32 protein-coding genes are annotated in these 44,748 nt (G+C 46.1%); 22 read left to right on the top strand and 10 right to left on the bottom strand.

Annotated features, from left to right (window positions below):
* Positions 1-563: 563 nt before the first annotated feature.
* A complete protein-coding gene (locus E5987_RS07960) occupies positions 564-1,853 on the bottom strand; it encodes a citrate transporter (protein WP_160335567.1) in 1,290 nt (429 codons plus the stop codon).
* Between the two features lie 54 nt (positions 1,854-1,907).
* A complete protein-coding gene (locus E5987_RS07955; RefSeq protein ID WP_160335566.1) occupies positions 1,908-2,855 on the bottom strand; it encodes a carbon-nitrogen hydrolase family protein in 948 nt (315 codons plus the stop codon).
* 93 nt (positions 2,856-2,948) lie between these two features.
* Here E5987_RS07955 and E5987_RS07950 point away from each other — a divergent pair, with 93 nt between their 5' ends.
* From E5987_RS07950 to E5987_RS07935, 4 genes are all read left to right on the top strand, one after another.
* Entirely contained in the window at positions 2,949-3,878 is a 930-nt protein-coding gene (locus E5987_RS07950) for a LysR family transcriptional regulator (protein WP_160335565.1), read from the top strand.
* A gap of 182 nt (positions 3,879-4,060) precedes the next feature.
* A complete protein-coding gene (locus tag E5987_RS07945) occupies positions 4,061-4,333 on the top strand; it encodes a YtxH domain-containing protein (RefSeq protein ID WP_160335564.1) in 273 nt (90 codons plus the stop codon).
* A gap of 35 nt (positions 4,334-4,368) precedes the next feature.
* On the top strand, positions 4,369-6,489 hold the full coding sequence (locus E5987_RS07940; protein WP_160335563.1) for a heavy metal translocating P-type ATPase: 2,121 nt from the start codon (positions 4,369-4,371) through the stop codon (positions 6,487-6,489).
* Positions 6,473-6,922, top strand: a complete 450-nt coding sequence (locus E5987_RS07935) for an HMA2 domain-containing protein (RefSeq protein WP_160335562.1) — start codon at positions 6,473-6,475, stop codon at positions 6,920-6,922. Before E5987_RS07940 ends, E5987_RS07935 begins: the two co-directional genes overlap by 17 nt.
* Positions 6,923-6,970: 48 nt before the next feature.
* On the opposite strand, the gene E5987_RS07930 is transcribed toward E5987_RS07935, so the two are convergent.
* The gene (locus E5987_RS07930; protein WP_160335561.1) at positions 6,971-9,565 is read right to left on the bottom strand and encodes a response regulator; all 2,595 of its coding nucleotides are present in this window, start codon (positions 9,563-9,565) and stop codon (positions 6,971-6,973) included.
* 221 nt (positions 9,566-9,786) lie between these two features.
* On the opposite strand from E5987_RS07930, the gene E5987_RS07925 reads away from it, so the two are divergent.
* Positions 9,787-11,628, top strand: a complete 1,842-nt coding sequence (locus E5987_RS07925) for a TrkH family potassium uptake protein (protein ID WP_160335560.1) — start codon at positions 9,787-9,789, stop codon at positions 11,626-11,628.
* A gap of 9 nt (positions 11,629-11,637) precedes the next feature.
* Entirely contained in the window at positions 11,638-12,333 is a 696-nt protein-coding gene (locus E5987_RS07920; RefSeq protein ID WP_160335559.1) for a potassium channel family protein, read from the top strand.
* Between the two features lie 169 nt (positions 12,334-12,502).
* On the opposite strand, the gene E5987_RS07915 is transcribed toward E5987_RS07920, so the two are convergent.
* The 4 genes from E5987_RS07915 to E5987_RS07900 all read right to left on the bottom strand — a co-directional run bounded on the left by E5987_RS07915 (position 12,503) and on the right by E5987_RS07900 (position 17,038).
* Positions 12,503-12,835: a cytochrome c3 family protein gene (locus E5987_RS07915; RefSeq protein ID WP_160335558.1), complete on the bottom strand. Its 333-nt coding sequence runs from the start codon at positions 12,833-12,835 to the stop codon at positions 12,503-12,505.
* 61 nt (positions 12,836-12,896) lie between these two features.
* On the bottom strand, positions 12,897-14,489 hold the full coding sequence (locus E5987_RS07910) for an FAD-dependent oxidoreductase (RefSeq protein WP_160335557.1): 1,593 nt from the start codon (positions 14,487-14,489) through the stop codon (positions 12,897-12,899).
* A 118-nt stretch (positions 14,490-14,607) separates the two neighbouring features.
* Positions 14,608-15,225 (bottom strand): response regulator transcription factor, encoded by a 618-nt coding sequence (locus E5987_RS07905; protein WP_160335556.1) that lies wholly within the window; start codon positions 15,223-15,225, stop codon positions 14,608-14,610.
* Entirely contained in the window at positions 15,218-17,038 is a 1,821-nt protein-coding gene (locus tag E5987_RS07900) for a sensor histidine kinase (RefSeq protein WP_160335555.1), read from the bottom strand. The genes E5987_RS07905 and E5987_RS07900 overlap by 8 nt, the downstream gene beginning before the upstream one ends.
* Before the next feature lie 702 nt (positions 17,039-17,740).
* On the opposite strand from E5987_RS07900, the gene E5987_RS07895 reads away from it, so the two are divergent.
* The 15 genes from E5987_RS07895 to E5987_RS07825 all read left to right on the top strand — a co-directional run bounded on the left by E5987_RS07895 (position 17,741) and on the right by E5987_RS07825 (position 37,227).
* Positions 17,741-18,724 carry a tyrosine-type recombinase/integrase gene (locus E5987_RS07895; RefSeq protein WP_160335554.1) on the top strand — a complete coding sequence of 328 codons (984 nt, stop codon included), beginning with the start codon at positions 17,741-17,743 and terminating at the stop codon, positions 18,722-18,724.
* Positions 18,725-19,116: 392 nt separating this feature from the next.
* Positions 19,117-20,769 carry a bifunctional metallophosphatase/5'-nucleotidase gene (locus E5987_RS07890; RefSeq protein ID WP_160335553.1) on the top strand — a complete coding sequence of 551 codons (1,653 nt, stop codon included), beginning with the start codon at positions 19,117-19,119 and terminating at the stop codon, positions 20,767-20,769.
* Between the two features lie 648 nt (positions 20,770-21,417).
* On the top strand, positions 21,418-22,602 hold the full coding sequence (gene trpB, locus E5987_RS07885; RefSeq protein WP_160335552.1) for a tryptophan synthase subunit beta: 1,185 nt from the start codon (positions 21,418-21,420) through the stop codon (positions 22,600-22,602).
* Positions 22,595-23,368, top strand: coding sequence for a tryptophan synthase subunit alpha (trpA, locus tag E5987_RS07880; protein ID WP_160335551.1), 774 nt, complete (start codon positions 22,595-22,597; stop codon positions 23,366-23,368). The genes trpB and trpA overlap by 8 nt, the downstream gene beginning before the upstream one ends.
* Positions 23,369-23,566: 198 nt before the next feature.
* Positions 23,567-24,463: a DMT family transporter gene (locus E5987_RS07875; RefSeq protein WP_160335550.1), complete on the top strand. Its 897-nt coding sequence runs from the start codon at positions 23,567-23,569 to the stop codon at positions 24,461-24,463.
* A gap of 89 nt (positions 24,464-24,552) precedes the next feature.
* Entirely contained in the window at positions 24,553-26,436 is a 1,884-nt protein-coding gene (locus tag E5987_RS07870; RefSeq protein WP_160335549.1) for a lipase family alpha/beta hydrolase, read from the top strand.
* A gap of 264 nt (positions 26,437-26,700) precedes the next feature.
* Positions 26,701-27,819, top strand: coding sequence for an ABC transporter substrate-binding protein (locus tag E5987_RS07865; protein ID WP_202074586.1), 1,119 nt, complete (start codon positions 26,701-26,703; stop codon positions 27,817-27,819).
* A gap of 6 nt (positions 27,820-27,825) precedes the next feature.
* Positions 27,826-28,860, top strand: coding sequence for a FecCD family ABC transporter permease (locus E5987_RS07860; RefSeq protein WP_160335548.1), 1,035 nt, complete (start codon positions 27,826-27,828; stop codon positions 28,858-28,860).
* Positions 28,861-28,863: 3 nt separating this feature from the next.
* Positions 28,864-29,619, top strand: a complete 756-nt coding sequence (locus E5987_RS07855) for an ABC transporter ATP-binding protein (RefSeq protein ID WP_160335547.1) — start codon at positions 28,864-28,866, stop codon at positions 29,617-29,619.
* On the top strand, positions 29,616-30,332 hold the full coding sequence (locus tag E5987_RS07850; protein ID WP_160335546.1) for a class I SAM-dependent methyltransferase: 717 nt from the start codon (positions 29,616-29,618) through the stop codon (positions 30,330-30,332). The genes E5987_RS07855 and E5987_RS07850 overlap by 4 nt, the downstream gene beginning before the upstream one ends.
* Positions 30,333-30,523: 191 nt before the next feature.
* The gene (gene aroD / locus E5987_RS07845) at positions 30,524-31,453 is read left to right on the top strand and encodes a type I 3-dehydroquinate dehydratase (RefSeq protein WP_160335545.1); all 930 of its coding nucleotides are present in this window, start codon (positions 30,524-30,526) and stop codon (positions 31,451-31,453) included.
* Between the two features lie 51 nt (positions 31,454-31,504).
* On the top strand, positions 31,505-33,313 hold the full coding sequence (locus tag E5987_RS07840; RefSeq protein ID WP_160335544.1) for an FAD-dependent oxidoreductase: 1,809 nt from the start codon (positions 31,505-31,507) through the stop codon (positions 33,311-33,313).
* Between the two features lie 65 nt (positions 33,314-33,378).
* On the top strand, positions 33,379-35,184 hold the full coding sequence (locus E5987_RS07835; protein ID WP_160335543.1) for a sensor histidine kinase: 1,806 nt from the start codon (positions 33,379-33,381) through the stop codon (positions 35,182-35,184).
* Positions 35,181-35,837: a response regulator transcription factor gene (locus E5987_RS07830; protein ID WP_160335542.1), complete on the top strand. Its 657-nt coding sequence runs from the start codon at positions 35,181-35,183 to the stop codon at positions 35,835-35,837. The genes E5987_RS07835 and E5987_RS07830 overlap by 4 nt, the downstream gene beginning before the upstream one ends.
* Positions 35,827-37,227: an FAD-dependent oxidoreductase gene (locus E5987_RS07825; RefSeq protein ID WP_160335541.1), complete on the top strand. Its 1,401-nt coding sequence runs from the start codon at positions 35,827-35,829 to the stop codon at positions 37,225-37,227. Before E5987_RS07830 ends, E5987_RS07825 begins: the two co-directional genes overlap by 11 nt.
* A gap of 295 nt (positions 37,228-37,522) precedes the next feature.
* Here E5987_RS07825 and E5987_RS07820 read toward each other — a convergent pair whose 3' ends face one another.
* Together E5987_RS07820 and E5987_RS07815 are read right to left on the bottom strand one after the other, a co-directional pair.
* Positions 37,523-38,857, bottom strand: coding sequence for an anaerobic C4-dicarboxylate transporter (locus E5987_RS07820; protein WP_160335540.1), 1,335 nt, complete (start codon positions 38,855-38,857; stop codon positions 37,523-37,525).
* 116 nt (positions 38,858-38,973) lie between these two features.
* Positions 38,974-42,414, bottom strand: a complete 3,441-nt coding sequence (locus E5987_RS07815) for an autotransporter domain-containing protein (protein ID WP_160335539.1) — start codon at positions 42,412-42,414, stop codon at positions 38,974-38,976.
* Positions 42,415-42,918: 504 nt separating this feature from the next.
* On the opposite strand from E5987_RS07815, the gene E5987_RS07810 reads away from it, so the two are divergent.
* Positions 42,919-43,899, top strand: a complete 981-nt coding sequence (locus tag E5987_RS07810; RefSeq protein ID WP_160335538.1) for a LysR family transcriptional regulator — start codon at positions 42,919-42,921, stop codon at positions 43,897-43,899.
* Between the two features lie 152 nt (positions 43,900-44,051).
* Here the strand turns inward: E5987_RS07810 and E5987_RS07805 are convergent, their stop codons facing one another.
* Complete coding sequence (locus E5987_RS07805; protein ID WP_160335537.1) at positions 44,052-44,594, bottom strand: HpaII family restriction endonuclease; 543 nt, start codon at positions 44,592-44,594, stop codon at positions 44,052-44,054.
* Between the last annotated feature and the right edge of the window lie 154 nt (positions 44,595-44,748).

Here is a 44,748-nt window from a genome sequence, read left to right as displayed (position 1 = left end):
TAAGAGAGGCGGAAGAGTTCTGCCTTAACAAAGGTAAAAAATTTGAAAGAGTAGAACTGAAAAGTGAAAATGATGGACGGTTCAACTATACGAATGCACACTTGATTTTCAGATGCAATTGACTCTACAAGATCTGTTGAAGAAACAGATCTTGCGATATCGGCAAGATCGAATGTTGTCTGGACAGTGTTTCTGAGGACCGGGGAAGGAAAGGCTTGCCATGTGGCTTACGCTTCTGCGGACTGAGCGACGTTTCTCTCTGATTAACAAGAAAGCCGGAGCATCCTTTGTCGTACACATGAAAAGCGTAGCGGGGCTTTCGCTTATTAAGAAGAAATATTGTAATTCAGATGATTGCGGAGGCCTGTGACCGTAATAATTCTGCTGAAATAATTTGCTCCACGCAGCGGTGAAGGGAACACGCTAAAGCGATTTCGAAAAATTTCGATTTTATCAGTAGCCGGCCGGCACGCCTCGCCATTCCTGACGAATCCCTATGCGAATAAAAGAGCAGGCCGTCCGAAAGACAGCCTGCAAAAGGAGGAAGGATTATTTATTTCTTCTTAGAGGAATGTCAGTGCTGCGACAATACAGCCTGCGACAACGAATCCAAAGAGATAGTTCGGTCTTTGGAACAAGTTGGCCTTCACTAAGTCAGAACCGGGAACAACAGGGATCACAGTATTTAAGCCGGAAACCGGACCGCCTGTCAGGTAGTACTGACCAATATTGGCCCCAGCGATGGCGGCAACGGAGCTTGCCATCGGATCGGCTCCTGCAGTCAGCACGACGGAGAGAAACGGAAGCAGGATTGCAGAAGAGGCTGCAAGGCTCTGCGTGATGATGCCGGTGATAATTGAAATCAGGAACATCAGAAGCTCTGGCGAGTAGGCGAGCAGCGGTTCAAAGAATTTCGCAATGGTGTCCACGAAACCCGTATTTTTAATCACGCCGGACATGAAAAGGAAAACAATGGTCGCGATGAAAGGCACAGCGATCATTCTGACGCCTTCAATCATCTCTCCCTGGCTCTTCTGAAGATCACGACGAGCAAGTAAAGACGTCAGCAGTGCGCAGAAAAAGCACACGATGAAGATCGGAGCTCCGCTTGAAGCGGCGACAATAAGGATGATGAACGGAGTGAATGCAATCCAGGAAGAAACATTTGCTTTTTTGTCTTTATTGAATTTATCGAGAAGCTGCTTAATCTCTTCGGCGCTCATTTTTTTAACAAATCCTTCCTTTCGAACGTGTGTTCTCATCCGATACCAGGCTATGCTCATAACCGCGGCGGCAACCACGAACCCCCAAACGTTTACCATGCCGTAGCCGATCCCGGAAATTGCCAGAATGCCGACAACAGTCGGGTGCGAGAAGCCGGCTCCGCAGCCGAGAATGTTCGCGTGCTGCAGCGCACCGGCGGCTTCATTCCTATCCACTCCGAGCTTAATAGCGGCAGGACCTGCGACAACGCCGGTAATAGCGGCCTGAGTAAAGCCCACCATCATGCCGATACCGCCGGCGACCGCTGCTGCCGCAGTGATAATTCCGGGACCGCCTCCAATATAGTTACCGGCTTTAATAATATCTCCGATGATGACATGGAGAAAACCGGTTGACTGCATAATGCCTATAAAAAGAAGAATGCCGCCCATATCAATTAGTACGGGATTTAAACCGCCAATCAACAGGCCTTTAATGGTTACAGGGTCTGCGCCGTAAAGCGGAATTCCGGCCAGCAGAGCTGCAATCGTGGAGCCGACAACTGCGGTGATGTACATCGGCGTTTTGCCGATAATCATGAGAATGAGCGTAACTACGACAACAATCTGAGCAAGTATCACGCCGGTCATATTTGTCTCCTGAGAAAATGGGCACGTCTGAGACGTGCCCGAACATGAGGTTTGTTATTTAGAGATCACTTCAGTGACGACGGTCTCAACAACGGTTTTTTTTGGTCTTGTATCTACATGCAGAGAGAACACGTCGGGACGGGCGTAGTGACCGGAAACATCCATGTCATACTTTGCTTTGACGATGTCCTCGAGATCGATCTCAGCACTGACCAAACCTTCTTTGTGATATAGAGGTCCGGCAAGTACCTGCCCCATCGGGTCAACGATGACGGAGCCGCCGCGCATCAGTTCTTCATCGTCCTTCCAGTGTGGAACGGTTTTGCCTAAGGCTTCCGGAGACGGTAGGTACTGGACAGCGGTTACCACAAAGCAGCGCCCCTCATGCGCGATGTGTTTCATTGAGTGCTGCCACTGATCGCGGCAGTCGACCGTCGGAGCGCAGTAAACCTCTACTCCTTTGGCATACATGTAGGAGCGAAGCAGCGGCATATGATTTTCCCAGCAGATGCAGGCGCCGACTTTGCCGGCTTTTGTCTGCACAACCGGAAGTGTGGACCCGTCTCCCATGCCCCAAACGAGTCGCTCAGATGCGGTTGGAAGAAGCTTTCTGTGTTTAGCGGCAAGTCCGCTTTCGGGGTCGAAGAAGAGCGCGGAGCAGTAAAGAGCATGGGGAGTCTTCTCAATGCATCCGACGACTAAGGAAGCTCCAGTGCGAGCAGAAAGAGCGGCGAGTTCCTCGCATTCAGGCCCGGGAACGTCAATGGCGTTTTCGTAGTAGGCGGCAAAGTCGGCACGTCCTTCAGGCAATCGGTACCCTAGATATGCACCAAAGATTTCTCCTTTCGGATATCCGCCGAGAAGAGCCTCGGGCATCACGACAAGTTCAGCTTTCGAATCAATGATTGCCTGTTCGTAAGACATGATTTTTTCTAATGTCTTGGCTTTTCCTTCGATAAGATCACTTCCGATTTGAAGCGCCGCAACTATATGTTTGCTCATGATTTTCTCCTTTAGAATTAGATGGATGAGGGCTACAGTTAAGATTTTCTGACTTAAGCTGACTTGCGAATACGGCGAGGAGAAATAAGAGATATGAACGAGATTAATATCGATTCAATTGATTTAAATTTAGTCAGAGTCTTTGTTGCTGTATATGAAGAAAAAAGTGCAACAAGAGCCGGACTACGGCTTAATCAAACTCAGTCAGCCGTTTCCGCTTCTCTGGCGAAGTTAAGAACGCTCTACAGCGATCCATTGTTCGTTCGAAACGGAAGAGGATTGACGCCGACTTTATTTGCGAATCAGCTCTATCCAACACTTCGTGAGATGCTGGAGCGTTTCTCGCAAACCTTTGAACTTTTTTCAAGCCGCTCGGGGCTTTTCAACGGCAGGACGATCACGATTGGAATGTCCGATGATTTCGAGCTGGCGATGGGGTCTGACATGGTCGAACTCGCCAAACGCATTCCGACTTGTACTCGATTGAGATTTGTTCAAACCAATTCAGTTTTAGTGGAGGAGATGCTGCTTTCCCGATCGATAGATCTCGCTGTGACGAGCGGCGGCACACGAAGCGACAGTGTCTGTTCTGTAGAGGTCGGAAGCGGAAATTATGGATGCCTGATCGATCCGAATACATTCGGTACAGCCGACTGGAATTTGGAGACTTATGTTGATCGGGGCCATATTTTGGTGTCCAGCGGAGGTTACTACGGTCTTGTGGACGAAATCCTCTCGTCGCTTGGAAAGAAAAGGCGTGTGCTGGTTTCTACGTCTCATTTCAGTGCAATCCCTGCTTTATTAACAGGCACGAATGCCCTGACAACCATTCCTCGTCACGCCGCTGCGGCTATAACGAAATTTTCTGCGCTCAAGCTGCTCGAACCGCCGATCCGATTTCCAAACTATCCGGTAAACCTAAGCTGGCGTAATTATTCAAGAAAAGATCCGGTTCTTCTGGAATTGATTGAAATATTCTCCTCGAACCTTAAAAGTTGTCTTTTTGAAAGTGCCGGAAACTAGATACGGGTGCAGGTCAAATATAACGGAGAGCTATAACATAAAACTATTAGTTCTCTTGCTCAAGTTGAGAAAGAAAAGGGTAATATTGTTTGTAAGCATCCTTAAATACGTGTCCGTATATCATCATATAGGTAATTCTACTAGGTTAAAATGAGGCGATTATTTCTGATTCGGAGCAATAAATGAGCGACAAAAACATTCTTTGGGGTGTAGTAGCCGGAACAATTCTCGGTGCCTTTGGTGCATCTCTGATTCAGCGCGGTTCTCTGCGCCCCCATACAACAAAAATTCTTTCCTACGGCTATGACATCAAAGACATGCTCGTAGAAAAAGCGGAATCGATTAAAGAAGATTGTGAGGATTTGGCGGCAGAAGCGAAGGAGCAGTACGAAGACCGTAAAGAGTCGAAGAATAAACCCGATACCTCTGACGTTAAAGTCATCGATAAAGAGTAAGGTTCTTCGGCCTCAATAGGCTGGAGGTTATTACTATGGGGTTCAAAATTGTTTCTCAAACTCGGAGAAGGGCCCGTTTTCGTTCCGACTTTAAGTTCGGCTTTGATGCCGGCAATTTAATCGCGGACAGAATTGAGGTCATCCCGAATGTTGAGGGTGTAGAAGTTAATCCGAGGACAGGGAGCGTTCTTGTTGTCTTTTTCGGACATAAGGCGCTCAAGGCTGTTGAGCATGTCTTGTCCGACAGCGAGTACGAAGTTCGTACAATGCCTAAAACGATTCCGACGGGTACAAGTGTCATCTCGGATGTGACGTTTTGGCCTTCATTAAGACTGCTTTTCGGTTCTTTCCTGCCGTTTCCTTTGCGGCTTGGGATGTTTATTTCCGGAACGAAAGATATCTTTTTTGACGGGTTTAAACAGCTCTTCAGAGGCAAGATCACTGTTGAAGTTTTAGATCTAAGTTCTGTCGCGATCGCGTTAGTGATGAGGGATTTCAAAACTGCGGCAACAACTGCTCTGCTTCTCGGCTTGGGTGAAAGCCTTGAAGAGTGGACGCGGCGCAAGACGATGGAAAATCTAACCGAGTCCTTGGCAGTTAATGTTGACACAGTATGGATCCGCAAAGACGGTGAAGATTTCGAAGTTCCGTTCTCCTCTTTAACGAAATACGACATTCTTGTAGTCAGAGCGGGCAGCGCTATCGCGGCTGACGGTGAAGTAGTTGGCGGGGACGGTATGGTGAATCAGGTTTCCATGACTGGTGAGCCGCTTCCGGTACACCGCACAGCTGGGAACGTTGTATTTGCCGGTACAACAGTGGAAGAGGGCGAACTTTTAATCAGACCTACCGCAATCGGCTCTGAAAGCCGTCTTAATAAGATCGTCGAATTTATTGAAAACAGTGAGAAGACAAAGGCAGGAATTGAGGCAAAAGCTATGCGGCTTGCGGATACGATCGTGCCCTATAGCTTCTTACTGGCTGGAGTCGTTGGCGCGGTGACAAGAAACTTGGCTAAGGTTGCTGCCGTCCTGATGGTTGATTACTCATGCGCGCTGAAACTGGCAACACCGATCGCATTTCTCAGCGCGATGAAGGAAGCGGCAAACCACAAGATTTTGATCAAGGGAGGTAAGTATCTTGAAGCCTTAGCTCAGGTTGACACGGTGGTATTTGATAAGACCGGCACTCTGACGGTTTCTTCTCCGAAAGTGTCGTGCGTTGTACCTTTGGATTCGAAATGGTCCGAAAAAGAAATTCTGCGCATGGCGGCATGCTTGGAAGAACATTTCCCGCACCCTGTGGCTCGCGCTGTTGTTCGCGCCGCAGCGGAAAGACACTTGCAGCATGAAGAAGAACATGCCGAAGTCGAATACATTGTCGGCCATGGTATCGCATCTAAACTGCACGGAGAAAGACTGCTGATCGGCTCGCGTCATTTTGTGGAGGATGATGAGGGCGTGGATTGTTCTTTTGCTCAGCCTGAGATCGACAGAATTGCCTCGAAAGGGCATTCAGTTCTTTATTTTGTGGTCGGCTGCACGTTAAGCGGTTTGATTGGCGTCGAGGATCCGATTCGGCCTGAAACGAAAGATGTCATTCAAAATCTGAAACTTCTGGGTATCAATAATATCGCGATGATTACCGGAGACGGTCCGAGGACAGCAGCGAACGTTGCGCGTCGTCTTGGTATTACGAAATATTTCTCGCAGGTTCTTCCGACAGGGAAGTCCGACATTGTCCGCAGAATGGAAAATGAAGGAAGAAAGGTCTTAATGATCGGAGACGGCATTAATGATTCTCCTGCACTCTCAGCGGCAACTGTCGGTGTAACGCTTTCTGACGGGGCGGATCTGGCAAAAGAAGTCGCTTCGGTTGTCTTACTGAACTCTGACTTGACGCAGCTTCCCGTGGCGATTGAGCTCGGACAAAAGACTTATCGGCGAATCGAAGAAAACTTCCAGATTACGATCGGACTGAATTCGACATACCTGGCCGGCGGCCTTTTAGGGCTGATTATGCCTGCGACCGGAGCTGTTCTGCACAATGTCACAACGCTCGGCGTCGCATGGAACGCACAGCAGCCGAAGTTGGCTGAAAAATACGATCAGGAAGAAATTCTGGAATTGGAGTATAGCGATGAAGCGCTTGAATAATTTTATTGTGAGCGATACTAAGGGACGCATGCGTCTTCGCGTCCCGGCTCTTAAGAATTTAAAAACAGCTGAACGGATGTTGGAAGAGCTTAAAACTCTTGAAGGTGTCCGTAAGGCTGACGTGAACCAGATTACTGGTTCTGTTTTGCTTGAGTATGATCCCCACACTTTTGAAAGAAGGGGTTTAGCACATGTTTTTAATGAGGTTGTTCCTCATGCAAAACCGCTGCCGACTCTGTCTCATAGGACGAAGAAAATGCTGCGCAGCAAAGAGATGAGACTTTTTGAAAACAAGGGTATGCTGGTATGCGGTTTAACCTCATTAGCAGCTCTCGCATTCAAAGGATTCAAACTCCACACTGCGGCAGGAGCGGTCTTTGTTGCCCTTGCCGCACTTCATACTTATCGCTATCGAAAGAATATGCTTCGGTAGCTCCTGTCTGAATGAGGTTTCTGCCTAGCAGAAGCCTCAAAAACACTTCTATTCTTTATTTTTTGGATCAGTTCCCAAATATTTTCCCAATACCTGATAGAGCCTTTTGAGTTCCAGCGGCTTGGAAATATGATCATTCATACCGGCTTCCAAAGATATTGAAACATCTTCAGAGAACGCATTGGCGGTCATGGCGACGATTGGAATCTCTTTTGCGTCTTTTCTATCGAGTTGACGTATTTTCCTTGTAGCTTCCAGTCCGTTCATTTCCGGCATCTGAATATCCATAAAGATCAAATCATAGTACCCGGTAGGACGCTGCTCAAAAGCTTCAAACGCTTTTTTCCCATTTGTCTGAACTTCAACCTCATAGCCAGCCATATCCAGAAACTCTTCTGCAACTTCAGCATTAAAGACGTTGTCTTCTGCCAGCAGAATACGTTTTTTTATGGTCGGATGATGCGCGGGCTGCGTTGCCTGCTTTTCAGTTTCATTTTTTCTATTAACGTCGTTTGCCTTCAGGCAGTCATAGAAGGAAGATGTGAAGAAAGGTTTAGCGATAAATCCGTTAACTCCGGCTTCTCTCGCTCTCTTTTCAATTGGTGACCAATCATAAGCACTGATAATGATGATGAGAGTTTCAGGTCCGACGATTTCTCGAATCTTACAGGCAGTTTCCTCTCCGTCCATTTCCGGCATCTTCCAATCAAGGAAGCAGACGTCAAACGGGTCTCCTTCTTCCAGAGACTGTTTGATCTTTTCGATTCCTTCTCTGCCGCTCAATGCAAACTCAGTCTTTTGTCCAAGCTGGCCTAAAAGCAGACACGCGTGTTCACAGGTATCTTTATCGTCATCAACAACAAGCGCTTTTAACTCTCTCAGCCCCTCGTCATGTTCAGCCGATTCATCAGTTAATCCGAAAGGAATATCTACGGTAAAAGTTGAACCTTTACCAAGTTCGCTTTTTGCGAAAATCGTCCCTCCCATAAGACTGACAAGGTTATAGGTGATGGCAAGCCCTAAGCCGGATCCTCCGAACTTCTTACTGATATCGCCAGAAGCCTGCTCAAACGGAAGGAATGCTCGCTGAAGAAATTCTTCATCCATTCCGATACCGGTATCAGAAATTTCGAATTTTAAACGAACACGGCTAGGACTCGTAGCTTTCTCGAACATTCTCATACGAACACTGCCGCCTTCTGGAGTAAATTTAATGGCATTGGCGAGAATGTTGATCAGAATTTGATTCGTTCGAAGAGCATCTCCAACAAAAGACTCATGCTTGACTCCGCTCATAGTGACCTCAAAATTCACACCTTTGCTCTTGGCTTGAGGGTCAACAAGATTCATTAGATTGTGAATTGCATCCTTTAGATTGAACGGCTCCTGAGACAGCACAAGTTTATTGCTTTCGATCTTAGACATATCAAGGATGTCATTAATGAGTCCAAGCAGATGCCTGGACGCCTGCATGGTTTTTGTCAGACAGTCTCTGACTCTTTCCTTATTGTCGAGTTTAGCAAGTGCGATTGTCGTCATACCAATGATCGCATTCATGGGCGTACGAATCTCATGCGACATATGCGAAAGAAATTGGCTCTTTGCGCGGCTGGCATTTTGTGCAGACTGAAGAGCGTCGCCCAATGTCCTCTGGTACTGAATTTGTTCTGTTTCATCTACAAGCGACACGACAAACCAGCTGGATTCTCCCGCTCTCATCGGATAGACATGCAGTTTGTAGGATCTGGAGCTGCCGCGTAGTTCAACCGTACGTGGAGCAAAAGATGAAGCAGCAGAGTCGGTTAGGCACTTTTGGAGCCACTCGTTATCTTTATCATTCAGCATCTGAAAAAAAAGATTCTTATCTTTTAGGATGTTGGTGTGGTTAATACCGAGAATTGCCTTGGTGTTAGCGCTGACAAATTCAGGTTCACCTGTGCGAGTGAAGATGATATAGACGTCGTTCACGCTAGCGCACAGAAGATTAAGAAGCTTTTCCCTCTGCAGGATTCGTTTATTCCACCTAGTGACTTCATTGGTCTCGCTGTAAATAAAGAAAATCAGGAATAGACCGAAAACAATAGTAAAAACAACGATATATACGATAATTTTATCTGCATGCTCATGAATTTCCTGCCCTCGTTTATCTGCCCCATCCGCAATGATGTCAAGTGCGTCGTCAAGGCGGACAAAGGCCGGTTCTACGATCTGGCTATAGCGGGTAATGATGTTTACGACAGTCGGATCCTGTCGTGTCATCTCGATCAGCTCACGACGCTTTGCCTGTAGGCTGGATAACGCTTCCTTTAAATTGCTTAATTCTTCAGAACCACCTCTGTATTTTTTTTCAATGATCTTAATGCTGTTTTTCTGAAGTGCTTCCTGAGATTCCAATGTGCTTTCGATATCCTCCGGAGCTAAATCTGTCGATGCGAACACAACCGGCAAAATACTTCTGAAGTCATACAGGCGACTCTGCATAATTCGCGCCTGTGAGGAAACTGTATAGGGATAATCGTAGATATCTTGAGTGTATTGATTCACACGCAGGAGGAAGAAGACGGTCGTCAAAACATAGAGTGCGACAACGCTGCCAAGTACGACCGCACGATTTCTCGCGTTGATTATTCTCTTTGTCGGCATAATTCAGATCAACTGCCAGGGGTTCGTATTTCTATGCATTTCGTTATTTTAGTTCAGATTGACGACCTCTTCATACAACTTCTCCTATTTTTACCTCAGCTACTTCGCTTATCTCTCTAATGCTCAGTCTGAGATTTCTCCTCAGAGGACAGCTCTATGTGTCTTTAAGATAAATCGGATTTAATTTGATATGGGAATCATCTCTACGTGATTCGGCGTATATGCCAAAGCATTTGTCTCATTTGGAAAAGTCCATCAAGAGGGCTATTTGGAAGCAGAAAAACTCTTCGGTTCATAAATCTAAGGACCTGTCGTATCGGCTTGCGAAACTAGATTTATTTTTTTCAGTGATCACAACACTGTCGTCGCTGTTTTGCCTCATTGGAATTGCTTTCTTTTTTGGAATAAATTCGGGAGATGTTTCTGATTGGATTCTGGCTGCTCTGCATTGCGTCTTATGCCTTTTTACGTTGAACATTCTTCTTGGCTACATTTTTAGTTATGACACATATGTGAAGAAGGCCGGTGTTCTGAAATGGCTCGTTAACTTCCTCATACTGATTAATGCAGCGGTCCATTTCCTACCGCCTCTTCCTTCGCCTTTTCATTACCTTCAGGCCAATACTTTTCTCTTTGTATCACTAGCCGGCTATTCCATTATTTTTCTTAGTGCAAAGGCCCTGGATGCCGCTCAAAGTTATCGCTTAAATCCGACGCTCATCCTCGCTTCAAGTTTCCTTGTGGTGATTGCTTCAGGCACTTTCTTACTGATGCTCCCAAAAAGTACAAGAGAACCGCTTGACCTGATAGATGCCCTATTTATTTCGACAAGTGCGGTGTGTGTGACAGGACTTTCACCCGCTGATATCTCGCAAGTCTTTACAAACTTTGGGCTCCTAATACTTTCCTGCCTTATTCAAATCGGAGGGTTAGGACTGATTACGTTTACCAGTGTTTTTGCGATCTTCTATGCCGGTCAGACTTCTATCTACAACCAGCTACTGATCAAAGACATGGTTTACTCAAAAACCATGGATGCTTTGCTCCCAACCCTACTTTATATACTTGGGCTTACATTGATGATTGAAGCGATCGGCGCAGTCCTTATCTATTGGTCGGTACCTGCTGTTCTCTTTTCTTCAAATTATGAAAGAGGCGTATTTGCTGCTTTTCATGCGATGTCTGCCTTTTGTAATGCAGGTTTTTCAAATGTGAAAGACGGCCTGAGTAATCCGGTTCTGATGAATGGGAGTCAGTTTTTTTACTTAGTGATTTGTTTTTTGATGTTCATGGGATCTATTGGTTTTCCGATCCTGATTAATTTAAAAGACAAACTCGTTGCAGCCGTGAAACAGAAGATTGGATTATCTTTTCAGGACGAGACGAAAACGAGGTTTGATCTTAATACCAAGCTAGTCCTAATCCTCTCTGCGGTCCTAACAGCAACAGGGGCATTTCTTTTCTTTATTTTAGAATTCAACGGAGTACTGAAAGATCTTCCATTCTTCTCAAAGCTTGTTCAATCGTTATTTAACTCGATTCTGCCTCGAACTACTGGCTTTGCTTCGGTAAATCCGGCCGATTTCCATTCAGCGACTATCCTTATGATTTGCGTCCTTATGTGGATAGGAGGCTCATCACAATCAATGGCTGGTGGCGTTAAAGTAAATACGATCGCAGTGCTTTTATTAAATCTTAAGAGTTTGATTTTTGGAAGCCGCAACACAAGTGCATTTAATCGAACTATCCCACATGACTGTGTCATGCGTGCTTATGCTGTTGCATCGTCATCCGTTTTGGCAATCCTGTTCTTTGTTTTTTCACTTATGTTGCTTGAGCCTGAGCATTCATCTCAAGCTATTATTTTTGAAGTGATTTCTGCAATTTGCACAGTCGGTTCTTCTCTTGGACTTACGCCGAATCTTTGCTGGGAAAGTAAGGCGCTCTTATGCTGCGCCATGTTTTTAGGGCGTGTAGGCTTGCTGTCGGTGATGATTGGGCTCTTCTCCGGCAGATGCTATTCCGAGAAAGTCTTCCCGGATGAAAATATCATCATTAACTAGGAGTATTACATGCGTTATATGATTATCGGTTTAGGGACTTATGGACGTGAGCTCTCTATCAATCTTGCGCTTCACGGGAACGAAGTTATCGGCGTCGACAACCAGGAGTCCAACATTGAAGCAATAAAGGATAAATTATCAACTGTCTACCAGCTCGATTCCTGCGACGAAAATGCACTAAAAATGCTTCCCTTGAGGAATATGGACGTCATTATTGTGGCGATCGGTGAAGATTTTGGTGCCAGTCTGCGTACGGTGGCGCTTCTTAAAAAGATGGGACTAAAACATATTTATGCGCGAGCAATTGATAACCTTCATGAGTCCGTATTGGAAGCATTTAATCTGGATCGTATCCTAGCTCCGGAGAAAAGGGCTGCGAAAGACCTAACATTTGAGTTGGCTTTTGCCGCAAACTGCACCTCTTTCAATATCAGTGATGATTACATTATTTTGAAGATGAGGGTCCCGGAAAGATTTGTTGATCATAGCTATCGCAGCATGAATCTCTCAAGGTTCGGTCTTGTACTGCTGTCGGCTGTGCGGAAGGTAACTGAAAAAAATGTCTTGGGCCTTCCCTGCAGGAAAGAAGAAATACTGGACTTGGAGCGTCGAACGATGGAAGAGAAAATCCTGCTGAATGATGAAATTGTTCTGATGGGAAGCCGCAAGAACTTTACGGATTTTCTGCTCTCTGTTAAGGAATAAACAAGGGGCATAAATCTTCGTCCTCTTTAAGCTTTTTACGAGGATTAAAGCTTTTATATGAAGCGGTATGCTCGCAAGAACGACATTTTGATCCAATAAGCAGAAAAGCATGGAGTTGAAAAAATGACCGCATTTATGCGGTCGACCAAGGAGAACTTCAAAAGATATTTTATGGAACCCGAATATTCTTAAATTCGTGACATTCGTCACAGGCTAGTACCGGCTTTTTATGGCCTCTGTGACACTGACCGCAGTCAGGGTCTTCAAGGTGGGAGTCATGCGGATTGATGTCGTTCTTATCGGTACGTGCTGCAAGCTTTTCATAGCTTCCGTGACAAGAGAGACAATCCTTGGAGGGCACCTGCTTGGGAGGCATCGTTTTGTGGCAGGCTTCGCATTTTCCCAGACGTTCCATATGACGATCAGCCAGTAGCTTGTCTGCCGCAGAGGCGCTTGCCGCACAGAACATCGTGAGAAGGAAGAGCATGAGGTATTTTTTCATTATTTATCTCTGAGTTGGGTTCCTGCCAAAAGGAGCCTTTTGGCAGGATGATCAAGTTTGATTATGACCAGGGCTTTTCCGCAGCTACTGTCTTACCGGCAATGCGACCGAATACGCAGGCTTCTGAATTATTTGTGGCACCCTGATAAATATGACCCCACATAGAACCGAGTTCACCTGCACTGTAAAGACGCGGAATCGGACGATTGAACGGATCAAGAACCTGACCGAGTTTATTTCTGCGCGGACCGCCCTGTGTGTTCAGGATTGTCGGATAAAGCTCAGCAGCATAGTAAGGACCTTCACCGATGGGACGGGAGACGATCGGGGCTTCGCGGCCTTCAAATGCGACTTTGCCTTTCTTTTCCAGAGGACGGCCGAAATCTTTATCGGCTCCGGCTTTGATGTTTGTATTCCAGCGTTCAACTGTAGCAACTAGATTTTCTGCAGGAACGTTGATCTTTTTCGCAAGCTCTTCAATTGTCGGGGCAGAAACGATGACGCCCTTTTCAATTTCAGCCGAGTTGTCTTTAGACCACTTGTAATTTTCTCGATTCAGTGCATAACCAGAAGTAGCACCTCCGATGATCGGACCGCGCTTACGGGCTTCTTCATCAAAGATGACAAAGCAGGGAATTCTAGGGTAACGATGTTTGATCGGGTCGAGCGCATTGACCGCATAAATGCAAGTATGATTATCGAGTTTTTCGTTGGTAAAGCGTTTGCCGTCCTGATCTACGTAAATATGAGAAGGAGCAAGCATATTGATCTGCAGAGCTGTTTCCAGACCCGGAACCACTAAACCGAGCGGGCAGGAAAGAGCATTCATATGCCAAAGATCAGCACCGGCAGCCTGAGCCATTCTTACGCCGTCGCCGGTATTGCCAGGATGCCCGAGGCGATGGAACTTCTGACCCATAGTGTGGTTGGAAAGCATCTTATCGTTAAATTCGAAACCGCCGGTTGCAAGGACGACGCCTTTGCGGGCTTTAACTGCCTGTTTTTTACCTTCGATTTCAATCCACGCACCAATCACCTGACCATCTTTTTGAATAAGTTCTAGTCCCTTTGCGTTGTAAACAACGGGAATCTTTCTGGCTGTTTCAACCGCATAGCGATAGTTATTGAAGAGCATGTCACCGCCGCGGGTCTTCTGTCCTTTCGGAGTACGGAAACGCCATTTATCGATTGCGTCGGATTCAGGAATGTTCTGGAAACCCGCATGACCATAGATATAGACTTTCTGATCCGGAGCGAGAGACAGAAGGAATTCTTTAGACTTCATTGCTTCGTCAACAAACGCTTCAAGAAGTTCAGCATCTTTTTGAGAGTTCGCAAAGTCGTAGGTCTTATCGAGGTAAGCGATCGCTCTTTCGCGATTATTCGGGATCATCATGCCGCCGGAAGAAACAGCTGTGTTGCCGCCGCCCTGGGCACATTTTTCAAAAATGACAACTTCAGCGCCCGCATCTTTTGCTGTGATAGCTGCAGAGGCGCCAGCACCGCCGTAACCAAGAATGACGACGTCAGTTTCCCGATCCCATTTCTGAGGAATTTCGCTGACGGCAGCGTGTGCGAGAGAACCGAGCGGAAGAGCGGCCCCAGTTGCAAAAAGGCCTTTGAGGAATGAACGTTTAGATAATTGAACTGTCATAATTTTCTCCGGGATTGACACTTTTGTTAAGGCTTGCTTCTGCCTGATGGAGAAATTATTTTCCGAGAGACTACCTAGGTAGTTTGCGTTTACTCAACATTCAGTTATTTTTTTCTGACTACTCGTTTTCCTTGATCGCAGAAATCAATTGGTTAAGCTCCGCCATTGTGTGAATCTGCAGCTTTTTCAAACCGTTTCCCCGGTGATTTTCAATCGTTCTCACTGAATTACCAAGGCGTTCTGCGACCTCCTTGTTCATAAGACCGGCAGCAACAAACTTCAGAACTGTTTTTTCTTTTTCCGTTAGGGCATCCCAGCGCCGACGCGCTTCAAAAATATCGAAACTGAGTAAAGAGTAGCCTTTTGCTGACTTCCTCGCGCAATCGGCTACGACCTTGAGAAGTCTTTCCTGATCAACCGGCTTTTGTAGGAACTCAATGGCTCCTGCCTTCACCGCGGATACGGCCATATCGATATCGCCATGGGCTGTTAAGAAAATGATCGGCAGATGAATGTGTCGATCGTTCATCTCTTTTTGCAGCTCAAGCCCTGTCATTCCCGGCATTCGAATATCACTAATTAAGCAGCCGGTGACTGAAGCTGCATCATTTCTGAGAAAATCTTGGGCGCTACTATAGGTTTTTACCTTCCAGCCCTCACTTTCCAAAAGAAATTCCAAACTTTCCAACAGATCTTCATCGTCATCAACGACTCGAATACACGCTTTCTCAGCCATTTTCATTCGCTCCGCAGCTCGGAATTAAAACTGTCACGGTTAATCCGTTTGGTACATTTCTTTTAAAGATAAGCTTCCCGCCTAAATCCTCCGCTAAGGATTGGACAATTAAGAGACCAAATCCGAGGCCATCCTCCTTGCTTGATTTTTGAGAGTGGTTTTCAAGAGTTTTCCACATCTCCTCACTAATTCTCGGACCGTTATCCGAAACGCTAAGTACGATGTCCTTATCTTTCGCTGAAATTTCTAAGAAAATTTTGGGCGACGCTTGATTATGAACCGCTTCAAGCGCATTATTGAGAATATTCAATAAGATGATCTGAAGTTCTATCTCATCACACTTCGCACACTGCGGCGCTGAGGCGGAAGAAAAACTGATACAGCCGGCTTCAGGAGATGATTTTTTTAAGTCTACAACTACTGCAGAAGCAACAGACACGATATTAATTTCCTCTCGAAAACGATCCCCCTTAGCATAGGATCTGACCTTATCGATAATTTGCGTGGCTTTTTGCATCTGTTTATTAATTTTTTCCAGAGAAGTATCCAGGAGCGCCGGAGGAAGGTCATTTCTCTCCATTCGTCTTCTCAGGGTGAAGCAATAGTTGCTCGCTGTGGCAAGAGGCTGTTTGAGTTCATGGGCTATCATTGTTCCCATCTGTCCCACAACGCCTGAAGTCTGTATTTTATTAAGACGCTGCCGAATCACATTGGCTTCCTTAGCGAGCTCCTTTTCACGTTTAAGAGAGTAAGTAAGCTGACTAGTTCGTTTGATAACCAAGACATTTACGCGAACAACGTGCAGGAGCAAGCCGAAGAACAAGAGAGCAGCGAATATAAAATAATGGCGGTATTCTCGGATGAAACGTGTCAGATCAAATTTCCGTAAGTATTCATAAGGACCGACCTTTAGGTCCAGAAAAAGCTTATCGACCTTTGTGAAATCAGTTGCCACGCTCCAGTGAAGGTTATGGGCAATGGGCGGCATATCCAATAGCGCTGCTGAAACAACCCTGCTGATCTCAGGTGGCGTATTTGGCGTCGTAGACAGTGTCCAATTTGGATAAAGGTCTGTAGAGTGAAGACATGGGAACTCCTCTCCGCTTGGCTTTGCTCCAATAATTTTCAGCTGATTTTGCTCAAGTAGGCCGGAGTATTCCAAGAAGCAGGCTCTGGCGATGCCAACGTCTGCTTTTTTATCTAAGACAGCCTGTATGGCAGGATATGCGTCATGACCAAGAAAAAGGGTTTTCTTAAAGAAATTATCCGGAGCGAACCCTTGTTTTAGAAGCTCACCCATTGCTATTTGCCAGCCCGAGAAAGCATATGGATAGTTAGCTGAAGCAACCCTACCTTTTAAATCTGCAATGGTTTTAATGTCTTCGCGATCTCTTCTGACAAAAAACACAGAGCCGTCAGCATAGTTAGGATTAGGTGCCAGATCGGAAGCTACGGTTGCTAAATCCCTCAAGCCTGTTCTCTCGATAACGAGTCGCCGAAAAGCGCCAGCAGACGTCAATACAAGGTCCAATTCTTTGCTCTTTACCGCATTCGTAATACCAATAAGATTTAGCCTTTTAACAACAAGTTTGTTGTTTTTAAGCGCTTTTTGAAGTGTTTTGATAGTATCTTCAATAATAAGCTCATTAATATTATGGGATGCAAACTCACTTATCCCAAGCGTGACCGTTTTTTGATTTTGTTCCGTGGCACAAAGTGACGATTGGAAACCTAAGGTAACAATAAAGGTTGTAAACAACGATGATAAAAGAGCCTTGATCGAGGTTCTTATGCCTTGAGAGTTGCGGTTCACTATTTTCTTCCCTATTTTTGTGCATTTGTGGGTTGATTAACGGCTAGTCTCTATCTAATGAGTTATTGAACCTCTTTTTGTAAGTGTCTGATAACGATTTTACTTTAGATCGAGCCGGTCTGGTTCTTTCATACAAGAATGTCATGAAAGGATGAGTGACGGAGTGACTGACGTATAAGATAATTCACTGTCAGTGCTCTAATTTCTAACTATCCCAACTAATTGACAGTAATATCTCATCATCTTTTGTTAACTATCGTCATCTTTATTAAATTTCTTATTTAGAAAAATCATTATCAATTAAATGATGTATACAGTTAACCGAAGTTAGATATTAATTATTGAAATTTAAGATAGACCGAATCTTCATTGTTGCATGAATTGAACTGGGCCGACTGATGTATTTCCCTGTGCTGTATGTACGCTTTCGGTAGCTCAAATGACCGTATTGATCTGTAGAGCATTTACCACTCCTTTATCACAGTCACGAACTTCATTGCTGAAGATATTGTTGAAACGGCTTCCTTATAAAACTTACTTGGTGCTCTCTATGAGAATTTGATTAGTGACGACGCTTCCGAGTTCGAGGCCTGGTTACTAAAACAACCTCCCTATTTTCCAAAAATTTACAAATTATCGATTTATTACTCTATTTCATATAATATTACTTATAAGAAGTAAAGATAAATATTCGGGGCCTCTATGGAAAAATCCCTTCTAGTTATCGGAGACAAGAATAATTTTGGAATCAGCGTTCCCGAACCTGCTGAAACGATTGATGTGGCTGCTTTTTATCTGGCAGGATTTCGATCAGTAAACTCAATACGCTGTTTAGAAAGCCGACTCAATGTCATGGCTAACTTGATTGGTTTTAACAATTGTCATGAAGTACCTTGGGGATCACTTCGGCTGATCCATTTCAGAAAACTCATTCAGATCATGAGTGAGCTGAAAAATGAAAACGGAGGTCAGATTTATACGAGCTCCTCTCTGAACTCATATATTTCTGCCATTCGGGGAATCAGCGAGGCTGCATGGTCCCTTGGGCTAATGACACAGGAAGAAACAGCGCGCATTAGACAAATAAAAAAATTCAGAACCAAACGTATAACCGTAGGACGTGAACTAAGTTTAGAAGAAACTGCTGCATTGCTCGACAATAGCTCAGGGCCCAAAATTTCAGAAATCCGAGATCACGCAATTCTTGCCATCCTCATCGGAACAGGAATACGGCGCGCTGAAATTTCTTCAATCTCTTTTGAGGGATATGACCGACGGCAAGGCTCGTTAAAAATTATCGCGAAAGGAGATAAGCAAAGAAAAGTTTATATGCCGAATGAAGTAAGACAGGCGCTCGATCAATGGATCGATGTTCGAGGCAGTCAGACAGAAGGACCAATCTTTGTCAGAATTAGACGATTTGGCGTCATCGATACAAAGGCTCCGCTGACACCTGAAGCTGTCGGACTGATTGTTCAAAAATATACAGCTCTTGCCGGCATTACAGACAAAGTGACACCGCATGATCTCAGACGAACTTTTGCAACACGGCTTATTAAGCAAAATGTTGACTTAGTCGCTGTACGAGATTTGATGGGACACGCCAGCGTCGTCACAACTTCGAATTACGATAGAAGAGGAGAAGAGAGGATTATTGAAAATATTCAGAAGGTTAAATTGAGATAAATGGTCCGCCATAAGAGCGCAAACCGAAACAACCCAAGAGTTAAAAATAACGGAAGATAATGTAGTCTGCTTCATCCGGCTGTGGTCACAAACTTCGGCATAGCGTCTAATCCTTTAATTTTTCTTTGCCATTTAACTTTATTAATACTCTGACGAGTTGGGGTTATTCATTTGAATCAACATACCTCTTTTTTCTCAAAGCTTCGGACGCCAAAGCGGCTGCATTTCCAAGCGCAAACTTCCGACAACAGCTATCAAATTTGCAACTGGCTTCAATGGATTTAGTTGTAAACGAGAAAATAGTAATTACTCCAAACCGCAGGTTTTTGGTAAATTATCGTTTTAAATTTGGCACGCTTCATCACAAAGATTCCGCCAAAGCAGATCGTTCAATGCATAAAACTTTGACTAACTTAGACTCCGCTCATGGATTAGCAGCCGTCTATAAGCGAACCTGTCTTCTGCTTCTCTTTGTGCTTTTTCTCTCAGGCTGCGCTCTTCATCCTTCAGTCGACAATGGACCGGAATTAAAAATACTCCATACTAACGATATGCACTCGCATTTTGCCGGAAGCAAGAGTGACAATGCTTGTCTTCGGGAAGAAGGCTGTACCGGCGGTTACGGCGCTATTGCGGCTTATGTAAAACAGGCTAAAAAAGAAGACCCTGAAACACTTTTCTTAGATGCAGGTGATCAGTTTCAAGGTTCATTACTCTACGTGAACGGAAAATCACAGTTCGTTAGAAAGATCGATAATCTCATGGGGTTTAACTATGCAACGCTGGGCAACCATGAGTTCGATGAAGGCTGCGAAAAGCTTCTGGCATTTATTAACACGGCTAATTACCAGTTTCTGGCAGCGAACTTAAAGCCGGAAGACGGCTGTGCGCTTAGAAAAGCAAACATCAAACCGTACGTCATTACCGAATACAACAAAGAGAGGGTTGGCATCATCGGTATTGCAAATCCCGATGTTGTCAGCGAATCCATCGCCTGCAGACACACGAAATTTATTAATCCGATACAAGCCGTCCGCTCTTCTGTACAGGAAATTCAAAAAGCCGGCGTACATGTCATTATTGTGCTTTCTCATATGGGCTTGCCTTTTGATAAAAAGCTGGCTTCAGAGGTCGCAGACATTGATATTATCGTTGGCGGACATACTCACGATTACATCGGCCCGGGATCAAAAATAGGGGGCTACCCCATTGTTGAAAAGTCTCCAAACGGAGCCCCGGTTTTGATCGTGACCACGTCCGGAGAAGCAAAGTATCTTGGAAATCTTTCCGTCAGATTCGATAACACCGGCAAGCCGATTTCTTGGTCTGGCAGTCCGATGCTGATGGGAAAAGCCGGCGGGGATAAAGAGATCACACAGATTATTGATGAGGCGGCTGAGAAAATTCAAAAAGAAAATTCCGTTATTGTCGGTGAGAACCGAGTTAGAGCTAACGACGGAATAGAAGCATGCCGACACGGGGACTGTTTTTCTACCTTTCTAGTAACGCGTGCAATGCTTGAATACGCAAAGAAGAACGGAGCATCCATTGCACTGATTAACGGCGGAAGTTTCCGTGGATCAATACCGGTCGGGACAGTAACAAAAGGAGATCTGGATAACCTCCAGCCCTTTCAGGACATATTGGAAATCAAAGAATACACCGGGCGAGAGCTTCTCGAAGCGGTTGAGCGCGGTGTCTCAGACGAGGGCGGCATAGGTCCTAGAATTTTGCAAACTGCGGGGTTAAGATATTCTTACGATCCTACTGCTGAAGTCGGTAAACGTGTCATCTCTGTTGAGGTTCAAAATCAGAAGGGACGATGGGTGCCGATAAAGCTCAATCGCAGGTACACGGTCGCACTGAACACCTTTCTGGCATCCGGAGGAGACGGACATAAGGCGCTTGGCAGCGGAAAAGTTGTCAAAAAAACAAATGTTTTAATACCGGAACTTTTTGCCAAGTGGCTGACAAAGAACTCACCGGTTTTGGATCGACCGGAACAAAGTATTACCGCAATCACGGGTGCAAAAGCTGAACGTTAGGGGTTTTACATACCCAAAAAAATTTCTGTCAGAACTTTATTTTTCTAAATTTTCTTTGATATTCTAAAAATAGAAATTAAACCTATGAAGCGAAAGTAAAGCTTGTAGTGCACTCACAGAGAGTCCGTGTAGCTGAGATACGGGCAGGACGCATACTTGCATAATGGGTCGCTGAGGGCGCAAGGAAAGGCTGCATACAGCTGAGTATTCTGCGACGTAAGGCATACGTGAGTTGCCGGAAGTATGATGGTACTTCGCAGAGTGCATTTGCCAAAGTGTATTTGTAACGCTTGAAGCAGATGAATCCAAGGTGGCACCGCGAGCGAATCAACGCCCGTCCTTGAATAAGAGTTTTGTTTTTTAACGAAAGTTTTTATTCGAGGACGGGTTTTGCGTATCCGCCTCGAATAAATCGAGGTGAATATCGATGCTGAAATTTAGATCTAATCTGTGCCGAGAAGCCTTCCGCTCCGTCCGTGAGCGCGCCAGAGATTCTCTATTCCCTAAAGAAGCAATAGCGGCCCTAACCCGTACTTGCTTTGTCTTCAGTCGTGACCCTTTGCCGCAAGAGGTTTTATCCACGACTTCTCCTGCAAGAGTTTTACGCAGATGATCACCAAACTTACTGATAGAAAAAAGGAATTCAAAATGCAAAAAGGACGATTTGGAATACACGGCGGACAGTACGTACCGGAACTTCTAATGAGCGCTCTTGAGGAGCTCGAGGAGGCTTACGATCATTATAAAAATGATCCAGAATTCAACAAAGAACTGCAGGAGCTGCTGAACGAATATGCGGGAAGACCGTCCCGTCTTTATTTCGCAAAACGAATGACCGAGGATCTCGGCGGCGCAAAGATTTATCTTAAACGCGAAGATTTAAACCATACGGGCGCGCACAAAATCAACAATGTTTTAGGTCAGGCGCTCCTTGCTAAGAAAATGGGCAAAACCCGTTTACTAGCTGAAACCGGTGCGGGTCAGCATGGCGTGGCAACAGCAACCGCTGCAGCTTTACTCGGTATGGAATGTGTTGTCTATATGGGTAAAGAAGACACGGAACGTCAGGCTTTAAATGTCTATCGTATGAAGCTTCTCGGCGCAGAAGTCATTGCCGTGACATCAGGAACAGCCACCCTGAAGGATGCGGTCAACGAGGCACTGGGAGAATGGACTTGCCGCTTGAAAGATACCCATTACTGTTTGGGTTCAGCTGTCGGCCCTCACCCGTTCCCAACCATGGTTCGCGATTTTCAAGCAGTAATTTCCAAGGAAACTAAGGAGCAAATCCTAGAAAAAGAAGGCAGGCTCCCTGATGCGGTTATTGCCTGTGTCGGCGGCGGAAGCAACGCGATCGGCGCTTTCTATAACTTCATCGAGGATAAAGAAGTACAGCTTATCGGTGTCGAAGGGGCAGGAAGAGGAGTTGATACAGCGGAGACAGCTGCGACCATTTGTACAGGACGCACCGGAATCTTCCACGGGATGAAGAGTTATTTCTGTCAGGATGAATTCGGACAGATTGCTCCTGTTTACTGTATCTCTGCCGGACTGGACTATCCCGGCGTCGGGCCTGAGCACTCATATCTTTACGACAGCGGCAGAGCTCAGTATGTAGGTATTACAGATGACGAGGCTGTCGACGCATTCGAGTATTTATCCAAGTGTGAAGGCATCATTCCTGCAATTGAATCGTCTCATGCGGTCGCCTACGCACGCAAACTTGCACCGACTATGAACAAAGACCAAATCATCGTGATCAACATTTCCGGACGAGGAGACAAGGACTGCGCCGCTATCGCCCGCTACAGAGGAGAAAACATCCATGAATAATATTGCTCAGACTTTTAAAAACGGCAAAGTTCTCATTCCTTACATTACGTGTGGAGATCCTGATTTAGCCGTGACAGCTGATGTTATCAAGACTGTCGATCAGACAGGGGCCGACATTATTGAACTTGGTATTCCTTTTTCTGATCCGGCCGGAGAGCCTCCGATTGCCCAAAGAGCCAGCGCTCGGGCACTTAAGGGCGGCGTAACCACGGATAAAGTGTTCAGCATGGCTGAGAAACTTCAGTCCGAAATAAAAGCGCCCTTTGTCATCATGACTTACGCTAATGTGGTTTTTGGCTATGGAACAGAACGCTTTTTAAAAAGATGTCAGGAAACCGGAATTAAAGGGCTCTTACTTCCGGATGTACCTTTTGAGGAAAAGGATGACTTTGCTCCGCTCTGCAGAAAATACGGAGTCGAACTAATTTCAATGCTTTCGACTTCCTCAGGAAAGAGAGTCCCAAAGATTGCTTCCGAAGCTGAAGGATTCCTTTACGGTATTGCCGCACCAGATGCGACGAATTCTGAAGAGGATGTCTGCTCAAAGCTCAAAGCAATGGTTTGCGAAGCAAAGGATGCCAACCCGCAAATCCCCTGCTGCATTGATGCAAACGGGCTTGAGTTGGAACAGATTCAAGAGGTTCTGCAGTTTGCTGATGGAATTGTCATCGGAGCTCCGCTGCTTCAGCTGCTGGAAGAAAAAGGAGCTGAAGCGGTTAATCCAATCCGTGAATATATCGGTCGACTGAAGCAGGTGATGGGATAACCTGACATCGCGGGCGCATTCAGCGCCCGCTTCTTCTGTTCTCATCCTCAACCGCCTAATTCGATAAATCATCCGATAGGCGCCCAAAAGCCTTCTCGGCCTAAGAGATATACAGAAACTTTATACCCAAAAAATAATAATCGTGTGCCTTTAATCGTCCTGCGAGCCCTATAACTCCATTCATAAGCGGAGGTAAAAATGAATATCGGGACAGTCGGCGTCATTTGCGGAGTTTTATCAGGATTCTTTTGGGGCACGATGGACATTGCCTCTCAATATCTTCTGCATACGGCGAAACTGACCCCGGCACCCTTTATCTCGCTGACAATGCTGCTATCCACGGTGCTTCTCTTTGCGGCTGCTTTGGTTCGTTCTCCGCAGGAAACCTTTGCTGTACTTAAAAGTCCGTGGAATATCGGACAGATGATGATTTTTGGTTTGCTTTTACTGCTCACAGAGGTCAGCTTCTACGTATGCGTGAAATACTCAAACGCGGAAACTGCAGCGGTCATTGCTGCGACACGCCCGTTTTGCATTATGGGACTGCTGATATTTGCTTCTGTCCGCCCTACTGTTTCTCAAATTCTTTGCTGCGGACTGGCTCTTGCAGGTGTATCCCTATTGGCGACGAAGGGAAACTTTTCTGCGATTTCTTTACGGTGGCTTCCTGTCCTAATCGGCTTGGGCGCGCCTTTGTTCAGTGCGGGTTACACACTTCAAAGCCGCGCACTCGTAAGGAAGGTCGGACCGCTGATTTCCATGGCTTGGGCGATGTTGTTTGCATCCGTTCTCAGCAATATATATTTTCCGTTCTGGCAGGTGAAGCTGGACTGGACATTCTTAACCGTTCTCTCTGTCTTTTGGGTCGCCGTCATGGGCCATATTGTCGCCTACATGCTGTACATCATTAGTGCGGGTAAGATTCTTCCGACGATTACTGGTGTTTTAGAAACCGTTGAACCACTGACAGCTATTCTTTTGTCATGGCTGCTTTTCTCACAAAAGATGAATACACCGATGCTGATCGGTGCGTCAATGATTCTGGCGGCTGTCATTTTTCTCGGGTTTGTCGGAAGCAAAAGAAATTTCCAATAATTCCCAAAACGAAAACAAAGAAAGCCGAACATAGCAACTCCAGGAGATTTGCTCGGTACAATCGCTCTATTCTCTTGTTCCTACGTTAAATGAAAGCGTTCATCTGTCTTCTGTTCTGTTTACTGCTCTCGGGCTGCGCCTCCGTTCAGGTATCGAGCATTGATAGTCAGGAATACCTGAAGCAAAGACGCGGTGACGTTATTTCTCAGGGACATTTAAGTGAACAGAACATCACAGTTCTGACCGCTCTTGGATTATCCGACTGCGAAAATAATATCGACACCTGTCTGAAGACGGTCTCCAATAGCAAAATCACCGGCACGGATCAAAAGCTTTCTGCACTGGCGGAGATGTGGCTTTTTAAGGCCATGAAGACTCAGAAAGACGCAAAAATTCGGATGCAGAACAGAGAGTTTGTTGATGAGGAGAATTTAGTCTCTCAGCTGGTAAATGATTATCTTGAGGCGGCTCGATACGCGTACGCTTATCTTTTCTTCTCTGACAGGACTATTAGTAGCCGAGCACTCGAAGACCGTCAAACTCAGGTGAAGGACTACTATAACTTTGCAGTCCAAAACGCTATTGAACAGCTTTACATTGCCGCTAAAGGCAAACCCATTCAATTTCCAATCAGAGAAAAGAATTGGGAAATCTCTATTGCAGGACTCTCCGCTCCGGAACTCAGCCAACCGGATCACATCACAGATATCATCCCGGATACCGTGCTTTCATTTAAAGGTCTCAAGAACCAATACAGTCAAGACGGACTTGGCGCGCGAATGGTTCTTTCGGCAAAGGAGGGTAAAGAGGAAAAAGATCAGCCTTGGCGCCTGATGCCTTACTCCGCGATTACTGCGATGATTTCTTTCCCCGGGAAAAATCTCTCCGAAATTACTCAGACTCATGAAGCGCTAATTACCACGTATGATGCCTCAACGACAGGAAGCATCACGATTGGTAAAACAAGAGTTCCGTTATCTGCGAATTTCAGTGGCGCATACGGACTGTGGCTAGCAAGCTCGGATTTTGCGGTAACTTCGTTTACGAGTATTTTCGGACGAGGTACGATCATTGATCGACCGGCCGTCTTTCTCATGCGGCCTTATCAGAAAAACCTGAGGACAATTATCCTCATTCACGGCTTGGCCAGCAGCCCGGAAGCATGGGTCAACACTGCAAACGAAATTATGGGAGACAAAATCCTTCGGGATCATTTCCAAATTTGGCAGGTCTATTACCCGACAAATGTACCGCTCCTAATTAATCGCTATGAGATCGCTGAGGCAATTAACAAGACGATTGACCACTTCGATCCGAGCAGATCCAACATTGCGAGCCGCGGCATTACGCTGATCGGTCATAGTATGGGCGGTATTTTGGCAAGGCTCTTAGTTTCCAGCTCCGGAGATGTTCTTTTGGATGCACTTGAGAAAAAATATCCTGCGGCCGGAGCAAAGCTCAGTGCGAAGAGCAGTAAATTCTCCTCTATTATCAAATTCGAACCGCTCCGCGGCGTCTCCGACGCAATCTTTTTAGCGGCACCGCATCGCGGAACGCCGTACGCGGATGCATCGTGGGCGAAATACTTAGCCTCTTTTGTGAAGCTTCCCCTTTCTATCGTGAATACAGTGGGCGAGATGGCATTGACTATTTTCGGACGAGAACTTCCAAGAGAAATTTCGATGACCGGCGTTGATAATTTATCGGCTAAGGACCCAACCGTTAAGATTTTAGAGCAGCTCAAAATCTCACCAAATGTAAAATACTTCTCGATCATCGGCAGAGAAAACCCCGAGGGACCTCTCGAAGAATCTTCTGACGGAATTGTCCCTTACTGGAGTTCTCACCTTGACGGCGCTGCAAGTGAAACTGTTGTTGTTTCGGGTCATTCTGTGCAGGAAACGCCTCAAGCCATCTTAAAAATCCGAGAAATTTTAAGAAGCGAAATTATCACTAAGCCAACTGCCAGATAATAGCGCCTTTACTTCTCCTCGAATCGGAAGCGACTTCTGCTAAGAAGTCACACGCCGCCGATTGCGGAATGAGTTATTGAACCGGTCCGCTCCTAAGGGATACGCACACCAAGACGCACACAAACCAAAATAGGGCTTCTCGTTGAGTTGTTAAGTCAATTCTTAGTTTTTTAATTTATTTGTATGATAATTTTATAAAATCTCATACGAATTATTTTTCCTTTTTTTAGGCATTAATAAACTCTATTAAGGAGTACCGACATAATGAAAAAAATCCTGGCCATATTGCTGCTATCTGTTTCTTTCTCTGCTGTCGTTGCTTCCGAAAGTTTTGATATTACAGACGTTGAAGGAAGGACTATCCATTTTGATCAGCATCCCAATACATTCGTTGTCGCAAATTACATCGCAAACTTCATGATGGTGGGAGGGAAATCCAGCTTGGACAAAGTAATTGCCCTGACAAAAGACGGCTGGGAGGAAACGCGTTTCGGAGAGTACCAGGTTTTTACTCAGTCCTTTCCGAAAATGAAAGAGTTGCCGAGTATCGGCGGTTACCATGACGATATCCTTAATGCAGAGAAAATTCTGAGTCTGCATCCGGATGTACTGCTAATCGGACGCACTCAATACACAGAAAACAATCAGAGAATCAAGACGTTTGAAAATGCGGGCATCAAGGTGGTCGTCCTTGACTATCACGCTATGACCACTGCGAACCACACCAGAAGTACTGAAATCCTCGGCAAGATGCTGAACCGAGAAGACATTGCCGCAGCTCAGAATAAAACCTACAGGGATTCTCTAGAGCACGTTTACCAAACGATAAGGAACCTGCCTCAGGACAAGAAAAACCAGCGTGCCTACATGGAGACTGCCAGTAAAGGTGTTGGCAGATATGGAAACTCCTACAACAAAGACGTTCTGTGGGGCGCTATCCTCAAAAACATCGAAGCCGCCAATCTCGCAGAAAATTCTCCTCAGCCGTATATGGCACTCGACAGGGAATACGTCATCTCTCAGAATCCACAGATTATCTTTATCGGAGGCAGCATTTGGCGCAATAAATCCGAAGGCGATCAAATGAGAATGGGATTTACCGTAAAAGCGGATGATGCACAGAAGCGGCTTGCTGCTTTCACACAGCGCCCGGGCTGGAACCGGCTCGACGCGGTTAAAAACAATCAGGTTTATGCCGTTGATCACGGAAGTCTGAGAAACATGGCTGACTACACATTTACTCAGTTTATGGCTAAGACGCTTTATCCCGAAGCTTTCAAAGACATCGATCCGGAAAAAAATCTGAATGACTTCTATAAAACATATCTGCCTGAACTGAAATACGACGGCACATTTATGATTCATTTGAATAAAGCGCAGTAAGTGATGATGGCAGCAGGTTCTGCGATAGACAGTTACCGCCGAAGGATCCGTAAACGAGTACTAATTTCGCTTGCGCTAATCCTTCTGATGCTGATTCTTTTACTCGCTGATATCCAGGTTGGGACCTCAGATATCTCTTCGGCGTCCCTTCTGCGGGCAATATTGGACGGCCCCGACGGCAGCTCATCTTCCGCCTTCATCATTTGGGAGATTCGCCTTCCGATGACGTTCACGTGTCTTTTTGTCGGTGCTTCTCTCAGCCTAGCCGGTCTTCTCATTCAAACGATCACGCACAACCCTTTAGCAAGCCCCTACACGCTTGGCGTCACTGCCGGAGCAAGTTTTGGTGCGGCGGTCTCTATCACGCTCAGCTTTGCTGTTTTAGGTCAGGTTTGGATCGGCACATCGCTTTCAGCGCTCGTCATGGCGCTTTCCGTCTCTACTCTGATCTTTTACCTCGGTAATCGGCGCTCACTTACATCAACGACGCTGATCCTTGTCGGCGTGATCATGAATTTCTTCTTTCAGGCACTTCAGCAGTATCTGCAGTATCGCGCTTCCCCGGAAATCGCTCAGGTGATCTCAGGCTGGACATTCGGCAATCTGCAGAGAAGTTCCTGGATCAGCGCCTCAGTTTCAGCGTTCACGTGGACAGCGGCGATGCTTATTTCTCTGACTTACGCGTGGAAACTTACTGCTTTTGCAGACGGTGCGGAACGGGCCAACGGATTAGGAATCAATACAAACCGCCTGAGAATGTTTGTCTTTTTCGTCAGTTCCATTCTTGTTTCTGCCGCTGTCGCGTTCATCGGCACTGTAGCTTTTGTCGGTTTAATCGCACCGCACTGCACCAAAATGATTTTGGGAGATGATCAAAGATTTCTAATTATCAGCTCTTCGATCATGGGCAGCATTCTTATGCTGGCAGCATCTGTCATTTCCAAGCTGCTCTCTGATGGAGCGACACTTCCTGTCGGGATTGTGACATCGGTAATCGGTGTACCGTTCCTGTTTTTCCTTCTGATGCGCTCAAAGGAGTAGCTTATGGCGACGCTGCAAATTGATAGTCTCTCATGCGCATATAAAGGCAAACCGGTCCTGAACTGTGTTCATGCAGAGTTTTCTTCCGGACGCCTCACCGCTATTCTTGGTCGAAACGGTGCCGGAAAAACAACGCTCATCCGCTGTATTGCAGGTCTTCATGATTATTGCGGGAAAGTTCGCCTCACCGACAAAGAAAAAGTTTTAGATCGCTCGCACATTGCTTATCTGCCTCAGTTAGAAAAAATTACGTCCTCTCTGACTGCCTTTGAAACCATCCTTCTAGGTCTAACCAAACAGCTCACGTGGAAAGTTTCTCAGGAGCAGCTTCAAAAAGTCTCCGACGTGATTCGAGAATTAAAACTGGAAGCTTTAGCCGATACCCCGGTTAAAAGTCTGAGCGGCGGACAAAAACAACTCGTCTTTCTTGCCCAGGCCTTTGTATCGGAGCCAAAGATCTTACTGCTGGATGAACCGACAAGCGCTCTGGATATCCGACATCAGCTGGTGGTCATGGACACGGTTGCTAAATACTGCAAAGAAAAAGACGCCATTGCGCTTTTTGTTATTCATGACTTAATGCTTGCCTCCCGCTACAGTGATTCCATTCTCTTTCTGCATGACGGTAAAGTGCATGCGCTTGATCGTCCGGAGAACGTGCTGCATTCTTCCGTCATTGATCCGATCTATCAGATCGAGAGTCTGATCGAAAAGAACAGCTTAGGCCTCACAACTTTAACTCCGATAAGACCGTTATGAAACATCTTGAAGAAATACGACGCTATTGGGACAGCCGTTCTGAAGGCTATCGCATGCAGGTTGACGAAGAAATTCGTAATCATCGGGAAGAGGAATACAGAACGTTTTTCAGCGATCTTCCTGTCGGTTCTGAAGTTCTGGATATCGGGTGCGGTCCGGGATTTTTCACGAGACTTCTGTCGTCACTGTCCATGAAAGTTACAGCGGCAGACTACTCGGAAGAGATGCTGACGCAAGCAAAGAATCTTCTCTCAGAGACCCCGGATGCTCAGGTTCGATTTCTTCAAACCGACGCTCAAAAACTTCCTTTTGATACAGACGCTTTTGATGCTGTCGTCAGTCGGAATCTGGTTTGGAACCTGGAAAATCCGGAATCAGCCTACCGTAAATGGTTTCGCGTTCTGAAACCGGGAGGAAGGCTTTTTGTTTTTGACGGGAATCACTACTGTTATTTGTTTGACAAGACCTATGCGGATATTCATAAAGCGCAGACCGAACAAAGTAAGCACATTCTATTGGGCGTCAAAACCAGTGTGATTGATGAAATCGCTGAAGATCTTCCCCTTAGCCGTCATGTCCGTCCCGACTGGGATAAAGCCGTCCTCGCTAAAGTGGGTTTTGTAAACATCAGTACTGAAATCCTAAAAACCGTCGAAACACGCGATAAGCGATTAATGCCAACACATTTTGCCGTGGTTGCCCGAAAGCCATAGATAGACCGGTTCTTCTTCACTGAAGCAAACTTTTAGTCCCAAGTGATGCAAAATCCAGAGTTTTATATTAGAGTTTCTACCTACATCCCAAACCCCTAAGTCTTGATCTTTTACATCCTCAAGGATGTATTCAGCAAAGCCTGCTGTCTTCAGAATGAACTTATTCATTTAAAACATTTGGAGACAAGCAGATGAAAAGACGATTCCTCATGCAGTCCGGCATTTCAGGTTTAGCGGCCGCATTCTCCGGCTCAGCTCTTGCCAGCACCAAACTGAAAGGTGACGAAAAAATGATGCCGGTTGACAGTGTCAATCGTGAGCCGGGCTGGGAAAAAGGACCTGTTGAAGTTCTGGAGATCAAAGGTGTCAGAATCGGCGAAGGCCGTCCTAAGATCATCGCATCAACTACTGCTAAGACTCCGGAAGCATTCATCGCCCTAGTTAAGGACTACAACAATCGTCCGGAACTCGATATGATCGAGCTGCGTCCGGATTACATCGGCGAAATCTCCGGCAAAGAATTTGCAAAGCTCACAAAAGAAGTTTATGAAATCGCCAAAAACAAACCGATTCTCATGACCTTCCGTGACAAGACTGAAGGCGGCGGCCGTCATGTTTCCGATGAGTTCTACCGTGATTTCTATTTCGACGTTCTTGATAACGGCAAGATCGACCTCATCGATATTGAAATGTTCCGTAACGCTGACATCTGCAAACAGATCGTTGCTAAAGCGAAACAAAAAGGCGTTAAGGTCGTTATGAGTGACCATGAATTCGGCTGGACTCCTTCTGAAGCTGAAATCATTCGTCGTCTGCTGCTGCAGGAAGAACTCGGCTCCGACATCCTGAAGATCGCGGTCATGGCCCATACCACCGGCGACGCACTTGATCTGATGAATGCGACATGGAAAACTCGTCACTATTATTCCAGAAAGCCGATGCTTACAATGGCAATGGGTAAATATGGTGTAATGAGCAGAATGACAGGTGAATTCACCGGCTCAGACATTACTTTCTGCATGGTTGGCGGTAAACCTTCCGCACCGGGTCAGATCCCGAGCGAAGAAGCCAAGACAATTCTTGACTCCATCCATAAAGCTATGTATCCAAACGGTAAATAGGACCATTAACCGGAGAGGTTTAAAAGCCTCTCTCCTTTTCAGGTAAATCATATGAAAAGAAAGCTAAATCTCCTCAGCGTCTCCGTTCTGCTGGCAATGAGTATGTCAGCAGCTCAGGCGGTTGAGTTCACACCCGGTACATACACCGCTGCAGCCAAAGGCAACGGCGGGGACGTCCCGGTAACAGTGACATTCTCCAAGGACAAGATTGAAAAAATTCAAGTCGGCACTAACAAAGAAACACCGGGAATCGGATCGGTGGCCATTGAACAGGTGCCGGCCGCAATTGTTAAAAATCAGTCTTTAGCTGTTAACGCTGTAGCAGGCGCTTCGATTACCAGCAAGGCAATTCTCGCAGCGATCGCAGCCTGCGTCAGCAAGGCAGGTGCTAACCCGGAAGCTTTGCAGACGACAGTACAGAAGCAAGCCCAAAAAGCTGAAGAAAAGACTCTTAACGCTGACATCGCAATTGTCGGTGCCGGCGCTGCAGGACAAACTGCCGCAATTCGCGCTTCTCAGCTTGGCAAGAAAGTCATCCTCCTTGAAAAGATGCCGTTCGCAGGCGGCGCGGCAGCTGTAAACGGCGGTACAGTTGTTATTCAGGGCTCTAAAATTCAGAAGGATGCCGGCGTCAAAGACGACAGCCCTGAAATCATGACTGAGGACTACATTAAGAACGGTCACGGTCTAAATGACAAACGCATGCTTGACCTCTATGTCCATAATGTCGGCTCGATGATTGACTGGGCAACAACCGACGGCGGAATGCAGCTGAACACCAAAGCCGGATTCACCAATGAAGCCGAACACAGCAAACCGCGTGTTATGAGATGGGTGGACGGAGCTCAGGGCGCAACCCGCAACTTTAAAGCTTCTGTCGAAAAATCCGGCGCTAAAGTTATGCTTGGCACCCCGGTTGAAGAAATCACGCTGAACAATGGCGCAGTTACCGGCGTAAAAGCTAAGGGCAATGACGGCGTCCTCTACACGATTAAGGCCCCTGCAGTTATTCTGACTACGGGCGGATTCGGCGCCAATAAAGACATGCTGACCGGCAATCTTAAGAATGCTCTTTACTATGGCGTTAAGAGTTCAAACGGCGATGGACACCGTATGGCCATGAAGATCGGTGCCAAGACGCAAATGATGGATCTCGGCAAGATCTACCCGAACGGCATGGAAGTCGCTCCCGGCATCGCTAAGTCCACCATCTGGTCCAACAAGGCGGCCTTTGAAGACAACTCCGGCATTATGGTCAACAGAGCTGGTAAGCGTGTCATCAGCGAGCTTGATACAAACCACAATATCAAGAACGAAGAAGTGAAACAAGGCGGAAAACTCTTCATCCTCATGGATCAGAAGACATATGACGCCTTCCTCACAAAACTTAATATCACTGGAATCAGTAAAGGTGATATGGACAACTGGCTGGCTCAGGATGGTAAGGGTTATCCGATTGTCGTGAAAGCAGACAGTATCCCGGCTGTCGCTAAGAAAGCCGGTGTTAACGGAGCCGAACTTCAGAAAACAGTTGCCCGCTACAACACCTTCGTGCAAAACGGAAAAGACGAAGAGTTTAATCGTCCTGCTAAATTCATGAAGACTCAGGTATCGCTCACAGGTCCCTATTACATCGTTGAGCAGCAACCTCGCTTCGCAACAACAATGGGCGGCGTCGTAACCGACAGGACCCTAAACGTTGTGAACAAGCAGGACAAGCCGATTAAAGGTCTCTTTGCTGCGGGTGAATTAGTCGGCGGCGCTATGGGCGATGACTCGCCACCCGGAGGCAATATGGCTTGGGCTATGACCAGCGGCAAGCTTGCAGCTGAAAGCGCAGTCAAGTTCCTCAACAAGTAACTATTATCAGGCGGATGCTTCAGGGCATCCGCCCTTCAGTTCATTTTAGAAGCCAGGGGTATCGTATGGTGAAGCGAAAAATCTATGCGTTGATCCTTATGTTCGCCTTGGCTTTCGCGTTTTTCGCTTCTGCCGCAGAAACTGAAAGACCTGTTATTCGAGTCGGCTTTGCTCAGGGTTTGGAAATGAACATTGAGCAAAACACGCTCAACCCTACTCTTCATTATCTTCAGCAAAGACTTCCGCAATACGATTTTGTACTCGAGCAAATCTCACCGGTGGACACGCTTGAGGAAATCCGTAAATCTAAGCTGAATTTTTTCTTCGCGCCGAGTAATTTTTATGTCGAGATCATTCATGACATTCCTCTGACGCACATCGTTACGCGGAGTACTCTTGAAGCAGAAAATCCTGCCAGAACCTTAGGAAGTGTCTTCTTTACCAAGGCCGACAGAGATGACATAAAAGATCTTGCGGATCTCAAAGGAAAAAGCTGCGCAGCCTCTCTTCCTAACTCTCTTGGCGGATGGCTTGCCGCACTGGGTGAAATTAAAAGAAACGGCTGGAATCCGGATAAATTTTTCAGCAAGGTCAGTTTCCTTCAATTTCAGACGCCCGACGTTTTAAACGCTGTGTTAGTCGGAGCCGCCGACGTTGGAGTACTTTCAACCTGCACACTGGAAAACGCGGTTCGATCCGGAATCATCAGTCAGGATTCCATTAAGGTTATCAATCAAAAGAACGAGAATGCCAATAGTTTGAAATGCGTCCGCTCTACTGAAGCGCTCTATCCGGATCTGGTTTTTGTTGCTGTTAAAGGTACACCGGAGACGATTATCAAGAATGTTGCCATTGCCCTATTAGCCATGCCCGATTTTGACCATTACCGATGGTCTATAGAAGACAATTATTATGCCGTCCGCTCTCTTTTAGAGGACCTGCAGCTCGGGCCTTACGCATACATGCGCGATAACACTGTCCCAGCACTTTTCAAACGGTTCAAAACTGAGATCCTTACCGCTTTAGGACTAATTCTTTTCCTTGTTCTCAATGAACTCAGACTTCACTGGCTGGTAAATAGAAAAACCCGAGAACTGCATCAAGCGCTGAAAGATAAAATCGCAGCCGATAAAACACTACAGTCCGAGAGAAAGAAAATGGCTCTTTTGGAGCGAAACGGCGTTATCTCGCAAATGAGCAGCATTATCGCTCACGAAGCTAAACAGCCGCTCGGAACAATCCTTAACTATCTGGAAATCCTACGAATGAAGCAGGAAGTCAGTCCAGAAAAAGACCCCATCGTTCTATCCGCTATTAATCATGTGGCTCAACAGGTTGGCAGACTGAACTCTCTGGTTGAGTCCGTCCGCAATTTTGCCAAAAAGAAAGAGAATCCGCTGATTCCGAGTGACCTTGTTGAGATCACAGAAAAAGCAATTCGCTCTTTCAGGAGAAATGAACCGGAATATGACGCTGTAAAAGTGAACTTTCTCAATGGAGCTGGTAAGGCTTTGGTTCGTTCGGATCCGGTTTCCTTGGAACTGCTCATTATTAATCTTCTAAGAAACGGCGCGCATGCGGCATTGGAAGCTGAAAAGAAACAAAAGCCTTTTATTAAAATAACGATCAGTAGAATCGAGTCTTCGAGATTTGAGCTCAAGATCGAAAACAGCGGGAATGTGATGACAGATGAGCAAATGGCTCGACTAATCTCACTCGGAGAGAGTGTAAAGGCTGAAGGTCTGGGACTCGGGTTATCCATTATCCGATCGATCGCTGATCATCATTCGGCCGATCTCAGTTTTAGGAAAAGAAAAGGCGGCGGCGTTGCTGCTCTTCTGGAAATCGATCAGCTGGAGATTGAAACATGAACAACACACATGAATTAAATAGACTTCAGCAAAAATGCGTCGTGCGGCTTGTTGATGATGACACGCAGTTTTTAGAGTCTCTGAAAGTTCTTCTGTCTATGAAGGGATGGTCAGTTAGAGGTTTCAGCAGCGCAGAAAAATTCATAGCGGAAGAGCGCTTCATAGAACCGGGCTGCCTTGTTCTCGACATTAGAATGCCGAACCTTACCGGCCTGCAACTTCAGCACCACATTGAATCAACGGTTGCGCATCCGATTCCCATTATTTTTCTGACCGGTCATGGCGATGTCGAATCTGCAGTCCATACGCTCAAACATGGCGCACTTGACTTCCTTCAGAAGCCGGTTGCGCCGGCCGTGCTTTTAGACTGTATACGGCAGGCTTGCGCAAAGAGTCTAACCAGCCAGGGCGAAAGAAGTGAACGCGATAGAATTGAAAAACGTTTTAACTCACTGACCAAACGCGAAAAGCAAATCTTCGAGATGGCGGCTCAGGGTGTTAGCAATAAGGGCATCAGCGCCAGGCTTGATATTGCCGTTCCAACCGTAAAAATGCACAGAGCCAATGCTTTTGACAAGATGGGCGTGCACTCTTCTCTTGAAGCCTCAAAAGCCTATTTTGTCATGACCGATGAGAAAGATCATGATCAGTAGAAGACAGATAATTATTGGTACGGCATCCGCCTTAATGGCTCCCGGACTGTGTTTTGCCAAGAAAAAGTGGGATGTCATCATTGTCGGCAGCGGTGTCGCAGGGCTTTCCGCCGCAGTCTCTTCTTTGCAAAGTGGAGCAAAATCCGTTCTTATTCTTGAAAAAAGTCCCGTCATCGGAGGCCATTCCATTGTTTCCACAGGCTATGTGAGCGCAGTAGACCCAAAGCGTCAAAAGTACAAAGACTCTCCTGAGCTCATGCTGGAAAACATGCTTGAAATCGGCGGTCACAAGAACGACACGGCTCTTGCTGAGATCGTTTGTCAAAGATCCTTTGAGATCATCAATTGGCTGGAAGATGTCGGCGTAAAGTGGGAGCCAACGCTGCTTCAAACCGCCGCAGGGCTGTTCCCCAGAAGTCATATTTCCAATACGGTAAGAGCCGGATATGACTATGTCATGGCGCTCAACAGCTACGCAATCAGGCATGGAGCCAAACTGCTTCTTAATACAAAAGTCGAATCACTCATTACAGAAGATGGCCGCGTAGTGGGCGTTACCGCATCCCTTGGCAAAGATCAAAGCGTTCCGATGTATGCAGGCGCCGTCATTCTTGCGACAGGAGGATTTACGGCTAATGTAGAAATGCGCACCAGATTTGATCCCAGACTTGGCCCGGAATTCGCAACCACTGCAAACCCGTTTGGCAACGCTTATGACGGAGCAACCGGAGACGCAATAACTATGACTGAGCCGCTCGGAGCCGCGCTCAAAGATGCTCAATATATTCAGCTCATCCCTTTTTGGGGCGGCCGACTCCTGGATTATGTCGGCGGAGATATTTTCGTCAACAAGCACGGTAAACGCTTCGTAAGCGAAAGCGCCTCTTGGAAGGAAATCTCCGAGGCGGTGCTGAAGCAGCCTGATAAAGAAATGTGGGCAATTACGGATTCCCAATCACGTAAAGGCGCAAGTCTTGGCATCAAGCTCATGAATCAAGTCGTTAGAAAAGCCAACAGTGTTCAGGAAATGGCTTCGATCATGCATGTCGAACCATCGGTACTTACTCAAACGCTTGATACGTACAACCGACATGCAAAGATAAATGAGGATCCGATTTTCCATAAAAACAGATTTACTCAAACTATTTCTGTACCGCCTTATTACTTCGGCATTGAACGCCTTTGCGTACACTTTTGCTGCGGGGGCGTTCGATTTAATAAAAATGCGCAAGTCCTTCGCAAGGACGGAAGTGTCATTGAAGGGCTCTATGTTTGTGGAGAAGCTTCGGGAGGCCTTCACGGGCATGACAGAATGGGCGGCGTCGCACTTACTTCGGCTTTTGTTTTTGGAAAGATTGCAGGCAAACATTCAATTAGTCAAACTGCATGATGTTTATATGCCTAATGGTGGAACTTATAAATACAGGCTACCAAAGATCCAACAAACATACGTTATAAAAAAAGGGCAAGCAACACAAAGACTGTGTGGCCTGCCCAATACTTCCAAGATACGTCTTCTTTCAGAGGGGATATCTAGTTATAAAAATATCGATAGATCAGCACTAAACAGAATGCCGATATCAGAAGAATCATTGTTACTGCATAAGCTGTAAGCCCAGCTTTGAAGCAAAAGAGGATCACTTCTGTCATTTGAATCTCTCAATGGGGGCGTGCGCCCCCGTTAATTAGAAGAGCCCGCAGACAACAAAACCTAAAGCGACAGAGAAGAAAATCGCTAGAACGCCAGGGATGAAGAAGGAGTGGTTAAAGACCCACTTACCGATGCGTGTTGTACCGGTGTCGTCCATCTGAACAGCGCCGAGCAGTGTCGGGTATGTCGGGAGAACGAACAGAGCGGAAACAGCAGCGAAGCAGGCAACCAGCATGTAAGCGTTATCGGGGTTGGCTGCAGTGATGCCGAGTGCCGCAACAACTGTCGGAGTAATCGCCTTAGCGGTAGCAGCCTGAGAGTACAGGAGCATAGCGGCTAAGAAGAATACAACGGCAAGCAGAGCTGGGTACTGGCTGATGGTCTGAGAAGCGAATGCCTTGATTTCGTTGGTGTGACCGGAAACGAATGTATCGCCAAGCCATGCAACGCCGAGAACACAGATACAGGCAACCATACCGGACTTGAAGACGGATGTACCGGCAACATCACCGAGTTTGACTTTGCAGAGGATGGTAATAAGAGCACCGACTGTAAGCATCAGGCTCATAATGGCCGCGTCACGAGGAACAACAACATTTTTGATCAGACCTACAGCCGGAGAAATCGCGGAAGCATAGAACACAACGCAGAGAACACCGATGAGGAAGATCCAAACAGAGAGTTTGGCCTTGGCATCGATCTTCATTTCATGAAGACCAACCGCAGGTTTAACCAAGCCTTCTTTGAGTCTTTCCTGATAGATCGGGTCTGTAGAAAGGTCCATCTTAGAGATAAGCGTCATGATGAACGCTGTGATCATGCAGCCTGCAAATGTAGTGAGAAGCCAAACACCCAGCAGAGCCGGATAGCTCCAACCGAAGGGTTCCAGAACACCTGTCATGTAAATAACAGCAGCGGAAACCGGAGAAGCGGTAATTGCAATCTGAGAAGCCACAACCGCGATAGAGAGCGGCACGGACGGACGAACGTTTTCGCCTTTGGCGACTTCGACGATAACCGGGATCATCGAGAAAGCTGTATGCCCTGTACCGGCAAAAATTGTCAGAACGTATGTGACAACCGGAGCGAGGTAGTTAATATATTTGGGGTTCTTGTAGAGAATTTTCTCAGCAATGTAGACCAAATAGTTAAGACCGCCCGCGAGCTGCATCGCAGAGATAGCAGCGATCACGGAAGCAATAATCAGAATCACATCCCAGGGGATATTGCCCGGTTTCATGCCAAGGCAGAGACCGAGAACGAGAACGCCAGCACCACCGGCGTAACCAATGCCGATTCCGCCAAGACGAACACCAATGAAGATCGCGCCCAACAGGACAATGATCTGAAGAATAATCATGATATCCATAGTTTTTCTCTTATTAACTTGGGACAATGGAAGGTGATCGGCAGAGGACGATATATCCTTCGTCCTCTGCCTAAGCTTCGTCAGAAGCTCCTAGTCACCCAGGGAGAAAGCCGGATTTAGAAGGCAAGCTTGAATGTTGCGCCAACACCGTTGGATTTAATCTTGCTTCCGAAGGCACCGTAGTAAGAGACTCCCAGAGAAGCACTCTTGCCGAGCTGAGCTTCAAGACCGACACCCACCGCAGCGACAGCAGAGAGTTTTTCGCTCTGAATCTTAGCTGTTGCGCCGTTTCCAAGTTTAAGTGTGGACTTGCCGCGTGTGTCACCCATGTACTGTGTCCAGTTCACGTCAGCGACTGCCTTGAGTTTTGCAGCACCGGCTTCAAACGGCACTTTAACGCGAGCACCAACATTAGTTACAGCGAGATTCTGGCTGTCGAAGCTGGTCGAAGCTTTTCCGCCTGCGTAATCAGTGCTGAAACCGTCAGCGGACAGATGCATCCAAGCTAAACCAACATACGGTTCAACATTGACAGTACCAAGATTCAGACCGGTGTAGGCCACTTCACCGAAGACCTGAGCAAGTTTTGCGTTGTAGCTCGGCGAAGAAGCAAATGCCTGATTTCTGTAGAACAGAGCTGTACCGGCGTCTCTATCCTGCTGAGAATAAGCAAAGCCATAGTTCAAGCGAACATCGCTGATCTTGGACTGACCGTAGATGCCAAAATGCAGATCATCCGAGTCAATCTTGCCATCAGCACCGCCCTTGAACTTAGTCTTGCCGGCACCAAAGAAGACACCAACCTTGTTATTAACGTTGATATCAGCTTCTAAACCAACCAGGCCAGTGTAGAAGTCGGACTTGAGCTTGGAGGAACCGGCACGGTCCATCTTCGACCAGTTGCCGACTGCGGACATCCAGAGGCGAGCACGGCCGTCATCAACATCAGCAACACGAGCTGCTCCGTCAATACCGATAGCCTGATCCTTAATGGCGCGGACTAAGGACTGACCGTTTGCAACAGTCATTGCATTTGCGGTGACATGGATATCGTTTGCGAGAGAAGCAATCGTCTGTCTTGCTTCATCTTTAGTTGCACTGACTAAACCGGAGAAAAGTGCTTCATCAGCCATCAGAGCATTAGCAACAGAAACGCCATTGCCGTTGTTTGCGTAGTCAGCAAGTGTCTTATCGCTCTTCTCTAATACACCGGTGATCTTATTGCCGTCGACAGTGATTGTATGGTCAACCAAAGCATAGTCCGGTGTCACGATAGCGTTGTTCGCACCTTCCAGGGTTTCGGCTGTGACTGTACCAACCTGTGCATTACCGTCCCAGGCCTGTTCGAATGCATCATTTGTGAGAGAACCCACTGTGATCTGAGCACCTTCGTTGAAGGTCAGGCTCTTGAGCTGAACATCCTGATCAGCGATAACTGCGAATGTACCGCCGTCGTTAACGACAACTGTAGCCTTCTGAGCTTCTGCACGGCTAACACCGCCAACTACAGAATGGAGTTCTCCTTTCTGTGTGAACTGGTCATTGTATGTCGCCAGTACACCGAATGTACCGCCGTTTACATTGACAGCACCGGAGCCGAAGGATTCAGTGAAGCCAAACAGCTGGCCTTCTTCTACCGTCGTACCGCCTGTGTAGGAGTTCTGGCCTGTCATCACTAATGTGCCAGCGCCGCGCTTAACGAGAGAACCGTTATATAAGCCGTTGTCGATCTTGTTTTGAATCGCTTCAGCGCGTTTCTGATAATAGGCCGCTCTCCAGGCTTCAGCATCATCGGCAGAAATGACATGGTTAGTAAAGTCTCCATCTCCGTCACCGACAACAAAGTTCTCGCCGAGTTCGTAGTCTCCGGAAAGATCAGTACCGTTCTTGGTCTGTTCCATCCATGCCAAGTCTTCTTTTTCTCGCTGCTTCAGAGCAACTTCTGAAATATCATTGGTCCAAACGTCAAGCGGAGTCGAGTTCAGGTTGTAGTCAAATTTGCCCAGGAACTGTCCGGGACCATACATGCCTTTTTCAAGATCAGGCACACCCCAACCCATTGCATCCGATACTTCTCCTTCTGCGGGAGTGGAGCCGTCCTTATTGTTCCAGCCCTGCATATCGGTTCCGTCAGGGTTCTTGTGGTTAGCAGTTGTGAACATCACATCACGAACCTGAGTCGCATCCATGCTGGCATAGCGCGACATCAAAACGCCCATTGCCCCGGCAACGTGCGGTGCTGCCATGGATGTTCCGCTGGAACTCTGATAACCCGGAGCGCCTGTCGTCGAATTTACATTTGTCGAATAAATACTTGCTCCAGGAGCCGCAACAGTCCACCATTTACCAAGACCGGCCTCATTGAATGTGTCATATAAACGATAAGTGTCCGGAGCACCGTCCTTACCGGCAACTCTTCTTAAGCCGGCCACTGCAATCCACTGGCTCTCTGCTTCAGGATTGAAATAGGGGAACAAGGGCCTGTAGAAGGGATTGTTAGAGTCGCGGTTTCCAGTTGTGAAAATCTGGACAACCTTAGTTCCCTTAACTGCATCCCAAGCTGCATCAACGAAACTCTTATTCGTTCCGCCGTACATCTTGTTGTGATAGAAATACTCGTATTCAGCTTGAGCAACATCATTTGTCGGAATATGTCCGCTGAATGAAACACGAACATCCCCTTCAACAGGTGCTGCAGCCGTACCGGCATTCGCTTGCTTCATCGCTTCCTGTACTTCTGCGACTGTGGGAAGTGAATTAACCGTGGTCCATTTGCCATTTTTGTATTGCTGAAGGATACCGATACGAATATTCGTTCCCCAAGAGTTGTTGATAACACCGCCTCTTTCAGCACCGTTATCTGCAACAAGCTTGTCTGCTAAAGCCTTCCAACCCTGATAGAAGTATTCGTAATCTTGGAATGGACCGTAGTTATTATTATCAGTAGCACCAGTATTACCTACGATAATATTTGAACCCCAGGAAACGCCGTGCATTTCGTTTCCATCTCTGTTCGCGCCTACAGTTCCTGTAACATGAGTGCCATGTGTATCATTAACACCCATCATCCAATCGCCCGTTACTTCAAATGTTTCTCCCTTTGTAAAGGGTTGACCCTTTGTAGGTTCTACATCCTGTCCGGCATAAATAACTGTCACAACGGACTGAGGATATCTGTTGCCATCCGAACCGTATTCGCCGGAAACAACCGTGCCGGTAATTCTTCCACCGGCTAAATCAGGATGAGAAAGAAGTGCTCCAGAATCCATTACGCCAACAGTCAGGCCCTGGCCGTTAAAACCAAGAGCATATGCTGAGGAAGCGTGCATGGCAGCCAAACCCCAATCTTTCTGATACTCAGCCGTTTCCCAGGAAGCCTTATCTCCTAGCGTACCTGTTTCAACATAGGCGGCAGAAGCAGCTCCGCCAAACGCAAGCATTGCAGCACAAATAGCGACTGATACCTTTGCTCTTTTGCCGTGAGAATTCTGTTTCTCACTGGTCGTGACAAAAGATTGTCTGGCATCACTCCAGATAGCTTTAAATGCCTTATTCATAACCATTTCTCCTTAGGTTATCCATAAAATGGATTAATTTAATTTGCGCAGAAAATACACCTAATAAATTTCTGCACTTCGAGGTAAAACCTCTTTTTTATTATTTAATATTTAGTAAAACTTAGTAACAGGGATAACGCTAAAAAAAATGAAGAAATTATTCTTTATTTAAACGATAATGTTAAAACGTTTAAAATAAACTATTAAATAGCTAGAAATATATTATATCAACCTGAATTTATTGATTATTTTTTTATAAAATATTATCTGGTATTGCTCATTAATATAATTTAAAGCGTATCTATAAAAATATTATATTTATTTCTAACTATCCTAGGACAACCTTATATGAAACTAATATTTAGCTGGACAAAACATAACTTAATAAAGAATGTAAAATCACTGATAGCTATTAATTGACAACGGCATAGAGAATTTAATAACTTAAAAGTTAAATCAGTCTATTTTTGATCCCAGAACCCTTCTAACACTACCAATTTTTATATGGATACCCAACATCTAAGCATCTTCATTTCTGTAGCCGACGCCGGAAGCTTTACGAAAGCCGGATATCTAATTGGTAAGAGTCCACAGGCACTTTTTAAGCAGATCACGACCTTAGAAGAAAAAATCAATCTCAAATTATTTGATCGGAGCCCTACAGGCTTAACTTTGACACCTGCGGGCAAATCTCTATATAAAGATGCAAAATATCTTATCTCTTTCTCAAAGGAAGCCTTGTCAAGAGCAAGGGAGATTGAGCGGAGCGATGGCAATTTAATTCGAATTGGCATCTCCCCCTTTGCTTCTGCTAAATTCCTCTCACAGGTTTGGCCAATTGCAATAAAGCAGTACCCTAACCTTAAAGCGCAAATAATTCCTTTTGACACTGATGAGACAACAGGCTGGGACGTCCTGACTCATCTCGGCTCAGAGGGAAAGATTGATATTCTGCTTTGTGCCTACGATGACAACTTTTTAACAGAGAGGAAGTGTGCAGCCCTAAAACTTAGAGAGCTACATTTCACTCTCTCCATGACTACTACTCACAAGTTATCCAACGAGAAACAAATCACATTAGAGCGCTTAGCTGAATTCTATTCACCCTCAATGCGTTCTATAAATGTGACTCCAAACACACGATTATCATCCAGCTTTCTGGAGGGGGTATTGGTTAGAAAACATTCTTGGTTCCAAAGTTATGATGCCTTAAAAAGCATACTGTCATCAGCTAAGATTCCTTGTCAATTTTTTGAGAACCTCTCAATGGACGTATTAAATCTCTGCGGAAACTCTCAAAATTTATTATTAGGAACAGATGCATGGTTATTCGCCCATCCATTGCTCAAAACAATTCCATTTGATACTGAACTGACACTCCCCTTTGGGGTCCTTCACTCACGAAAACCTTCAGCCCAAGTTAAAAAATTTCTCAAAATCGTAGATTTTGTAAATGTTGAATATAAAAACTTTGAACTGTGGTAGGCGGGGAGGAGTGAATTGCCGCCACCCTCAGATCAACGCCCCCGCCGTTATTCCGTACCACATCGAAATATACCGCTCGGGTTTCTTATAGTTATTTTTACGATTGCGTTTACGTAATTTCAGACGCGTAACGATCTTTTTCCACCATTGCCCTAGATCAAAACACTAACCTTAAACTGTAAGCATAGACTCGGGGCATCGTCCTCAGCACTAGTGCAGCGCACGGGCTGACCTTCTGCAAATTCAAAGAGATCACTGCCAAGTAACCCTGTCTCGAAAAACATATATTTGAAGAAGTAGTCCGACATGCAGTTTCTCGAGAGAAGATCAATGCAATAACACTCTTGCTTTTCGTTCACAGCAATCAGTCCTCCGACAACACTGTCTCTGCCGTCCCATTTTGTCGACACCTCAGCTCCGCGTAAGAAACCCAAAAAGATGTTTTTTATTCGATGAGCCAGGACCTCTTTGATACGATTGCCTGACCAGCTCAGCCCCTCTAAGAGATCCTTTGCCGCTAAATTAGAGGGATGAGCTCTTCCGCTTGCAAGTTTTTCTAGGACTTCACCAACAGCTGCGTATCGACCATGAGAAAGATTCGATTCAAGAAGCAATGCCGCCATAAGCAATTCACCTGTATCGCAAATTAGACAAAGAGTGTATTGAAGCACTGAGCTCTGACAGTGTGCGAACATGAACTACCTCGCACTCACGTGCGAGATTTCATGGGAGCGTGCTCCCATTTCTAGCAATTGGCGAACACCCACACATGCATGCAGGTTTCGTACAATTGCGGGCGTGTCCACAAAGACGCCCCCATCGAGTTCGAGCAGCTTTTTGAGCCACTCA

Source organism: Parasutterella muris (genome assembly GCF_009767915.1).
In the GTDB taxonomy this organism is placed as follows: Bacteria; Pseudomonadota; Gammaproteobacteria; order Burkholderiales; family Burkholderiaceae_F; genus Parasutterella; species Parasutterella muris.
This window is presented reverse-complemented; position numbering and strand designations above follow the sequence as displayed.

What these genes read in the sequence shown, in the direction of transcription:
- E5987_RS07925 (WP_160335560.1), top strand. Translation starts at nt 9,787, where the DNA reads ATGCCAAAGCATTTGTCTCATTTGGAAAAGTCCATCAAGAGGGCTATT.
- E5987_RS07895 (WP_160335554.1), top strand. Translation starts at nt 17,741, where the DNA reads ATGGAAAAATCCCTTCTAGTTATCGGAGACAAGAATAATTTTGGAATC.
- E5987_RS07835 (WP_160335543.1), top strand. Translation starts at nt 33,379, where the DNA reads ATGGTGAAGCGAAAAATCTATGCGTTGATCCTTATGTTCGCCTTGGCT.
- E5987_RS07950 (WP_160335565.1), top strand. Translation starts at nt 2,949, where the DNA reads ATGAACGAGATTAATATCGATTCAATTGATTTAAATTTAGTCAGAGTC.
- E5987_RS07945 (WP_160335564.1), top strand. Translation starts at nt 4,061, where the DNA reads ATGAGCGACAAAAACATTCTTTGGGGTGTAGTAGCCGGAACAATTCTC.
- aroD (WP_160335545.1), top strand. Translation starts at nt 30,524, where the DNA reads ATGAAAAGACGATTCCTCATGCAGTCCGGCATTTCAGGTTTAGCGGCC.
- E5987_RS07850 (WP_160335546.1), top strand. Translation starts at nt 29,616, where the DNA reads ATGAAACATCTTGAAGAAATACGACGCTATTGGGACAGCCGTTCTGAA.
- E5987_RS07855 (WP_160335547.1), top strand. Translation starts at nt 28,864, where the DNA reads ATGGCGACGCTGCAAATTGATAGTCTCTCATGCGCATATAAAGGCAAA.
- trpB (WP_160335552.1), top strand. Translation starts at nt 21,418, where the DNA reads ATGCAAAAAGGACGATTTGGAATACACGGCGGACAGTACGTACCGGAA.
- E5987_RS07870 (WP_160335549.1), top strand. Translation starts at nt 24,553, where the DNA reads ATGAAAGCGTTCATCTGTCTTCTGTTCTGTTTACTGCTCTCGGGCTGC.
- E5987_RS07825 (WP_160335541.1), top strand. Translation starts at nt 35,827, where the DNA reads ATGATCAGTAGAAGACAGATAATTATTGGTACGGCATCCGCCTTAATG.
- trpA (WP_160335551.1), top strand. Translation starts at nt 22,595, where the DNA reads ATGAATAATATTGCTCAGACTTTTAAAAACGGCAAAGTTCTCATTCCT.
- E5987_RS07890 (WP_160335553.1), top strand. Translation starts at nt 19,117, where the DNA reads ATGCATAAAACTTTGACTAACTTAGACTCCGCTCATGGATTAGCAGCC.
- E5987_RS07815 (WP_160335539.1), bottom strand. Translation starts at nt 42,414, where the DNA reads ATGAATAAGGCATTTAAAGCTATCTGGAGTGATGCCAGACAATCTTTT.
- E5987_RS07940 (WP_160335563.1), top strand. Translation starts at nt 4,369, where the DNA reads ATGGGGTTCAAAATTGTTTCTCAAACTCGGAGAAGGGCCCGTTTTCGT.
- E5987_RS07915 (WP_160335558.1), bottom strand. Translation starts at nt 12,835, where the DNA reads ATGAAAAAATACCTCATGCTCTTCCTTCTCACGATGTTCTGTGCGGCA.
- E5987_RS07960 (WP_160335567.1), bottom strand. Translation starts at nt 1,853, where the DNA reads ATGACCGGCGTGATACTTGCTCAGATTGTTGTCGTAGTTACGCTCATT.
- E5987_RS07840 (WP_160335544.1), top strand. Translation starts at nt 31,505, where the DNA reads ATGAAAAGAAAGCTAAATCTCCTCAGCGTCTCCGTTCTGCTGGCAATG.
- E5987_RS07805 (WP_160335537.1), bottom strand. Translation starts at nt 44,594, where the DNA reads ATGTTCGCACACTGTCAGAGCTCAGTGCTTCAATACACTCTTTGTCTA.
- E5987_RS07910 (WP_160335557.1), bottom strand. Translation starts at nt 14,489, where the DNA reads ATGACAGTTCAATTATCTAAACGTTCATTCCTCAAAGGCCTTTTTGCA.
- E5987_RS07820 (WP_160335540.1), bottom strand. Translation starts at nt 38,857, where the DNA reads ATGGATATCATGATTATTCTTCAGATCATTGTCCTGTTGGGCGCGATC.
- E5987_RS07935 (WP_160335562.1), top strand. Translation starts at nt 6,473, where the DNA reads ATGAAGCGCTTGAATAATTTTATTGTGAGCGATACTAAGGGACGCATG.
- E5987_RS07810 (WP_160335538.1), top strand. Translation starts at nt 42,919, where the DNA reads ATGGATACCCAACATCTAAGCATCTTCATTTCTGTAGCCGACGCCGGA.
- E5987_RS07875 (WP_160335550.1), top strand. Translation starts at nt 23,567, where the DNA reads ATGAATATCGGGACAGTCGGCGTCATTTGCGGAGTTTTATCAGGATTC.
- E5987_RS07905 (WP_160335556.1), bottom strand. Translation starts at nt 15,225, where the DNA reads ATGGCTGAGAAAGCGTGTATTCGAGTCGTTGATGACGATGAAGATCTG.
- E5987_RS07865 (WP_202074586.1), top strand. Translation starts at nt 26,701, where the DNA reads ATGAAAAAAATCCTGGCCATATTGCTGCTATCTGTTTCTTTCTCTGCT.
- E5987_RS07920 (WP_160335559.1), top strand. Translation starts at nt 11,638, where the DNA reads ATGCGTTATATGATTATCGGTTTAGGGACTTATGGACGTGAGCTCTCT.
- E5987_RS07830 (WP_160335542.1), top strand. Translation starts at nt 35,181, where the DNA reads ATGAACAACACACATGAATTAAATAGACTTCAGCAAAAATGCGTCGTG.
- E5987_RS07860 (WP_160335548.1), top strand. Translation starts at nt 27,826, where the DNA reads ATGGCAGCAGGTTCTGCGATAGACAGTTACCGCCGAAGGATCCGTAAA.
- E5987_RS07930 (WP_160335561.1), bottom strand. Translation starts at nt 9,565, where the DNA reads ATGCCGACAAAGAGAATAATCAACGCGAGAAATCGTGCGGTCGTACTT.
- E5987_RS07955 (WP_160335566.1), bottom strand. Translation starts at nt 2,855, where the DNA reads ATGAGCAAACATATAGTTGCGGCGCTTCAAATCGGAAGTGATCTTATC.